We start from the raw sequence: 43,621 nt of genomic DNA on the forward strand, positions 1-43,621 counted from the left end.
TTCTGACCGGCGATCAGTGGGGCTCTTGGGACGGACGTTTGGTCGTCGGCATCATGGGCATCGGATTCGGTGGAACACCGGTCGGACAGCGCATCGACGTAATCAGACTTTCGGAGGACGGCAAGTCTGCCGAGGAAGTCGTGACCCTGCCCTTCCCTTCTGCCGCCGGCCGTTTCCGGTCGGCGCGGCAGCGACCTGTGCCGTGGCGCTGGCGAAGGCTGGAATGATCCGGAGTGAAGGCGGCTCGGTGCGCGATACCTGGCTTGGCCTCGGCAAGATGGCCTGGACCATCTCCGACACGCTGGGCGTCAGCAAGAAGAAGGGGAAGGGCGACAAGCCGAAGAAAGGCAGCAAGGCCGCCGCCGATGCCAAGCGCAGCGCCATGGACGGCGCGCTCAAGAATTACGGGCTGGCCGTCAACTACACGGCCTCGGCCCAGAGAACGCTCAACGGTCCGCTCTGCGCGCGCATCGGACCGTAACAGCGGTCCTCAAGACCACATCTGTCCAAGAATCAACAAGCCGCCCCCCGAGGGGGACGGCTCATATTCATTGAAGATCGTGCGGTCCGTTAGGACTACGCGGCCTCAATTCTTGCCACTGCGGTCTTGCCGCTGCGGCTGTCTACCTCGGTGTCAAAAGAGACCTTCTGGCCCTCGGCGAGGCTGCCCATGCCGGCGCGCTCAAGCGCGGTGGCATGAACAAACACGTCCTTGCCGCCATCTTCCGGCTCGATGAAGCCGAAGCCCTTTTGCTCGTTGTAGAATTTTACAGTGCCCTTGATCATAAGGGGTCGTCCTTTCGCTGTAGTCAGTTGCACTTGAGACCGCATCTATAGCGCAGTCCGAAGCCTATTCGTCGATGTTTGGAGGGTCTGAACGCGCGCCTGGCAATCAGCGAAGGCGAAGGCAAAACGGCGATATTGTCCGGCCAAATGTCGATGCTGCATAGATATGGGGCAAAAATGGCAGATACAAGCCCTATCTTGCGCTAAATTAACTCCTCAAGCTCGCTCAGCGATTTTTCGTCCTCCACCAAGCCCTTACAACGGAATGTTATCATGCTTCTTCCAGGGATTTTCGACGTGCTTGTTGCGTAGCATTTGCAGCGCACGGCAGATGCGTGCGCGTGTGCCGCGCGGCGCGATCACCTCGTCGATATAGCCCCGCTCCGCCGCCACGAACGGATTGGCGAAGCGCTCCTGATAGTCGTCGATGCGCTTTTGGACCTTCTCCGGATCGCCAAGGTCGGCGCGATACAAAATCTCGACGGCACCCTTGGCGCCCATGACGGCGATCTCGGCCGAGGGCCAGGCATAGTTCACGTCGCCCCGAATATGCTTTGAGCTCATGACGTCGTAAGCGCCGCCATAGGCCTTGCGGGTGATGACGGTGACCTTCGGCACGGTCGCCTCGGTGAAGGCGAAGAGCAGCTTCGCGCCGTGCTTGATCAACCCGCCATACTCTTGGTCGGTGCCCGGCAGGAAGCCCGGCACGTCCACGAAGGTGACAATGGGAATCGAGAAGCAATCGCAGAAGCGCACGAAGCGCGCGGCCTTGCGCGAGGCGTCGCTATCGAGCACGCCGGCGAGCACCATGGGCTGGTTGGCGACGATGCCGACCGTCCGCCCTTCCATGCGGGCGAAGCCGGTGACGATGTTCCCCGCGTAGGTCTCCTGGATCTCAAAGAAGTCGCCCTCGTCCACGACCTTATGGATCAGCTCCTTGATGTCGTAGGGCTTGTTCGGGTTATCGGGGATCAGCGTGTCGAGAGACGGCTCCGGCCGGTTCCACGGATCGCGCGTCGGCAACTCAGGAACACCGGAAAGATTGGACGACGGCAGATAGTCCATGAGGCGGCGCATCTGCAGTAGCGCCTCGACGTCGTTCTCGTAAGCGCCGTCGGCGATGGACGACTTGGTGGTGTGCACCACCGCCCCGCCCAGCTCCTCGGCCGTCACTTCCTCTTTGGTGACCGTCTTCACCACGTCGGGACCGGTGACGAACATGTAGGAGGTGTCCTTCACCATGAAGATGAAGTCGGTCATGGCCGGCGAATAGACGTCGCCGCCAGCGCACGGGCCCATGATGACGCTGATCTGCGGAATGACGCCCGACGCCTGGACGTTGCGCAGGAACACCTCGCCATAGCCGCCGAGCGCCGCCACGCCTTCCTGGATGCGCGCACCGCCCGCGTCGAACAGGCCGATGACGGGCGCGCGGTTGCGCAGCGCCATGTCCTGGATCTTGATCATCTTGTTGGCGTGGGCTTCCGACAGGGACCCGCCGAACACGGTGAAGTCCTTGGCGATTACATAGACCACCCGGCCGTTGATCGTGCCCCAGCCTGTCACCACGCCGTCGCCCGGCACCTTGGTCTCGGCCATGCCGAAATCGGCGCAGCGATGCTCGACATACATGTCGAACTCCTCGAAGGAACCGTCGTCGAGGAGGAGCTGAAGCCGCTCGCGCGCGGTGAGCTTGCCGCGCTTGTGCTGCGCGTCGATGCGCCTCTTGCCCCCGCCCATGCGGGCCTTGGCACGGCGATCTTCAAGCTCTTCAAGGACTTCTTTCATGGGGGCTCCCTTGGCGGTGTCGCGTTTGCCCAGGTGAATAGCATGGGGCGGAAAGGAGGCAAATGGCTGGAGCGAAGGGCGCGCTTCGACCGGCCTGTCAGCGCCCGGCCCTAACCGATTCTCAGGATTCGGAAAGTTCGAGGGCCCTCGCCGCGGCGTCGAAGTCGCGCTTGCGGGCCTCCCGGCGGGCCTTGGCCTCTTCGTCCTCGCCCCATTGGCTGATCTGGAAGTTTTCGTCCACATGGGCGGCCGCCCAGGCCTCCTCCGGGGTCAGCCGCTTCAAGGCGACCGCGAGGGCCAGCAGGGCCGAGCCTGTGAGCGTGGTCATGACGTGAACCGCCGCCAACCCGAAGGCGTCGAGCTTCTCGACCTCGCCCTTGAGCGCCTCGATGGAAGCGTCCGGCTGGGCCACATGGACCACGCCTTCGGTAAGGTTGAACGGCGCGCCGAGCACCTCCTTCGCCCAGGCGATCACCGGGTCCCAATGCTGACCTTGCGCGGCCAGCAGCTTCTCCGGTCCGCTCGCCCGGTAGCACAGATGATCGCTACGGGCATGCGCCAGGATGTCGTCGATCACCGCGTCGGCCTGCCCCACCACGCCGTCGATGGCGCTGTTGGCGAGCTTGGTCAGCGGCATAGTGGCCGAATCGATATGCTTCCCTTGCGCCCGCCACTCCTCGGCGATGGCCTCGGCGAGCGCCCTGCTCGGCAACGCAAGCTGCGCCTTGCCGGGGGTGCGCACCGGCTTCCCGTCGAGCAGGATGGCGGCGTGGCCATCCTCATCCGCCACGGTCACGTCCTTGTAGAACCGCTTGGGAAGACTCGATTTCTGTGAGGCGCCGTTCTGCGGCGCGTTCGTGTCCTTCTCGGCCATCGTCAGGTCAACTCGACTGCTTCGGCGCGCGCGCGGCCCTCTTCGGCCAAGCGTTCATAGTCGCGGCGCATGGCCTCCAGCTTGTTCTCGTCAAGCTCCTCCAGGTCGAGAAGGACATTGCGCGCCTTCTCCGTAACGCGGATCAGTTCGTCGATTTTGATGTGCATCGCCGCCGTGTCGCGGTTCTGCGTGTTTTGAATGACGAACACCATGAGGAAGGTGACGATGGTCGTGCTGGTGTTGATCACCAGCTGCCAGGTGTCGCTGTAATCGAACAACGGTCCGGCGAGCGCCCACAGCACGATGACGGAGACGGCCAGGAAGAAGCACCTTGGGCGTCCAGTGATGTGCGCGGCGAGTTGGGCAAAACGAGTAAACCAGCTTGTCTTCGGGGGCATGGTCGATCCTCTTTCATAGGACGTTTGGGCTGGCGCGTAGAGTGCCGCGCGAAGATGACGATACTCTATGATGCCGCGCTTCGCCCGCTCCTCACCGCGTACACGCATCGCGGTCGAACGCCGCCTCCTCAACCTCTCCGCCTTTAACGGTGAAGCCGAAAGCGGAGAACGCCTGTTCCATATGCGGCGGTAGCGGCGCCGTGACGTCGACCACACCCTCCCCGCTCGGATGCGGAAAGGCAATGCGCCGCGCATGCAAATGAAGCTTGCGCTCGATGCCGTCGGGGAGATCGATGTCGCTCGGATATTTCTCGTCGCCCAGCATGGGGTGTCCGGCCATCGCCATATGCGCGCGCAGCTGATGCTGGCGCCCGGTGACGGGCTTTAGCGACATGAGCGCAACCTGCTGACCGGCACGGTCGATGACGGCGTAATGGGTCACGGCGGACTGCGCTTGCGCCTGCTCGCCGGCGCGCGCTTTGCGCACCCGCTCGCCATCGGGCGTTGCTGCCTTGACCAGGGCCGCGTCGATCTTGCCTTGCGGCGGCTTCGGCACGCCGTGCACCAGCGCCCAGTAGATCTTCCGCACCGAACGGGTCTGGAAGGCGCGGCCGAGCTTCGCCGCCACGCTACGCCGTTTGGCGACGACCAGCACGCCGGACGTGTCCCGATCGAGGCGATGCACCAGCCGGGGCCGCGTCTCGGGCCTGTCGCTTAAGCCCTCCAACAGCCGGTCGATGTGCCGCGTCGTCTTGGTGCCGCCCTGCACGGCAATGCCCGAGGGCTTGTTGAGAATGAGGAGATCGTCGTCCTCGTAGAGCGTGATCTCTTTCAGAAACGCCCGGTCCGCTTTCGACAGCGTGCGTTTCTCACCCGGCGGCGGGGGCGCGTCGGGAAGCGGCGGTACGCGCACGCTCTGACCCGCGCTAAGCCTTGTGCTTGCCTTGACCCGTCCCCCGTCGACCCGCACCTGGCCCGTGCGGAGCAGCTTCTCCAGCCGGCTATGGGGCAGGCTCGCGTAATGGGCCTTGAACCAGCGGTCGAGCCGCATGCCGTCCTCGTCTTCCGTGACATGGCGGGTTTGGACCGGCGGCATCTTTAGAGGGCGCGCACGATAGCCAGCCCGGCAAAGAAGGCGGCGATGGAAAGTCCAACGGAAGCAGAGAGATAGAGCCCCGCGCTGAGATATGCGTCCCGCTCGAAAAGGAGCCCGAAATCGGCCGAGAACGCCGAGAATGTCGTGAACCCGCCCAAGAGCCCCACGGCGAGGAAGGCGCGCAGATCGTTATGCACCGTCCAGCGCAGAGCCATGGCCTCGATCAGCAGGCCCATGACGAGGCAGCCCAGCACGTTGACGATAAGCGTGCCCCAGGGAAAATCGAGGCCGAACAGGCGCCCCGAAGCGATGCCGACGAGATAGCGCCCAGAGGCGCCAAGCGCGCCGCCAGCCGCTACACATAATAGAGTTTGCATATCAGCCCCTCCCCCTCGTCACCGCTGCGCTCGCTTCGCCCGGATCTCCCCCCAGCGCTCGAGCCGCTCTCTAATCTCACGCTCGAAGCCGCGCCCCGTGGGCGCATAGAAGTCCGGCCGCTCCATCTCCTCCGGGAAATAGTCTTGGCCGGAGAAGGCTTCCGTCTCGTTGTGATCGTAGGCGTAATCGCGGCCGTAGCCTTCTTGCTTCATCAGCCTCGTCGGGGCGTTGAGAATATGCTTCGGCGGCAACAGCGAGCCGCTCTCCTTGGCCACACCCATCGCCGCCTTGTAAGCCACATAGGCCGCGTTGGATTTCGGCGCGCATGCGAGATAGACGGTCGCTTGCGCTAGCGCCAGTTCACCTTCTGGCGAGCCTAAGAAGTCATAAGCGTCCTTCGCGGCATTGGCCTGCACGAGCCCGGCCGGGTCGGCCATGCCGATATCCTCCACCGCCATGCGCACCAAGCGCCGCGCGATATAGAGCGGGTCCTCGCCCGCCACTAACATGCGCGCCAGCCAGTAGAGCGCAGCGTCGGGGTCGGAGCCCCGCACCGACTTATGCAAAGCGCTGATGAGGTTGTAGTGGCCGTCCTGGCCCTTGTCGTAGATCGGCGCCCGGCGTTGTACCAACTCCACGAGAGCTTCGCGATCGAGCACCAGCTTCGCGTCCTTGCCAACCGCGAGGAACACGTCTTCCGCCAGGTTGATGAGCCCGCGCCCATCGCCGTCTGCCATAGAGATCAGCGCGGTGCGCGCATCGTCCGTTGTAGGCAGTTTGCGCCCCTCGTGGGTCTCGGCTCGCGCCAGCAGCGCTTCGAGCGCATCGTCATCGAGGCGCTTGAAGGTGAGGACGCTCGCCCGCGACAGCAGGGCCGCGTTGAGCTCGAAGGACGGGTTCTCCGTCGTCGCGCCCACGAGCACGATGGTGCCGTCCTCCATATGGGGCAGGAAGGCATCCTGCTGGGAGCGGTTGAAGCGATGGATCTCATCGATAAAGAGCAGCGTGCCGCGTCCCTCTTGCCGCCGGGCCCGGGCCGTGTCGAACACTTTGCGCAAATCCGCAACGCCGGACTGGATCGCCGAGAGCTGCTCGAAGTGGAGGTCCGTCACCTCCGCCAGAAGCCGCGCCACCGTGGTTTTGCCGGTGCCCGGCGGGCCCCAGAAGATCACGGAGCTGAGGCGGCCAACCCGGACCATGCGGCCCAACATGCCGTCTCCGAGCAGATGGTCCTGGCCGATGACCTCGTCGAGCGACTTGGGCCGCAAACGGTCGGCAAGCGGCCGCGGCGCAGCATCGCCAAGCCCCGCAGCCTCAAACAACGTGGCCGCATCCTCTCCCATGGTCAGCCCTGAATGGCGAGATTGAACACCTTCCCGCCACGCTCGACGGATAGCCGCCAGCCGCCGGTGTCCAACTGAAGCAAGAGGCTCAGCTGTTCGACCGACGAAACCTTCTCTTTGTTGATCCCGACGACGATATCGCCGCGGCGCAAGCCCAGCCGGCCCGCATTCGAACCTCGGGTCACGTCGAGCACCACGACGCCCTGCTTAGCATCGTCATCCATGCCGATCTCATGGGCCACTGCGGGCGACAGGTTCGCGACCTTACTGCCGGCAAATGGATGCCGGCCCTCCAGCTCGCGTATGTCGCGCGGCGGGTCTTCGATTGGCGCGATCAGAGAGATCGTCGCGTTCATTAGCTTGCGGTTGCGGTAGACGCCAAGCTTGGCCTTCCCGCCGACCCCCTTGGTGACGAAGCGATATTGCAGAGCTTCCGGGTCCTTCACGGTCTTGTCGTCTATGCTCACGACCACGTCGCCTACTTGCAAGCCGGCGCCCCGTGCGGGTCCATTCTTGTGCACGCTGGTCACCATCGCGCCTGAAGGCCGGTCGAGCCCTATCGACTCGGCGAGGTCGGCGTTGAGCGGCTGCAAGGATGCGCCAAACCACGGCCGCTGAAGCTTGCCGCCTTTGAGCGCGGACTGAACCACCAGGCGCACCATGTTGGAAGGAATCGCGAATCCGATTCCGTGCGAACCGCCGCTCTTGGAGAAGATTGCCGTGTTGATGCCAACGAGGCGCCCGTCCATATCGACCAAGGCGCCGCCCGAATTGCCGGGATTGATGGCGGCATCGGTCTGGATGAAGAACTGGTAGTCGGAAAAACCGACCTTGGTGCGCGCCAGCCCCGAGACGATACCGCTTGTCACGGTTTGGCCGACGCCGAACGGATCGCCGATGGCCAGAACAAGGTCGCCGACTTCCAGCGTGTCGGAGTTGGCGAACTTGATGGAGGGAAACTTGGCGCCCTCCCCGTCCAGGCGCAGCACGGCAAGATCGGTCTTCTCGTCCTTCAGGATGATTTCGGCCGGGAACTCACGCCCGTCGCTCAGGGCCACCGTGACCTCGGACTTCTCGCCGCCGCGGATGACATGATAGTTGGTGACCACCACGCCCTCGCCGCGGACCAGCACGCCCGAGCCGAGCGAGTTCTGGATGCGCTCGCGCGGCACGCCGAACTTGTCGCCAAAGAAGCGGCGGAAGAATGGGTCCCTGAAAAAAGGCGAAACCGACTGCTTCACCCGGTGGCGTACATAGACGTTCACGACGGCGGGCGCCGCCTGCTTCACCACCGGCGAGAAGGACTGCTTCATCGCCGCCTGGTTCTTCGGCACCGCCCGCTCCTGGGCGAGCGTGCCCGGCACGCTCAAAAGGAGGGACGCGCCTGCCAAGCAGAGAATGCCAATCTTCCCGGAAAGTTTTTCCAAAAGCGTCATCTCGTGTCCTGTTAGGGATCTGTAGGACGGCCAAAACACTGTCTGGATATACCAGCACGACGCGTTGATCTTCCAAAGAAAACGGGCCTTCTTGCGGCGAGAATCCAGGGAAACCAGGTTGCCGCAGCCCGCGTTTGAACCCTAGACTGCCGCGCGGGCGACAGCTTTTGCCGTTCACAACAGCGAAAAAGTGGAGAGAGACGCATGCGAGTTTTCAAGCTGACCCTGGTGGCTCTGGCCGCCACCTTCGCCTGGAGCGCCGCAGCCGAGGCCGTCGAGGTCAAGAAGCGCAGAGAGGCCCCCGGCACGCCGGCCGAGGTCTGGGCCGTGGTCGGCGATTTCTGCGCCATCAAGGATTGGCATGAGGCAGTGGCCGATTGCGAGCAGATCGAGGAAGGCGGCGACACCTACCGCATCCTCACGCTGGGCGACGGCGGCAAGATCAAGGAGAAGCTGACCGAGACCGACGACACGAGCTACAGTTACGAGATCATCGAAGGCCCGCTGCCGGTGAAGAACTACTCCGCGACGCTGGAGGTCGAGGCGGACGACGAGCCCGATCGCGTCGAGATCGAGTGGGAGGCCGAGTTCGATGCGGACGGCGTCGAGGATGACGAGGCCAAGAAGATTATCGTCGGCATCTTCAACACCGGCGTGAGCGCCATCAAGACGAAGGCCATCGAGGCCTACGACAAGCGCGAGGCGGCCGCCGGCAGGCCTGTCACCACCGGCCGGGACCGCTCCAAGTTCTAAGAACTTCCGAGCATGACAACGAAAAAGGCGCGCCGCTGACGTGGCGCGCCTTTTGGATTCTGGAATGTGCCGTCTCGCTTACGCGGCCGCGGCCTCGCCCTCTTCGGCGACCTCCTGGGTCGGTCCGGAGTCGAGCCCCTTGGCGTCCTCGTCGCGGTCCACCAGTTCGATGACCGCCATCGGCGCGGAGTCGCCATAACGGAAGCCCGCCTTCAGCACGCGCGTGTAACCGCCCGGACGGTCCGCGTAGCGCGGCCCCAAAGTCTCGAACAGCTTCGACACCATGGCGTCGTCCCGGATACGGGCAAAGGCCAGACGGCGCGCGTGCAGATCGCCGCGCTTGGCAAGCGTGATCAGACGGTCGGCAACCCGGCGAAGTTCCTTCGCCTTGGGCAGGGTCGTCGCGATCTGCTCGTGCTTGATGAGCGCGCATGCCAGGCTCGACAGAAGCGCGCTACGGTGCGTGGCGGTCCGGTTGAGCTTCCGGCCTGCTTTGCGATGACGCATGAACTCCTCCCTTACGGAGCTTGTAGGGCCGCGTGACCGCGGCCGAATTGCTTAGTAGTGGTCTTCGAAGCGCTTCGCCAGCTCTTCGATGTTCTCCGGCGGCCAATCGGGCACGTCCATGCCCAAATGCAGCCCCATGGAAGCGAGCACTTCCTTGATCTCGTTGAGCGACTTGCGGCCGAAATTCGGCGTGCGCAGCATCTCGGCCTCGGTCTTCTGGATGAGGTCGCCGATATAAACGATGTTGTCGTTCTTCAGGCAGTTGGCCGAGCGAACGGACAATTCCAACTCGTCGACCTTCTTGAGGAGCGCGGCGTTGAACACCAGCTCCGGCTGGCGCTCGAAGGTCTGCTCCTTCTTCGGCTCTTCGAAGTTGACGAACACCGACAGCTGATCCTGGACGACACGCGCGGCAAGCGCGAGGGAGTCCTCCGGCCGCACTGAGCCGTCGGTCTCGATCTCCATGGTGAGCTTGTCGTAGTCGAGGATCTGGCCCTCGCGGGTGTTCTCCACGCGATAGGAAACCTTGCGCACGGGGCTGAACAAAGAGTCGACTGGGATAAAGCCGATCGGCGCATCGTCGGGACGATTGCGCTCCGCCGGCACATAGCCCTTACCCGACGAGGAGGTGAACTCCATGTGGATCGCCGTGCCTTCGTCCAGCGTGCAGATCACGTGCTCCGGATTCAGAATTTCGACCTCGGAGCCGGTTTGAATGTCGCCCGCCGTGGCGATGCCTGGTCCTTCTTTCTGAAGCACCATGCGCTTGACGCCCTCCGAATGCTGGCTGAGCGCGATTTCCTTGATGTTCAGGACGATGTCCGTCACATCCTCGCGCACGCCCGGAATCGAAGAAAACTCATGCAGCACGCCGTCGATATGCACCGAGGTGATGGCGGCGCCCTGCAGCGAAGACAGAAGCACGCGGCGCAGCGCGTTGCCCAGGGTCAGCCCGAAGCCACGCTCGAGCGGTTCGGCGCCGATCGTGGCGTAACGCGACGGGTCGCGTCCGGGAACAATATTGAGCTTGGTGGGCTTGATGAGATCTTGCCAGTTCTTTTGCAGCACCGGGGTAGCCCTTTCTTGATCATTGAGCGGAGCCGTGGGCTCCTGCTTGCGAATGTCCTCGTCCAGCATCGTGTTCGTGGCCTTACCTTTGTTTAGACGCGGCGGCGCTTACGCGGCCGGCAACCATTGTGCGGGATCGGCGTCACATCACGGATCGAGATGATGTTGAAGCCCGCAGCCTGCAGCGCCCGCAGAGCCGACTCCCGGCCAGATCCCGGACCGCGCACTTCGATCTCAAGATTCTTCATGCCGTGCTCGGATGCCTTCTTACCGGCATCCTCGGCCGCCACCTGAGCGGCGTAAGGCGTCGACTTACGCGACCCCTTGAAGCCCATGGTCCCTGCCGACGACCAGGAAATCGCGTTTCCTTGGGCGTCAGTGATGGTGATCATGGTGTTGTTGAAGCTTGCATGCACGTGGGCGACGCCCGAAGTGATGTTCTTCTTCTCGCGGCGACGAACCCGCCCCTTTTCCTTAGCCATGCTCTATTCCCGCTATCAATGACTGTGCGCCAGCAAAAGGCTCATACAGAGAGCTTGGCCGCGCGCGGACTTAACTTACTTCTTCTTGCCGGCGATTGGCCTGGCCGGGCCCTTACGCGTACGCGCATTGGTATGGGTGCGCTGACCATGGACCGGAAGACCACGGCGGTGACGTAAACCGCGATAGCAACCAAGGTCCATCAAACGCTTGATATTCATTGCGACTTCGCGCCTGAGATCGCCTTCCACCATGTAATCGCGGTCGATGACCTCACGGATCTGAATCACCTCGGCGTCCGTCAGCTCGTTCACCCGCCGCTCGGTGGGTATCGACACCTTGGTGCAAATGTCCTTGGCGAAGGTATCGCCAATGCCATGGATATAAGTCAGCGCGATCTCGACCCGCTTATTGGTCGGGATGTTTACGCCTGCAATACGGGCCACGTCGTCGCCTCCTCGCGCACGTGCTAACGTGCTGAAATCTAAGCTAGTTTACCCTACGGGAACACAAAGAGACCGACCGCGGAAAGGCTCTACCCCCGGGACCGGTCAGTCCATCAAACAATGTGACGCCGTTATGTAGCGATTCCGCTTGACAAGGTCAACTGGCCGAAGGTCCCGGCCGTCTCGGTCAAGCTCACGCCGCATCCAGCGCCAGATCGATCTCCTTCTGTACCGCCTCAATATCGGCCATGCCGTTAACTGTTCTCACCTTGTCCTGCCCGCCGTAATAGCCGACGAGCGGCTCCGTCTGGGCGTGATAAGCCTTGAGCCGCGACCGCACGACCTCCTCGGTGTCGTCGGGCCGCCGCTTGAATTCCGTACCGCCGCATTTGTCGCAAGTCCCCTCTTCCTTGGGCTTCTTGAAGAGGTCGTGATAGCCCTCGCCGCAGGTGGCACAGGTGAACCGGCCCGTGATCCGCACAACAAGCGCATCGTCGTCCACGTCGATGACCACCGTCCGGTCGACTTGGGCGCCCCGCGTCTCCAGGAGCCGGTCCAAGGCCTCCGCCTGTCCGATGGTGCGCGGGAAGCCGTCGAGAATGAAGCCTTTCGCGTCCTTGTTAGCATCGAGCCGTTCGGCGATCAGGCCGATCACAAGGTCGTCCGGCACGAGCTGGCCATGTTCCATGAGATCGCCTGCCTGACGCCCCAGTTCGGTCCCAGCGGCCACCGCGGCCCGCAACATGTCTCCCGTGGAGAGTTGCACCAAGCCCCGAAGGTCTTCCAAGCGCTTCGCCTGGGTCCCCTTCCCGGCGCCCGGAGGGCCGATCAGGACCAGGATCATCGGCGCCGCGCTCCCCGGAGCTTGGCCTTTTTGATGAGCCCTTCGTACTGGTGCGCCAGCAGATGGCTTTGGACCTGCGCCACCGTATCCATGGTGACGCTCACCACGATGAGCAGCGACGTGCCGCCAAAGTAGAAGGGGACACCCCAGTTGGAGATCAGCAGCTCAGGCAGCACGCAGACAGCGGCCAAATACAGCGCGCCCACCACGGTGATCCGCGTGAGCACGTAGTCGATATACTCCGCCGTGCGCTCGCCGGGGCGAATGCCCGGCAGGAAGCCGCCATACTTCTTCAGATTTTCGGCCGTGTCCTTCGGGTTGAAGACCACTGCCGTATAGAAGAAGGCGAAGAAGATGATCAGCGAAATATAGATCAGCAGATAGAGCGGCTGCCCGCGGCCGAGCAGAGCCGTGATCGTGTTGAGCCATTCCGGCCCTTGGCCTGCGGAGAAATTCGCCACCGTAATCGGCAGCAATAGCAGCGATGAGGCGAAGATCGGTGGAATCACGCCCGCCGTGTTCAGCTTCAGCGGCAGATGCGAGGCATCGCCCTGGAACATCTTGTTGCCGACCTGACGCTTCGGATACTGCACCAAGAGACGCCGCTGCGCCCGCTCCATGAAGACGATAAACGCGATCACAGCCACGGCCATGACGAACAGGGCGATGATGAGGGCCGTCGACAGCGCGCCTTGCTTGCCGAGTTCAAGCGTACCGACCAAGGCCGACGGCAACTCGGCGACAATGCCGGCGAAGATGATCAGCGAGATGCCGTTGCCGACGCCGCGCGCGGTGATCTGCTCGCCGAGCCACATCAGGAAGACGGTGCCGCCGACCAGCGTGATGACCGTGGTGATGCGGAAGAACCAACCCGGATCGGTCACCACATTGCCAGTGCCCTCAAGGCCGACGGCAATGCCGTAGCCTTGCAGCGCGGCCAGCAGCACCGTGCCGTAGCGCGTGTACTGATTGATCTGGCGCCGTCCCTGCTCGCCTTCCTTCTTGAGCTGCTCAAGATGCGGCGAGACGGTGGTCAGCAGCTGGATGATAATCGACGCCGAAATATACGGCATGATGTTGAGCGCGAAGATCGCCATGCGCCCTACAGCACCGCCGGAGAACATGTTGAACATGCCCAGGATGCCGGACTGCTGCTGCCGGAATACTTCGGCAAGCGCTTCCGGGTTGATGCCCGGGATCGGAATGTAGGTGCCGAGCCGATAGATGATCAGCGCGCCAAGCGTGAACCAGATGCGCTTCTTCAGCTCGTCGGCTTTGGCGAAAGCCGCGAAGTTCAGATTGGAGACGAGCTGTTCTGCGGCGGAAACCATCGGCGCTCTTTCTTTCCCCGAGACGATGAGGCGGCCCTTTGAAGAGCCGCACTACCTCACTCGGACGTGTCCTTCTTGGCGGGAGCCTTCTTCTTTGCCGCCGGCTTCTTCGCCGGGGCCCCCTCGGTCTTCTTCGGTGCGGCGGACTTTGCCGCCGTCTTGCTATCTTTTTTGGGCTTGCCCTCGCCGTCGGGCTTCGGCGCCCGGCGCGGCATCGGCGTGAGCGTCACAGTTCCGCCAGCCGCTTCCACGGCCTTGACCGCGCCGCTGGACGCCCCCGTGACCTCGATGGTGGCCTTGGTCTTGATCTCGCCATTGCCGAGTAACCGCACGCCATCGCGCACGCGGCGGATGACGCCGGCGTCCAGCAAGGCCTGAACCGTGATCGGGGCCTTGGCATCGAGCTTCTTGGCGTCGATCGCCGCCTGCACCCGACCGACATTCACCTCGTTCAGATCCTTGGCGAAGATGTTCTTGAAGCCGCGCTTCGGCAGGCGCCGGTGGAGCGGCATCTGACCACCCTCGAAGCCCTTGATGGCCACACCCGAGCGGGACTTCTGACCCTTCTGGCCCCGTCCCGACGTCTTGCCGAGCCCTGAGCCGAGGCCACGCCCCAGACGCTTCTTAGGCTTGGTCGCGCCCGGCCGGTCGCTGATCTCATTCAGTCGCATGATATTCGTTCCTTAGGCTCCGGCCTCGTCCTCTACGATGCGCACCAGATGGCTCACCTTGGCCACCATGCCGCGCACCTGCGGTGTGTCGACCAGAGTCCGCCGCTTGTGCATCTTGTTCAGGCCGAGCCCGATCAGGGTCGCGCGTTGACTGCCGGGGCGGCGGATCGGGCTACCGATCTGCTCCACGACGATTGTTTTCTGTTTCTCGGCCATCTCTCTTCAACCTTGCTCGTGTGCCTTAAGCCTGCGCTTCGGTGCCGTCACCGGCCTGATCGCGGCGGCGGGACACAATCTCGCTGACCTTCTTGCCACGCCGCGCAGCAACGCCACGCGGGCTATCTTCGTGGCGCAGCGCATCGAACGTGGCGCGCACCATGTTGTACGGATTGGAACTGCCGATCGACTTGGCGACCACGTCCTGGATACCGAGTGTCTCGAACACCGCGCGCATCGGACCGCCGGCGATGATGCCGGTGCCGGGAGGCGCAGCGCGCAAGATCACCTTGCCCGCGCCATGCTGTCCGCGCACGTCGTGATGCAGTGTGCGGCCCTCGCGCAGCGGCACCTTGACCAGATTGCGCTTGGCCGACTCTGTCGCCTTGCGAATGGCCTCAGGCACCTCACGCGCCTTGCCATGGCCGAAACCGACCCGGCCCTTCTGATCGCCAACGACGACAAGCGCCGCGAAGCCGAAGCGCCGTCCACCCTTGACCACCTTGGCCACGCGATTGATGTGAACGAGCTTGTCGACGAACTCGCTGTCGCGGTCGTCGCGGTCTCTACCTTGCGGACCGCGTGATTGGGGACCTCGTGCCACGTGTAGACCCTTTCCTAAACCCTAGAAGTTCAGACCGGCTTCGCGCGCCGCGTCTGCGAGCGCCTTGACGCGCCCGTGATAAAGATAACCGCCACGATCGAAGACGACGTCCTTGACGCCGGCCTTGACCGCACGCTCGGCCACAAGCTTGCCGACGGCTTCCGCCGCGGACGTATCAGCGCCCTTCTCAAGCTTGAAATCCTTGTCGAGGCTCGACGCCGCCGCGACGGTCTTGCCCGCGCTGTCGTCGATCACCTGTGCATAGATATGCTTGGAGGAACGGAACACCGACAGACGCGCACGTCCATTGGCCGCCCGCTTCAGAGAATGGCGAACCCGGCGTGTCCGCCGCGCAAAAGTATTGTTCAACGCGCTCATCGTCTAATCCCGCTACTTCTTCTTGCCTTCTTTGCGGAGGATGTACTCGCCCGCATACCGCACGCCCTTGCCCTTATAGGGCTCCGGCGGCCTGTATCGTCTGATCTCCGCAGCGACCTGACCAACCAGCTGCTTGTCGATACCGCTCACTAGAATCTCGGTCGGCTTCGGGCACTTCACCTCGATGCCTTGCGGGATCGCATAGTTGACGTCATGGCTGAACCCAAGCTGCAACTGCAGGGTTTGGCCTTTCACCGCCGCGCGGTAACCGACGCCGGTGATCTCCAAGGTCTTGGAGAAACCTTCGGTCACACCCGTCACTAAATTCGCAACCAGCGTCCGCGACATGCCCCACATTGCACGCGCCTCGTTTGAGTCCGCGCGCATAGCGATCTCGATACCGTCATCGCCGGTCTTGGCCATGATCTGGTCAGCGAGCACATGGCGAAGCTCGCCTTTGGGGCCCTTCACCTTGATCTCTTGGCCGTCAACCGCGGCGGTTACACCGCCGGGAATTGCCACTGGTCTTTTGCCGATGCGCGACATTGATCAAACCTTCGCTTCAAAAAGCTCCGCTAGAATACGTTACAGAGAATCTCGCCACCGACATTCTCGTTCCGCGCGCGGGAATCCGACATGACACCCTTGGGCGTCGACAGGATGGCCACACCGAGACCGTTGGCGACCGTCGGCAGATCCTTCACCGACGAGTACACACGGCGCCCGGGCGTAGACACCCGCTTGATATCCTTGATGACCGGCTCGCCATCGAAATATTTCAGCTCGATCTCGAACTCGGACTTGCCACCGTCGTAATCGACCCGCGCATAGCCGCGGATATAGCCCTCCTCCGTCAGCACATCGAGGACGCGCTCACGCAGCTTGGACGCCGGTGTCGTCACCTTGGTTTTGTGCCGCATCTGCGCATTGCGGATGCGGGTCAGCATATCGCCTAGTGGGTCGTTGACGTTCATCGATCGTCCTTACCAGCTCGACTTGACCATGCCCGGGATCATTCCGGTGCTTCCCAGATCGCGCAAAGCAATGCGCGACATGCGAAGCTTCCGGTAGTAGCCGCGCGGGCGCCCGGACAGATCACAACGGTTACGAATGCGCGTCGGGGAGGAATTACGCGGCAGCTCAGCTAGCTTCAACCGCGCCGCGAAGCGCTCCTCCGCCGGAAATGAGCGGTCGGCAGCGATTTCCTTCAACCGCGCCCGCCGGTATGCAAACTTTTTGGCGAGGCGGCGCCGCTTCTTGTCTCGCTCAATCATGCTCGTCTTAGCCATTCAGTCCTCCTGTCGCAGCCGGGAACACCTAGCTGCGGAACGGAAAGTTCAAACCCTTCAGCAACGCGCGCGCCTCGTCGTCGGTCTGCGCGGTCGTGCAAACGATGATGTCCATGCCAAGCACATCTTCCACCTTGTCGTAATCGATCTCGGGAAAGACGATATGCTCCTTCAGGCCCATCGAATAATTGCCTCTTCCGTCGAAGCTCTTCGGACTAAGCCCACGGAAGTCCCGGACCCGCGGCAGCGCGATATTCACGAGCCGATCTAGGAACTCGTACATACGGTCCTTGCGCAAGGTCACCTTGGCCCCGACCGGCATGCCTTCGCGCAGCTTGAAGCCGGCGATCGACTTGCGCGCCTTGGTGATGACAGGACGCTGACCGGCAATCAGGCCGAGATCGGCCGCGGCGGCCTTCACCTTCTTGGAATCGCTGACGGCATCGCCAACGCCCATGTTCAGCACCACCTTCTCCAGGCGCGGAACCTGCATGACGTTCGGGTAGCTGAACTCTTTGGAGAGATCGCCCTTGATAACGTCTTGGTACTGCAGCTTCAGCCGCGGAACGTAAACCTGCTCAGCCATCGATGACCTCGCCCGAGCGCCTGGCAAATCGAACCTTGCGCCCGTCCTTTAGAAACTTGTAGCCGGCGCGCGTGGGCTTCCCGTCCTTCGGGTCCTCCAGCGCGATGTTCGAAATCTCGATCGGGGCTTCCTTGGTGATGATGCCCCCCTCTTGGTTCGCGGTTTGCCGCTGATGACGGCGCACCATCGACACACCCTTGACGATGGCGCGGTTCTCCGACGGCATCACCTTCAGGACTTCGCCGTGCTTGCCCTTGTCTTTGCCCGTGATGACCACGACTTGGTCACCCTTCTTGATCTTCAGATTTCGCATGATCAAAGAACCTCCGGCGCGAGAGACACGATCTTCATATGCTTCTTCGCCCTCAACTCACGCGTCACCGGCCCGAAGATACGTGTACCCACCGGCTCGCCTTGCGGCGTGACCAGGACCGCGGCGTTGCGATCAAAGCGGATGAGCGAGCCGTCCGGACGGCGCACACCGGACGCGGTACGCACGATCACGGCCTTCATCACCTGGCCCTTCTTCACGCGGCCGCGCGGGATGGCCTCTTTGACGCTGACCACGATGGTGTCGCCGATCGACGCGTATTTGCGCTTCGAGCCGCCGAGCACCTTGATGCACTGAACGCGCTTGGCGCCAGAGTTGTCGGCAACATCGAGATTGGTCTGCATCTGAATCATGGCATTCGCCCTTAACGTGAGGCCACTTGCGGGCCTCTATTCATTCCTTACGCCGTTGCCTGCTCACGCGGCAGGACCACCCAGCGTTTGTGCCTCGAGATCGGCGCGCACTCTTCGATCGAAACCTTCTCGCCCACCTTGAATTCATTCTTCTCATCGTGAGCGTGATAGTTCTTCGTCCGGCGCACCACCTTCTTAAACAGAGGGTGCGTGAAGCGGCGCTCGATCTTGACGGTAACCGTCTTGTCGTTCTTGTCGCTCACCACGACCCCTGTCAAAACGCGTTTCGGCATCGTTCTTACCCTTTAGCCTTCGCTGCTGCGTCTCTTTCGCGCGCCACAGTCTGGACGCGCGCAATGTCGCGCCTGACCTGTCGAACCCGCGCCGTGTTCTCCAGCTGGCCGGAGGCCGCCTGGAAACGCAGGTTGAACTGCTCTTTCTTCAACTTGACCAGCTCGTCGTTGAGCTGATCGATCGTCATGTCGTGCACCTGACTGGCTTTCATCGCTTAGCCCTCGGTGCGCGCCACAACGCGCGTCTTGATCGGCAACTTCGCGGCAGCAAGCCGCAACGCTTCACGGGCGACGGACTCGCCCACACCGTCAATCTCGAACATGATGCGCCCGGGCTTGACCTTGGCCGCCCAGAACTCAGGCGTACCCTTACCCTTACCCATGCGCACTTCGGTCGGCTTCTTCGACACCGGCACGTCCGGGAACACGCGGATCCACACACGGCCGGCGCGCTTCATCTGACGCGTCATGGCACGTCGCGCCGCCTCGATCTGCCGCGCGGTGACACGGGCCGGCTCTTGCGCCTTCAACCCGAAGGTGCCGAAGTTGAGCGCGGTCGCGCCCTTGGCGGCGCCTTTGATGCGCCCTTTCTGCATCTTGCGGTACTTGGTGCGTTTCGGTTGCAGCATAACTCTAAGCCTTGCCCTTAGCCTCGCGCCGAAGCGGGTTCACGGCGGCCCGTGGAACGCCCGCCCTCTTGCGCCTCAATCGCCCGGTTCTCCTGGGCCATGGGATCGTGCTCCATGATCTCGCCCTTGAAGATCCAAACCTTGATGCCGATGATTCCGTAAGCCGTGCGCCCCAGCGCCGTGCCGTAGTCGATATTCGCGCGCAGCGTGTGCAGCGGCACACGGCCCTCGCGGTACCACTCCGTACGCGCAATCTCCGCGCCACCGAGCCGGCCCCCACAATTGATACGGATGCCAAGCGCACCCATGCGGATGGCCGACTGCACCGCCCGCTTCATCGCCCGGCGGAATGCCACGCGGCGCTCAAGCTGCTGCGCGATGCCCTCAGCCACCAGCGTGGCGTCAACCTCGGGCTTGCGCACCTCGACGATATTCAGATGCACGTCGGAATCCGTCATCGTCGCCAGTTCGCGGCGAAGCTTCTCGATGTCGGCGCCCTTCTTGCCAATCAAAATGCCAGGGCGCGCCGTGTAGACCGTCACGCGGCACTTCTTGTGCGGGCGCTCGATGACCACCTTGGAAATGCCAGCCTGCTTGCGCGAGTTGAGAATATGCTCACGCATCTTCAAGTCCTCGTGGAGCAGCTGCGCGTACTCACCTCCGCTGGCGAACCAGCGGGAGTCCCAAGTACGATTGACGCCGAGCCTTAGCCCGATCGGATTGACCTTCTGTCCCATCAGGCGGACTCCTCGACCTGGCGCACGACCACGGTCATCTGCGAAAACGGTTTCAAAATCCGAGCGGACCGGCCACGTGCACGCGCCCGAAGCCGCTTCATAACGATATTCTTGCCCACATAGGCCTCCGACACGATCAGCGCATCAACGTCGAGGTCATGATTGTTCTCGGCGTTGGCGATGGCCGACTCCAGCGTCTTCTTCACATCCTTGGCGATGCGCTTGCGCGAGAAGGTGAGGTCGGCAAGCGCACGGTCGACCTTCTTGCCCCGGATAAGCTGGGCAACCAGGTTGAGCTTCTGCGGGCTCACACGAATAAGCCGGGTCACGGCCTTCGCCTCATTGTCTTTGAGCGTGCGCTCTCTTTGGGGCTTGCCCATAATTAAGCTCTCTTCGCTTTACGGTCAGCGGTATGACCGTGATAGGTGCGCGTCGGCGCGAACTCGCCAAACTTGTGGCCGACCATGTCCTCGGTTACGAGCACCGGAACGTGCTTATGCCCATTGTGGACACCGAAGGTGAGTCCCACGAACTGCGGCAAGATGGTCGAACGGCGCGACCACATCTTGATCACGGCGTTGGAACCGCTCTGACGCGCCTTCTCGGCCTTCTTCAAGAGATAGCCGTCGACGAACGGGCCTTTCCAAATCGAACGTGACACTTCTTATCCCTTCTTCTTCTTCTTCTGATGGCGGCTGCGCAGAATGAACTTGTCGCTTCCCTTTTGGGAACGCGTGCGCTTGCCCTTGGTGGACTTACCCCACGGGGTGACCGGATGCCGGCCACCGGAGGTACGCCCTTCACCACCACCATGCGGATGATCAATCGGGTTCATGGCCACGCCGCGGACCACAGGCTTGCGCCCCTTCCACCGCATGCGTCCGGCCTTGGCGAACGATGTGTTGGAATTGTCCGGGTTGGACACGGCACCCACTGTAGCCATGCAGCCGGCAGGCACCATGCGTGTCTCGCCGGAGTTGAGGCGCAAAATCGCATAGCCAGCGTCGCGGCCCACGAGCTGGACGTAGCTACCAGCCGCTCGCGCGATCTGGCCACCCTTGCCCACCTTCATCTCCACGTTGTGGACGATGGTGCCGATCGGCATGCTGGCCAAAGGCATGGCGTTGCCCGGCTTCACGTCTGCCTTGTCGTCGGCAATCACCGTGTCGCCCGGCGCCAGGCGCTGCGGCGCCAAAATGTATACGAGATCGCCGTCTTCGTACTTGATCAGCGCAATGAACGCCGTGCGGTTCGGGTCGTATTCGATCCGCTCGACCGTCGCCGGCATGCCGCGCTTGGTCCGCTTGAAGTCGACCAGCCGGTATGAGCGCTTGTGCCCGCCACCACGATGCCAGATCGAGACCCGTCCCGTGTTGTTGCGGCCACCGGACTTGTTCAAGCCCTCGGTCAGCGACTTGACCGGCTTGCCCTTCCACAGATGGCTGCGGTCGACGAGCACCAGCTGACGCTGGCTCGGCGATGTTGGTTTGAAGTTCTTCAGCGCCATCTCGTTAAATCCCTGTCGTCACGTCAATCGACTCGCCTTCGGCAAGCTTGACGACGGCCTTCTTCACATCTTTCTGGCGGCCTTCGATGCCGCGGAACCGCTTGGTCTTGCCCTTACGGGTCAGTGTATTCACCGCGACCACCTTCACGCCGAACAGCTTCTCGACCGCCTTCTTGATCTGAGGCTTGGTCGCATCGAGGCGCACGCGGAACACCACATGGTTCGACTCCGACGCCTCGCTCGACTTCTCGCTGATCACCGGTGACAGGATCACGTCATATGCTTGAAGCGCACTCATTTGAACCGTGCCTCCAGCGCTTCGAGCGCGGCTTTCGTCAGCACGAGCGTATCGTGCCGAAGGATGTCGTAGACATTGATGCCCTGCACCGGCAGCACATCGATGTGCGGAATGTTGCGCGCGGCACGCGCGAAGCCGTCCTGCACCTCCGCGCCGTCGACGACGAGCGCCGAGCTCACGCCGAGCTTGTCGAACCGTGCCTTCAGCGCCTTGGTCTTCGGATCTTTCATCTCGCAGGAATCGATCACCACCAGCGCGTCCGTCTTAGCCTTGGACGACAGCGCGTGGCGAAGCGCCAGCGCGCGCACTTTCTTCGGCAGCTCGATGTCATGGCTACGCGGCTTCGGACCGAATGCCTTACCGCCGCCACGGAAGATCGTCGGCTTGGCGTTGCCGTGGCGCGCCCGGCCCGTGCCCTTCTGGCGAAACATCTTGGCTGTCGTCCCGACGATCTCCGAACGGTCCTTGACCGCGACCGTGCCTCTGCGTCGGGCGGCAAGCTGGTAGCGCACCATGCGATGCAGCAGGTCGGCACGCGGCTCCAGCCCGAACACGTCGTCCGAGAGCTCAATCGTGCCCGCCTTCTTGGCGTCGAGCGTTGTTACGTCCGCCTTCATCACGCTTTATCCCCGCCCTCTTCGGGCTTGGCCTCAGGCACCGGCGCCTCAGGCGCGGCCTCTGGCTTCGTTTCCAACTTTGCTTCCTTCGCCGGCTTCTGATCGTCCGCGCCTTTCCGGAACGCGCCGGGCTTTGGCGCCGCATCCGGCAAAGCACGCTTCACGGCATCGCGCAGCAGCACCCAGCCGCCCTTGGCGCCTGGAACCGCACCGCGGATCATGATCAGTCCGCGATCGACGTCCGTTCTCACCACCCGCAGGTTCTGTGTGGTGACGGCGACGGAGCCCATCTGGCCGGCCATTTTCTTACCTTTGAACACCTTGCCCGGATCCTGACACTGACCGGTCGAACCAAGGCTACGGTGATTGATCGACACGCCGTGACTGGCCCTGAGGCCGCCAAAGCCGTGCCGCTTCATGCCGCCGGCAAATCCCTTACCGATCGAGGTGCCGGATGCGTCCACGAACTGGCCCTCGACGAAGTGGTCGGCGGTGAGCTCCGCGCCCACGTCGATCATGTTCTCCGGGCTCACGCGGAACTCCGCTACCTTCCGCTTCGGCTCGACATTGGCCACGGCGAACCCGCCGCGCTCGGCGCGCGTCAGACGCTTGACCTTGGGCCGGCCGGCCCCAAGTTGCACGGCCGTATAGCCGTTCTTCTCGGCAGTGCGCTGGGCCACGACCTGACAATTTTCCAGACGCAGCACCGTCACCGGGATGTGTTCCCCGGCGTCGGTGAAGATCCTGGTCATGCCGACCTTTTGCGCGATGACACCTGATCGCATCGAACTTGTTCCTTGCCTCGTCCTGCAGCCGTTAGAGCTTGATCTCGACATCCACGCCGGCGGCGAGATCGAGCTTCATCAGCGCATCGACCGTCTGCGGCGTGGGATCGACGATATCGAGCAGCCGCTTATGCGTACGCATTTCGAACTGCTCACGGCTCTTCTTGTCGATGTGGGGAGAGCGGTTCACGGTGAACTTCTCGATGCGGGTCGGCAGCGGGATGGGCCCGCGAACTTCCGCACCGGTGCGTTTCGCCGTGTTGACGATCTCCTTGGTCGACGCATCGAGAATGCGATGGTCGAAGGCTTTCAGCCTGATTCTTATGTTCTGACTCTGCATCTCGACGGCCTTAAGTTTAAGAAGCGCGCCACCCTGAGGACGACGCGCTTCTAATCTCCAATTACTCGATGATCGATGCCACGACGCCGGCGCCGACCGTACGACCGCCCTCACGGATGGCGAAGCGAAGCTTCTCCTCCATGGCGATCGGCACAATCAACTCGACGGTCATGGTGATGTTGTCACCCGGCATGACCATCTCGGTGCCTTCCGGCAGCTCGACCACACCCGTCACGTCGGTGGTGCGGAAGTAGAACTGCGGACGGTAGTTACCGAAGAACGGCGTATGGCGGCCACCCTCTTCCTTGGTAAGGATGTAGGCCTCTGCCTTGAACTTGGTGTGCGGCGTCACGGAACCCGGTTTGGCCAGCACCTGGCCACGCTCCACACCTTCGCGATCGACACCACGAAGCAGGCAACCCACGTTGTCGCCGGCCTCACCCTGATCGAGCAGCTTGCGGAACATCTCAACGCCGGTGACCGTCGTCTTGGTCGTGGGCTTGATGCCGACGATCTCGACTTCCTCGCCAACATTGACGATACCGCGCTCGATACGGCCCGTGACCACGGTACCGCGGCCGGAGATCGAGAACACGTCCTCGATCGGCATCAGGAAGGGCTGATCCTTCGGACGCTCGGGCTGCGGAATGTACGAGTCGACAGCGTGCATCAACTCGAGGATCGACTTCTTGCCGATCTCATCGTTCGACTCCTCGACGGCGGCAAGCGCCGAACCCTTGACGATCGGGATATCGTCGCCCGGGAACTCGTATGTCGTCAGAAGCTCGCGAACCTCGAGCTCGACGAGATCCAGCAGCTCCGGATCGTCGACCTGATCGACCTTGTTCATGTACACGACGAGCGCCGGCACGCCGACCTGACGGGCAAGCAGAATGTGCTCGCGAGTCTGGGGCATGGGGCCGTCCGCGGCGGATACCACCAGGATGGCGCCGTCCATCTGCGCCGCACCCGTGATCATGTTCTTCACGTAGTCGGCGTGTCCGGGACAATCGACATGCGCGTAATGGCGATTCTCGGTCTCATACTCGACATGCGCCGTCGAGATGGTGATACCGCGCGCCTTCTCTTCCGGCGCCTTGTCGATTTCGTCATAGGCGGTGAACGTCGCACCGCCAGTCTCTGCCAGTGTCTTGGTGATCGCAGCGGTCAGGGTCGTCTTGCCGTGATCGACGTGACCGATGGTCCCGATGTTGCAGTGCGGCTTTGACCGATCGAATTTCTCTTTAGCCATGTCGGCTCTCCATTCCTCTCACCAAAAGCTAAACTTCAAAAACCGCCTAATCGCTTAGGCGAACTTTGCTTGCACTTCTTCCGCCACAGCCTGTGGAACTTGCGCGTAGCTATCGAACTGCATCGTGAACTGTGCGCGTCCCTGACTCATGGAACGCAGCGTGTTCACGTAACCAAACATGTTGGCCAGCGGCACCATCGCATTGATGACCGTGGCGTTGCCGCGCTGCTCTTGGCCACGAACTTGACCGCGGCGGCTCGTCAGGTCTCCGATGATACCGCCCACATAATCTTCGGGCGTCACCACTTCAACCTTCATCATCGGCTCGAGCAATTTCGGCCGCGCCTTCATCGCCGCCTCGCGGAAGGCCGCGCGGGAGGCGATCTCAAATGCCATGACGCTTGAGTCTACGTCGTGCGACGCGCCGTCAATCAACGTGCACTTCACATCGAGGATCGGGAAGCCCGCCAGCACGCCAGTATCGATAACACTCTGCACGCCCTTCTCGACGCCGGGGATGAACTCCCTCGGCACGTTGCCGCCGACAACCTTGTTCTCGAAGATATAGCCCTCGCCCGCCTCGGCCGGCTCGATAACCATCTTCACGCGAGCAAACTGGCCCGAACCGCCGGTCTGCTTCTTATGGGTGTAGTCGACCTCGGACAGCTTTGTGAGCGTCTCGCGGTAGGCCACCTGCGGCGCGCCCACATTGGCCTCGACTTTGAACTCGCGCTTCATGCGATCGACGATGATGTCGAGATGAAGCTCGCCCATGCCCTTAATGATGGTCTGGCCGGACTCGTGATCGACCGTCACCCGGAAGGACGGATCCTCCTGCGCCAAACGATTGAGCGCAACGCCGAGCTTCTCCTGGTCGCCCTTGGTCTTGGGCTCCACGGCCACCTCGATGACGGGATCCGGGAACTCCATGCGCTCCAGTACGACCGCGTTGCTCGGATCGCAAAGCGTGTCACCTGTGGTGACGTCCTTGAGACCCGCAATGGCGACGATATCGCCCGCATAGGCTTCCTTGATGTCTTCGCGGTGATTGGAGTGCATCAGCAGCATGCGGCCGATACGCTCTTTCTTGTCCTTCACCGTGTTGACCAGCGTCTGACCGGATTCAACCTTGCCGGAATAGATGCGGCAGAAGGTGAGCGACCCCACGAATGGGTCGTTCATGATCTTGAAGGCCAGCATGGCGAGCGGCGCATCGTCCGAAGCCGGACGGTCGACCTCTTCCTCGGTCTTGACGTCGATGGCCCTGATCGCGGGCACGTCAAGCGGCGACGGCAGATAATCGATCACCGCGTCCAGTAGCGGCTGCACGCCCTTGTTCTTGAAGGCCGTGCCGCACAGCACCGGCACGAAGTCCAGATTACACGCGCCCTTGCGGATCAGCTCTTTGAGCTTGTCCATGGGCACTTCCCGTCCTTCGAGATAGGCCTCCATGGCCTCCTCATCGAGCTCGACGGCCTTCTCAATCAGCTTGTCGTGATACTCCTTCGCCTGATCCAGGAGATCGGCGGGAATGTCCTCATCATGGAAGCTCGCACCGAGCGACTCGTCGTCCCAGACAACGGCCTTCATTCTAACCAGATCGATAATGCCCGCGAAGTTGGACTCCGCGCCAATCGGCAGCTGGAGAACAAGCGCGTTGGCGCCGAGGCGCTCCTCGATCATCCTCACGGACATAAAGAAGTCCGCTCCGATCTTGTCCATCTTGTTGACGAAGATCATGCGCGGCACGCTGTACTTGTCAGCCTGACGCCACACCGTCTCCGTCTGCGGCTCTACGCCCTGGTTCGCGTCGAGCAGCGCGACCGCGCCATCGAGCACGCGAAGCGAGCGCTCCACCTCAATCGTGAAGTCCACGTGACCGGGCGTATCGATGATGTTGATACGCTTGTCCTTCCAGAACGCGGTGGTCGCGGCCGACGTGATCGTGATGCCGCGCTCCTGCTCCTGCTCCATCCAATCCATGGTCGCAGCGCCGTCATGGACCTCACCGATCTTGTGGCTCTTACCCGTGTAGTAGAGCACACGCTCGGTGGTCGTGGTCTTGCCGGCGTCGATATGCGCCATGATCCCGATGTTGCGGTAATCCTTGAGGGGAGTCTTGCGGGGCATCGTACGAAGTCCTTACCAGCGATAATGCGAGAAGGCCCGGTTGGCCTCCGCCATACGGTGCGTGTCTTCACGCTTCTTCACCGCGGTTCCACGGTTGTTGACGGCATCGAGCAGCTCTCCGGAGAGGCGCTCCACCATCGTGTTCTCGTTGCGGCCGCGCGCGGCGGCGATAATCCAGCGGATCGCCAGCGCTTGCCGGCGGTCGATCCGAACTTCGACCGGCACCTGATAGGTCGCGCCACCGACACGGCGGGAACGAACCTCCAGCGCGGGCATGACGTTCTGCAGCGCCTGATGGAACAGTTCGATCGGGTTCTGCTTGACCTTGCTCTCCATCTGGTCGAGCGCGCCATAGACGATGCGCTCGGCGGCAGACTTTTTGCCTTCCTTCATGATGGAGTTCATGAACTTCGTGAGCACCATGTCCCCGAACTTGGGATCGGGGATGATCTCGCGCTTATCAGCTCTGTGCCGCCTCGACATATCGACTAATCCGTTTCCTAAAAACGCAAAAACGACCCAACTACTTGGGCCGCTTGGCTCCGTATTTCGAACGCCGCTGCCGACGGGCGCTGACGCCTTGGGTATCGAGCACGCCACGAATGATGTGGTAGCGCACGCCGGGAAGGTCTTTCACACGGCCGCCCCGGATCATCACCACCGAGTGCTCTTGCAGGTTATGACCCTCACCAGGGATGTAGCTCGTCACTTCCTGCTGGTTGGTGAGACGCACGCGAGCCACCTTCCGAAGTGCCGAGTTCGGCTTCTTCGGGGTCGTGGTGTACACGCGCGTACAGACCCCCCGCTTCTGCGGGCAGGCCTGCATGGCCGGAACTTTATTCCGCTTTACCGGCGCCTGGCGCGGCTTGCGGATCAATTGCTGAATCGTCGGCATGGCAGCCTTTAACGTCCAATCATCCTGGAGGCGCGACGGCCTCGTTCATCCAATGGGCAAAAGCCCAAAACACAAGAGCCGAAGTTGCGAGTGACCTCGCCCTTCAGCGCCAAAAACAGAGGATCTTGAAGGACTTGGCCCTCAAGATCTTGACCCCGATGTGATCCCGGTTAATCCGGCAGCGTCTAACCCGCGCCCGAAGGCAACCAATCGGCTGGGCTACCGCCTGCCACTATAAAGTGGCCGCGTTGTATCAGGCGGATTCTGACAACGTCAAGGGTAGAAGTGCCGGAAATTAGGGGCCAAACGCCAGTTTTGGCTTCTGCTGGCCGTCTGGCCCCATATCCTTCCGAAACTCTTACGCCGAGGCGCCCTCTTCGGCCTCCTCGGCCCCGTCTGGGCCGTCTGAACCGTCCTCACCCTCTTCTTGCTGGATCGCCTCCTGCGCGGCGCGTTCCCGCTCCTCAAGGATGAGATCGTCACGATGCGAGGCGATCCGGTTGAGCCTGGAGAGCATGCCGCCGGTACCGGCCGGGATGAGCCGGCCCACGATGACATTCTCTTTCAGCCCCTCCAGGGCATCCATCTTGCCGTTCACAGCAGCATCGGTGAGCACTCTGGTCGTCTCCTGGAACGACGCCGCGGAGATGAACGACTTCGTCTGAAGGCTCGCCTTGGTGATGCCGAGCAGCACCGGCTGACCCTTGGCGGGCTGACCACCCGCGGCCACCGCCGCAACGTTGGCGTCCTCGAAATCGAGGCGGTCGACCTGCTCGCCCTTGAGGAACTCCGTGTCGCCCGACTCGTCGACTTCGGTCTTCTGGAGCATCTGACGGACGATCACCTCGATATGCTTGTCGTTGATCGTCACGCCCTGGAGCCGGTAGACCTCCTGAATCTCGTTGACGAGATAGTTGGCCAGCTCCTCGACGCCCTTGATCGCCAAGATATCGTGCGGCGCCGGGTGGCCATCGAGCAGGTACTCGCCCTTCTCGATCCGATCGCCTTCCTGCACCGTCAGATGCCGGCCCTTCGGGATCAGGAACTCGACCACCTCCGCGTCGTCTCCATCCGGCTGGATGCTGATGCGCCGCTTGTTCTTATAGTCGCGGCCCAACTGCACAATTCCCGAGACCTCGGCGATGATGGCGTGATCCTTGGGACGCCGCGCCTCGAACAGCTCCGCCACGCGCGGCAGACCGCCCGTGATGTCGCGCGTCTTGGCGCTTTCCATGGGGATACGGGCCAACACGTCGCCGCCCTTCACCTCACTGCCCGGCTCGACCGACAGCACCGCGTCCACGGGAAGCAGGTAACGCGCCTCACCGCCTCTGCTGAGCTTGCCGATTTCGCCCTTCTTGTCCTTGATCACCATCGCGGGCCGAAGGTCGGCACCGCGGGGCGACGCACGCCAGTCGATGATCACGCTATTGGTGATGCCGGTCGACTCGTCACGCTGCTCTGAGACCGACATGCCTTCGACGAGATCCTCGAACTCGACCGTACCCTCGATCTCCGTGAGCACTGGACGCGTGTAAGGATCCCACTCGGCGAGACGATCGCCGCGCTTGACCTTTTGACCTTCGTCCACCCGCAAATGGGTGCCGTAAGGCAGGCGATGGACGGCAAGTTCAGCGCCGTCCTCGTCGACGACGACAATCGTCGTATTCCGGCCCATGACCATGTGCCGGCCTTGGGAGTCCTCGACGACGTTGCGCTGCTTGATCTTCACCGTGCCGTCGAAGTTAGACTCCAGCGAAGACTGGTCGACCACCTTCGAACTCGCCACGCCACCCAAATGGAAGGTCCGCATGGTGAGCTGCGTGCCCGGCTCGCCGATCGACTGCGCCGCGATGACGCCGACGGCCTCGCCCATGTTGACGGGGGTGCCGCGCGCCAGATCGCGTCCGTAGCACTTTCCGCAAATCCCGTTGCGGGTCTCGCAGGTCAGTGCCGAGCGGATCCGGATCTCCTGGACGCGAGCGTTCTCGATTGCCTCGACATGCTCCTCCTCGATCAGATCGCCTGCCTTGAGGACAATCTCGCCGTTCGCCGGATTCTTGACGTCATCCGCAGTCGTGCGGCCCAGCACGCGCTGGCCGAGCGATACGGTGACCTCACCGGCATCGAGGATCGCGCGGGCGGTGATAGCGCCGTCAGTGCCGCAATCCTCCTCGGTGACGATGCAGTCCTGCGCCACGTCGACGAGACGCCGCGTAAGATAACCGGAGTTCGCCGTCTTCAAGGCTGTGTCGGCCAGACCCTTACGGGCACCATGGGTGGAGTTGAAGTACTCCATCACCGACAGCCCCTCCTTGAAGTTGGAGATAATCGGCGTCTCGATGATCTCGCCCGAAGGCTTGGTCATCAGACCACGCATGCCGGCGAGCTGCTTCATCTGGGCAGGCGACCCACGCGCACCGGAGTGCGACATCATGTAGATCGAGTTGATCGGCTTCTCGCGGCCGGTCTCCTCGTCCACCTGCACCGAAGAAATGCGTTTCATCATTTCCTTGGCGACAAGCTCGGTGCACTCCGTCCACGTGTCGACCACCTTGTTGTACTTCTCGCCGCGTGTGATGAGGCCGTCATTGTACTGCTGCTCATACTCGCGCACGAGATCGGACGTCTTGTGGATGATGTCGTCTTTGGTCTCCGGCACCACCATGTCGTCCTTGCCGAACGAAATGCCGGCGCGGCAGGCGTAACGGAAGCCAAGCCCCATGATCTTGTCGCAGAAGATGACCGTCTCCTTCTGACCGCAGTGGCGATAGACCACGTCGATTATGTTGGAGATCACCTTCTTCGTGAGCAGCTGGTTGACCTGGTCGTAGCTCACCTCGGGGCGCCGCGGCAGAAGCTCGCCCAGCAACATGCGCCCGGGCGTCGTGTCATAGATGTAAGACACCCAGTTGCCGTCGTCGTCCCGCGTGATGAAGCGGCCCTTGACCTTGGCATGCAAGCTTACCGCCTTGGAATCGAGTGCGTGCTGAACTTCGGCGATGCTACCGAAGATCATGCCCTCGCCGGGCTCGTTGTCCATCACCAGCGACAGGTAATAGAGGCCAAGCACGATATCCTGCGACGGCACGATGATCGGCGAACCGTTGGCCGGGTGCAGGATGTTGTTGGTGGACATCATCAGCACGCGCGCTTCGAGCTGCGCCTCTAGCGACAACGGCACGTGAACGGCCATTTGGTCGCCATCGAAGTCGGCGTTGAACGCCGCGCAGACCAGCGGATGGAGCTGGATGGCCTTGCCCTCGATCAGCACCGGCTCGAAGGCCTGAATGCCGAGGCGATGCAGGGTCGGCGCGCGGTTGAGCAGCACCGGGTGCTCGCGGATCACCTCATCGAGAATGTCCCACACTTCCGGCTTTTCTTTCTCAACCAGCTTCTTCGCCTGCTTCACCGTGGCGGCGTGGCCCTTGGCGTCCAACCGCGAATAGATGAACGGCTTGAACAGTTCGAGCGCCATCTTCTTTGGCAGGCCGCATTGATGCAGCTTGAGCTCGGGACCCACCACGATGACCGACCGGCCCGAATAGTCGACGCGCTTGCCAAGCAGGTTCTGACGGAACCGGCCCTGCTTGCCCTTCAACATGTCGGCAAGCGACTTCAGCGGACGCTTGTTGGCGCCGGTGATGACGCGGCCGCGGCGGCCGTTGTCGAACAGCGCATCCACTGATTCCTGCAGCATACGCTTCTCGTTGCGGATAATAATGTCTGGCGCGCGAAGCTCCATCAGCCGCTTCAGGCGGTTGTTCCGGTTGATCACGCGGCGGTAGAGATCGTTAAGGTCGGACGTGGCGAAGCGGCCACCATCGAGCGGCACCAAAGGCCGAAGCTCCGGCGGGATCACCGGCACGACGGTCAGGATCATCCACTCCGGCTTGTTGCCCGACTGGATAAAGGCCTCGACCACCTTCAAACGCTTTGCCAGCTTTTTGGGCTTAAGCTCCGTCGTTGCCTCGGCAATTTCCACACGCAGATCTGCGGCGATCTTCTCCAGATCAAGACCTTTGAGAAGCTCGCGAATCGCCTCGGCGCCGATGCCGGCGGTGAACGAGTCCTCGCCGAAATCGTCCTGCGCCTGCATGTGCTCCTCTTCCGACAGAAGCTGCAACGGCTTGAGCGAGGTCAGCCCCGGCTCGAGCACGATGTAGTTCTCGAAATAGAGGACCCGCTCCAGATCCTTCAGCGTCATGTCGAGCAGCAGGCCGATGCGCGAGGGCAGCGACTTCAGAAACCAAATATGCGCGACGGGCGCGGCCAACTCGATATGGCCCATGCGCTCGCGCCGGACCTTGGCGAGCGTCACCTCGACACCGCACTTCTCGCAGATGACGCCTTTGTACTTCATGCGCTTGTACTTGCCGCACAAGCACTCGTAGTCCTTCACGGGGCCGAAGATGCGCGCGCAGAACAGGCCGTCGCGCTCGGGCTTGAAGGTCCGGTAGTTGATCGTCTCCGGCTTTTTGATCTCGCCAAACGACCACGACAGAATTTTCTCCGGGCTCGAGATAGCGATCCGGATCTGATCGAAATTCTGCTGCTGCGTCTGCGGGCTAAACAGATTGGCGATGTCTTGGTTCATTCTCATTTCTCCCAACGGACGGCGCGCCGCCCTTCGGTTGGTCGTAAGTTGGTGCTTGTCTCGGCTCTTAAGCTCACTCGGCCGCAGGTCTCGGCAACTGCGCCCGTTGCGGCTTCACATCCTCCGGGTTCGGTTGCACCAACTCGACGTTCAGTCCCAACGCACGCATTTCCTTGACCAACACGTTGAACGATTCGGGGATACCCGCCTCGAACGTGTCGTCACCGCGAACGATCGCCTCGTACACTTTGGTACGGCCGGCAACGTCGTCCGATTTCACCGTCAACATCTCCTGAAGTGTGTAGGCCGCGCCGTATGCTTCGAGCGCCCACACTTCCATCTCGCCGAAGCGCTGACCGCCGAACTGGGCCTTACCGCCCAACGGCTGCTGGGTGACGAGGCTGTACGGACCGATCGAACGGGCGTGAATCTTGTCGTCCACAAGATGGTGGAGCTTCAGCATATAGATGTAGCCCACCGTCACTTTACGCTCGAACTCCTCGCCGGAACGGCCGTCGTACAAGCTCACCTGACCGGACGAGTCGAGGCCCGCCGCTACCAGCATGTCCGAGACGTCAGCCTCGTGCGCGCCGTCGAAGACCGGCGTTGCCACCGGCACGCCCGGCACCAAGCTCTTACTCACGTCGACGAGCTGATCGTCCTTGAGTGCCGCAACGGATTTGTCGTCGTCGTAGATAGACTTGAGCATATCCTTCAACGGCTTCGGCTTATTCGACTCCTGGTAGGCGTGGAGTGCCTCACCGATCTTCTTGCCAAGACCGCGGCAGGCCCAACCCAGATGCGTTTCCAGGATCTGGCCCACATTCATGCGGCTCGGCACGCCAAGCGGGTTCAGCACGATATCGACCGGCGTCCCATCTTCCAGATACGGCATGTCCTCAACCGGCACGATCTGACTGATCACGCCCTTATTGCCGTGGCGGCCAGCCATCTTGTCGCCCGGCTGAATCTTGCGCTTCACCGCAACGAAGACCTTGACCATCTTCATCACGCCCGGCGGCAGCTCGTCGCCGCGCTGCAGCTTGTCGACCTTGTCGACGAACCGCTGCTCCAGAAGCTTCTTGGCCTCCTCGTACTGGCGGCCGATAGCCTCGACCTCAGCCATGGCCTTGTCGTTCTTGAGCGCGATCTCCCACCACTGACCGCGCGGGATGTCGTCCAGGGTCGCCTCGGTGACCTTGGAGTCCTTCTTGATGCCCTTCGGTCCCTTGGAGACCTGCTTGTGCATCAGCACGTCGCGCAGACGGCCGTAAACGTTACGGTCGAGGATCGCGAGCTCGTCGTCGCGGTCCTTGGCGAGACGCTCGATCTCCTCGCGCTCGATCGCCATGGCGCGCTCGTCTTTTTCGATGCCGTGACGGTTGAACACACGCACCTCGACCACCGTGCCGGCCACGCCGGGCGGCAGCTTGAGCGAGGTATCGCGCACGTCGGAGGCCTTCTCGCCAAAGATGGCGCGCAGCAGCTTCTCTTCCGGCGTCATCGGGCTCTCACCCTTGGGCGTTATCTTGCCCACCAGAATGTCACCCGGATGCACTTCGGCGCCGATGTAGACGATGCCCGCCTCGTCGAGATTCTTGAGCGCCTCTTCGGAGACGTTCGGAATATCGCGGGTGATTTCCTCCGGCCCAAGCTTGGTGTCGCGGGCCATGACCTCAAACTCCTCGATATGGATCGAGGTGAATACGTCGTCACGCACGACGCGCTCGGAGATCAGGATGGAGTCCTCGAAGTTGTAGCCCATCCACGGCATGAAGGCGACGAGCACGTTTTTGCCGAGTGCCAACTCGCCGAGATCGGTCGACGGACCGTCCGCAATGATGTCGCCTACTCCAACCGCATCCCCCACGCGCACCAACGGCCGCTGGTTGATGCAGGTGTTCTGATTTGAGCGCTGGAACTTGCGCAAGTTATAGATGTCGACGCCGGACTTCGAAGGATCGGTCTCCTCCGTGGCCCGGATGACGATGCGGGTCGCATCGACTTGGTCGACAATGCCGGTCCGGCGCGCGCCGATGGCCGCACCCGAATCCCGCGCCACAACCTCTTCCATGCCGGTGCCGACCAGCGGCGCCTCGGCTGTGACCAAGGGCACCGCCTGACGCTGCATATTCGAGCCCATGAGTGCGCGGTTAGCGTCGTCGTTCTCCAGGAACGGAATGAGCGCCGCGGCCACGGACACAAGCTGCTTCGGCGACACGTCGATCAAGTCGACGCGCTCGCGCGGATAGAGTTCAACGTCGCCGGCGTGGCGGCAGACCACCAGCTCCTCGACGAAGGCACCCTTCGGATCGAGTTCCGCGTTTGCCTGCGAGATGATGTAACGCGCCTCTTCCATGGCCGAGAGATAGACAACCTCGTCGGTCACCTTGCTCTTCACCACGCGGCGATACGGGCTCTCGATGAAGCCGTATTTGTTCACGCGCGCAAAGGTCGCGAGCGAGTTGATGAGGCCGATATTCGGACCTTCCGGCGTCTCAATCGGACAGATGCGGCCGTAATGGGTCGGGTGCACGTCGCGCACCTCGAAGCCTGCCCGCTCGCGGGTCAGACCGCCCGGGCCAAGCGCCGACAGACGCCGCTTGTGCGTGATCTCCGACAGCGGATTGGTCTGGTCCATGAACTGCGACAACTGAGACGAGCCGAAAAACTCGCGTACCGCGGCAGCAGCGGGCTTCGCGTTGATGAGGTCCTGCGGCATGACGGTATCGATATCCACCGAACTCATGCGCTCTTTGATGGCGCGCTCCATGCGCAAGAGCCCCACGCGATACTGGTTCTCCATGAGCTCGCCAACCGAGCGCACACGGCGGTTGCCGAGATGGTCGATATCGTCGATGTCGCCCTTGCCGTCACGCAGATCCACCAGCGTCTTGATGACCGCGAGGATGTCCTCCTTACGCAGCGTGCGCATCGTGTCGGGGGCATCGAGGTCAAGCCGCATGTTCATCTTCACACGGCCCACGGCCGACAGGTCGTAACGCTCCGAATCGAAGAAGATGCCGTTGAACAGGTTCTGCGCGGCTTCCGGCGTCGGCGGCTCGCCAGGACGCATAACCCGGTAAACGTCGAGCAGCGCCTCGTCAGTGTTCGAGTTCTTGTCGATTGCGAGCGTGTTGCGGATGAACGCGCCGATGTTGACGTGATCGATATCGAGGATCGGGATTTCCTTCAGCCCGAGCTCTCTCAGCGTCTCGACCAGCGCCTCCTCGATTTCCTCGCCGGCCTCGCCATAGATCTCGCCGCTTTCCATGTTGACGATGTCCTGCGCGAGGTAGCGGCCATAGAGATCCTCATCCTTGATGAGCAGCTCCTTGAGGCCCTCGTCGGCAAGCTTGTTGGCAAGACGTGCTGTGACCTTACGGCCGGCCTCGATGGCCACCTTTCCAGTCTTCGCATCGATCAAGTTCGTGGTCGGCTTGATGCCGCGCATACGATCAGGACGGAACGGCATGCGCCATCCGTCTTTCGTCGCCTTCAGCGTGATTTTGTCGTAGAAGGTCGACAGTATCTCCTCGTCATCGAGACCGAGCGCGTAGAGCAGCGTCGTGACCGGCAACTTGCGGCGCCGGTCGATACGCACATGGACAACGTCCTTGGCGTCGAACTCGAAATCGAGCCACGAGCCGCGATACGGAATGATCCGTGCGGCGAAGAGAAGCTTGCCGGATGAGTGCGTCTTGCCGCGGTCGTGATCGAAGAACACGCCAGGCGAACGGTGCATCTGGGAGACGATCACACGCTCCGTGCCGTTGATGACGAACGTTCCGTTCGACGTCATGAGCGGCATGTCGCCCATATAGACGTCCTGCTCCTTGATGTCCTTGACCGAGCGCGCGCCGGTCTCCTCGTTGATATCGAAGACGATCAGGCGAAGGGTCACCTTTAGCGGCGCGGCGTAGGTTATGTCGCGCTGCTGGCACTCCTCGACGTCGTACTTCGGCGCCTCGAACGCATAGCGCACGAACTCGAGCTGTGCGCGCTCGCCAAAATCCTTGATCGGGAACACAGAGCGAAATACCGATTGCAGCCCCTCGTCGCCACGGCCTCCTTCAGGCTCCTCCACCATGAGGAACTGGTCGTAGGACTGCTTCTGAACCTCGATGAGGTTCGGCATCTCGGCCACCTCGGTGATGTGGCCGAAAAATTTCCGATATCGCTTGTGACCGTTAGTCTGCGCCATGTGGGTCCTCTCAAAAGCTCATCGCGACCGCTCGCCGGAAACCCCGCGTCTGAGGCGGAGACTCTGGTGAACTGTCACGTCACGCGAATTTGGATGGGTTAGAAGCCCGGACGAACACATATATATTGTGTCCGCCCGGGGCTTCTTCAACCCAAGCTACTTGAGCTCAACGGTCGCGCCTGCGTCCTCGAGCTGCTTCTTGATCTTGTCGGCCTCGTCCTTCGGCACGCCTTCCTTCACAGGCTTCGGCGCACCCTCGACAAGGTCCTTGGCCTCTTTCAGGCCGAGGCTGGTGATCGCACGCACCTCCTTGATCACGTTGATTTTCTTCTCGCCGGCTGCCGTGAGAACGACGGTGAACTCCGTCTTCTCCTCAGCCGCAGCGGCATCACCGCCACCGCCGGCCGCAGCCGCAACCGCCACAGGAGCAGCGGCGGACACACCCCACTTCTCCTCAAGAATCTTAGCCAGTTCAGCGGCCTCGAGCACTGTCAGGCCCGAAAGGTCGTCTGCAATTTTCTGAAGATCTGCCATTGTCTTATCCTCGTACGTTCAACTCGTATTGGGTTATTTCTCGGCTCACGCCGCGTCCTTGTTGCCATAGGCTCCAAAAACCCGCGCAAGCTGGGCAGCCGGGGCACCGACCGTGCGGGCGATCTTGCCCGCCGGTGCCTGAAGGAGGCCAACCAGTTTGCCGCGGAGCTCATCGAGCGATGGCAATTCGGCAAGCGAATTCACTGCGCTTGTGTCCAGAAGCGTGGTCCCCATCGTACCGCCTAGGATCACGAAGTTTTCGTTCCCCTTGGCGAACTTGACGGCCACCTTCGGCGCCGTGACGGGATCGTCGGAAAATGCGAGGCAAGTCGGCCCCTTCATCAGATCCGTGATTCCCTTGGCGTCTGTCCCTTCGAGCGCAAGCTTCACGAGCCTGTTCTTCGCCACTTTGACCCGGCCGCCAGCTTCTCTCATGTCGCTGCGCAGCTTGGTCATGTCGGCTACGGACAGGCCCGCATAGTGAGCCACGACGACCACGCCAGTCTCGGCGAAGGCGTCATGAAGCGCAGAGACAACTTCGCGCTTCTCAGCTCTTTCCATGCTCACTCCGTTTTTTTCAAAGCCGCGAAGTCATCCCTCGCGGCCTTCGGCCACACTGTGCCGCGAGACATGCGGGGCAAGGCCAGAAGCCACCCCGCGCGTACTGCGCGGCGCTCTGTTGCCTGTCCCGCCCAAGCGCAAAAACGCGCGCGAGCCACATACGAGGTTCAGATCGATCTCCTGGTTGCGGAAAGCCCGCTCCCATCGAACCGTTCATCTCCCGTCTCATGCAGGCCCGAATGGCTTAAGCGGTCTCCCGCACCTGCAATCTCGGACAGGTGTGGATTGCCCGGCGAACCGGACAACCCTTCGGGGCCGAAGCCCCGAAACTCTCTACTTAAGCGCTGCCGAGACTGGCAGGCTCGACTTTGACGCCGGGCCCCATGGTCGAGGTCACGGCGATCCGCTTCACAAACGTTCCCTTGGCGCCCGAAGGCTTGGCCTTGTTCACCGCATCGGTGAAGGCACGGATGTTCTCCACCAGCGCCTCTTCGGTGAAGCTCGCCTTGCCCACGCCGGCATGGATGACACCGGCCTTCTCGACGCGAAACTCCACGGCGCCACCCTTGGCGGCGCCAACGGCCGCGGCGACATCGGCGGTCACGGTGCCAACTTTCGGGTTCGGCATCAGGCCACGGGGCCCGAGCACCTTACCGAGACGGCCAACCAGCGGCATCATGTCCGGCGTGGCGATGCAGCGATCGAACTCGATCACGCCTTTCTGCACCTGCTCCACCAGATCTTCGGCACCAACGACGTCGGCACCGGCCTTCTTGGCCTCCTCGGCCTTGTCACCCTTGGCGAACACACCAACCCGCAGCTTGCGGCCAGAACCATGCGGCAGCTGACATACGCCGCGCACCATCTGATCGGAGTGACGCGGATCGACACCAAGATTCATGGCGATCTCGATCGTCTCGTCGAACTTGGTCTTGGCACCGCTCTTGATCAGTTTCACGGCATCCTCGATGCCATAAAGCTTCTCCGCTTCAATTGCGTCTGCGGCGGTACGGAACCTTTTGCCAGGCTTGCTCATCGTTTACTCCTGCACCTCAAGACCCATCGAGCGGGCGGAGCCGGCGATGATCTTCATCGCTTGCTCAACAGTGTTCGCGTTCAAATCCACCATCTTCGTTTCGGCGATCTCGCGCAGCTGATCCTGGGACACCTTGCCGGCGCCGGCGCGGCCAGGCTCTTTGGAGCCCTTGCCGATCTTCGCCGCCTTCTTCAGGAGATAAGACGCCGGCGGCGTCTTCATCTCGAAGGTGAAGGAGCGGTCGGCATAGACCGTGATCAGTGTGGGGATCGGCGAGCCGGGCTCGAGCTTCTGCGTGGCCGCGTTGAATGCCTTGCAGAACTCAGGGATGTTCACCCCACGCTGACCCAGTGCCGGCCCGATCGGCGGCGAAGGATTCGCCTGCCCTGCCGGCACCTGCAGCTTAATGTAACCGTCGATCTTCTTCGCCATCCACTTAAGTCCTGCGTTCTACGAATGCGCGCGTTGTCCGCGCGGTCGTTAAAGCTTCTCCACTTGCGCGTATTCGAGCTCGACCGGGGTCGCCCGGCCAAAAATCGAAACCGCCACCTTGAGCCGCGCACGCTCCTCGTCGACCTCTTCCACCAAGCCGTTGAACGAGGCAAAGGGTCCGTCGGCCACGCGTACCTGCTCGCCGATCTCGAAGGTCACGGACGGCTTCGGCCGTTCCACGCCCTCCTGCACCTGATGAAGGATACGGCCCGCCTCCTCCTCGGTGATCGGCATCGGCTTATTCTCGGTACCGAGAAAGCCGGTGACCTTGGGCGTGTCCTTGATCAGGTGATAGGTCTCGTCATCGAGCTCCATCTTGACCAGCACGTAGCCCGGAAAGAACTTGCGCTCGGACGCGACCTTCCGGCCACGCCGCATCTCCACGACTTCCTCCATCGGCACGAGCACTTGCTCGAACTTGTCGCCGAAACCGGCGGCGGCGGCGCGTTCCTTGATGGACTCCGCGACCTTCCGCTCGAAGTTCGAGTAGGCGTGGACGATGTACCAGCGCATAGCCATCCGGTTAGAATCTCATTCCCAAGATGGTGCGGACGACCGTCCCCAGCACCCAATCAACGCCAAGAAAGAACAGCGCGGCCAGGATGGACATGATGACCACCATGATGGTTGTGATGACCGTCTCCCGGCGCGTCGGCCAGGTGACCTTGGACACCTCGGTGCGCACCTGCTGGAGAAACACAAAAGGATTCGTTTTCGCCATCTGTTTCGGTCCTAAAGACCCTGCGCATTCGCGCCCGGGCCGCCCTTCTTCCTTTTTGAGCTCATGGCCGGCATCTCGCCTCTCCAACCTGGCAGGAGTGGAGGGACTCGAACCCCCAACCCCCGGTTTTGGAGACCGGTGCTCTAGCCAGTTGAGCTACACTCCTATCGTCGTCTCGCCGTCCTTAAAATTCGCTTTCAAATCAAATAGCTTGCAGCCTTAAACTCTTGGAGCGGGTGAAGGGAATCGAACCCTCATCGTCAGCTTGGAAGGCTGCTGCTCTACCATTGAGCTACACCCGCAATCCCCATCCGGCTCCTGAAGAGGTGGTGGAGGGGGTTGGATTCGAACCAACGTAGGCATAGCCAACGGGTTTACAGCCCGTCCCCTTTAGCCACTCGGGCACCCCTCCTTGGAAGCAAAGATGGATTAAACGGTGATTTGACCAAGCAAAAACACCCCGCCGTCGGCCGGCAGGGTCCGCAATTTCAGCGTTTATGAGTAGCCATGGGGCCTCTGTCAACTGTAAATCAGGACGAGCGGACTGGAATTCCTTGGTTTTCGGTGCCTTCCGCACCTTGTCGCAGTCCCCCACGCCTTGAGGTCGACATCCGATGCCTGATCAAAAATATAAGCATTCCAAACAGTTCTCCCAAGGCGGGAAAGGCAAGAAGGGCAAGCGGCGCGGATCGCCCCGAAACGCCGGCGGCGAGCCCATACAGCTCTTCGGCCTCCACGCGGTCGAAGCCGCTCTCGCGAATCCCGATAGACCCCTGATTGGCCTTCGAGCCACCGAGAACGCTGCCCATCGGCTGGGTACCCTCATCGCCGAGCGCGGTGTCCAGGTGGACACCATGCTGCCCAAGGATCTCGACCGGCTGCTCGGCCCCGACACGGTGCATCAGGGCGTGCTCCTCGAGGCCGGGCCGCTGCCGCTCCGGACCCTCGACGATGTGGACCCGAACGGCATTCTCCTGGTGCTCGATCAGGTCACCGACCCGCACAATGTGGGCGCGGCGCTGCGGTCGGCCGCCGCCTTCGGTGCATCGGGTCTGGTCCTGACCGAGCGTCACAGCCCGCCGCTCTCAGGCGTGCTGGCCAAGGCGGCGAGCGGCGCGCTCGACCTCATTCCCGTCGTTGCGGTCAAGAACCTGGCGCAAGCGCTGACCGAACTCGGGACACGCGGCGTGATGCGCATCGGCTTGGCGGAGGACGCAGAGACCACGCTCGAAGACGCAAGCCTCAGCCGCCCCTTGGCGCTGGTGCTCGGCGCGGAAGGCAAGGGCTTGCGTCAGTTGACGCGCGAGCGCTGCGATCGCATGTGCCGCATCTCGACGGTGAACGCGCTGGCGAGCCTCAACGTGTCGAACGCCGCGGCCATCGCCATGCATTGGGCGAGCCGCCAAACCTAAAGACGCGTGAGGCTTAAACGAACGCGAGGGAGAAAGTGCTCACGCACCCTCCCCCTCGCATCCGGGAATCAACCAGCTCGCGCTGGAAGCTCTAACGTCAGTTACAGAAGCGGCGGCCGAACGAGTCGTACCAGCAGTTCCTGCGCCAATAGGTGTTGCAGGTGCTGAGGCCGCACTCGCCCGCATAGGCCGGCTGCTTGTAATAGGCATAGTAGTTCGGCGCCCGATAACGGTATGCGGTCGGGCCCGGCGGCAGGCCGCACGGCGCGACACATGGCGCGGGCGCAACAGCCACCGGAGCCGCGCAAGGCGCAACGCCGCATGGCGCGACAACCCGTGGGCGCCGCATGCGGCGCAGCGGAATGGGATTTGGCGCCGGAACGAGGACGGCGGCACTGCAGCCCCAACCCACCCGGCAACGCGCGTCGGCACCAGCCGCGGAGATCAGGCTAAAGCCGACCGCAACCGCCACAACGGCGACAAGACTCAACAGGATTCTCATTTGTAACTCCACTCGGAACTAGGGGGCGCCCCATGCTGGCGCCGGCCAGTGGTAGGCTGCCTAAAGAGCAAGGAGCGCAAGTATCAGCAAGGTTAACAGAGGCCTGCCCGGCCCAAGAAAAGGATTACAGACACACTAACGACTGGCGCAAAATGATACACTTGCGCTGAATATCAGTAATTCTAAGATCAGTTAGAGAAGGTGTCGCGTAAGACTACTTGGAGTAGCGCGACGGCGCGGCGCGGCGTCCCGATGCCGGCTCCAGGTAGTGGAAGTACGGCTCGCAGCGGGGGAAGTCTTCTTGCTTGGTGGTGTAGGGCCGGTAGAACCACCAGTAATTCCGGCGGAGGCAATAGGCACTCTGGGCGCGCTTGCCGTGATGGAAGGCCGGCCCGCCATCGCGGGCCTGCGCGGGGCTCTGCGGGAGGACGGCCAACAGACCGACGGCGGCAATCGCAGCCAGACCCAGCCTCACGTCGAACATTGCCGAATTCCCCCTGCGGCACCCCTCTTAAGCAATCGGACTCTAAACGATGAAAGTCCCTGCGGCAACGCAAGGCTCCAGCAAGAGGTGCTGTGCAAGACATGCTCGTGTATGGTTCGTTAAGAAGCCTGACCTAACCATTTTCAGGGAGACCCCCATGGCAACCGCCAAACAGACCGAAGAGCTGGCCGCACAGATCGACGCGATCCGGGCGGATATGCAGAACCTGACCTCGACCGTCAGCCGCATCGCCAACACGCAAATGGGCCGCGCCCAGGACAAGGCCGTGGAGACCGCGCAAGAGGCTGAAGAAGCCATCAAGCGGAACCCACTCCAGGCCGTGGCCATTGCCGCCGGCCTTGGCTTCCTGTTCGGCGTCTTCACCCGGCGCTAGTCGAGGACGATCTCCATGCTTCGTCTCGTGTTGTCGCTGATCTCGTCTTTGCAGATCGGCGCGCGCATACAAGATGTCGTCGAGCGCTCGGTCCGGCGGACCGTGACCATCGTCATCGCCATCGTCGTTCTGCTGTTCGCGCTCGGCTTCGGTCTGGTCGCGGCCTACCAGGCGCTTCTCCTCTACGACTTCTCGCCGCTCGAGGCGTCCGGGATCGTGGCAGCCGTGCTCGCCTTTCTCGGCGTGCTCCTCCTGCTCCTCAGCCCGGTCCTCGCCAAGCCGAAACGCAAAGAACCGGACCTGGTCAACGCACCGGCCGAAGGCCTGGCCATGATCGATCAGGGCCTCGGCAAGTCCATGCAGCAGGTGGGTCCGCTGACCCTGCTCGCCCTCGCCTTCGCCGCCGGCCTTCTGGCCAGCCGCCGCCGCTAACCCTCAAGTTTTCCGTGCGATAGAGGGCCTCAACGTCCCATTTCGGCGCACGTCTTAAGCTCTCCTTAACCAGCCGCCAGCCACCTTGGGGACCAGCGAAAACGTGAGTCTACCAAGGGGCGAGGCGGAACATGCTACGACGCATAGGTCTGATGCTGCTGGCTTCGGCCTGCATCGCAGGGCCTGCCAACGCGCAAGCCGTCGACGTGCCGCGCCCCTACGCCGTCCCCCTGCCGCCCAACGCCAACCCCTCCCCCGATCCGCAATGGGAGTTGGGCAACTCAGAGCAAAGCTCTGGGACCGGCTGAGTGTGCGCGCCGACGCCGCCATCCTCCCCGTCGCCTATCTCTGGAACGAGGACAGTCACTACTTCCGCACTGATCTCGGCCCCGTGCCCAACCGCACCGACGAAGGCACAGGCTGGGGCTATCAACTCGAAGGCGAACTAAGGCTGGATATTGCGACCAATTGGGCCATCGGCGCAGGGGTGCGCTATTGGTATGCCGAGACGGACGGCGACACCGACTTTCTTCATCGCGACACGACCGTGGAGCTCAATGAGTTCTCGAGCGAGCGCTTCGGCGTCTTCGGCAACGTCACCTACCGCTTCGCCACGTACTAGCCGCGGGCTCTCACGCCACGCCGCTTGAGCAGGACTGCAAAAGTGGGATAAAGGGGCTTGGAGTGCAGCGCGCCTCGCCCCAGATCAGGGTCATGCAGAGGCCAAGCATCAGATGCCGGCTTAGCTCAGTTGGTAGAGCGGCTGATTTGTAATCAGTAGGTCGGGGGTTCGAATCCTCCAGCCGGCACCAA

General features: G+C 62.2%; 56 protein-coding genes and 4 tRNA genes. 8 read left to right on the top strand and 52 right to left on the bottom strand.

Going from position 1 to position 43,621, the window contains the following annotated elements; all coding sequences use genetic code 11:
• Nucleotides 1-227: hypothetical protein (locus ABY454_RS06370; protein ID WP_372929346.1), on the top strand; the 227-nt coding region annotated here is incomplete at its 5' end.
• Nucleotides 224-481 carry a hypothetical protein gene (locus tag ABY454_RS06375; protein WP_372929347.1) on the top strand — a complete coding sequence of 86 codons (258 nt, stop codon included), beginning with the start codon at nt 224-226 and terminating at the stop codon, nt 479-481. The genes ABY454_RS06370 and ABY454_RS06375, both read left to right, overlap by 4 nt.
• A 95-nt stretch (nt 482-576) precedes the next feature.
• Here ABY454_RS06375 and ABY454_RS06380 read toward each other — a convergent pair whose 3' ends face one another.
• The 8 genes from ABY454_RS06380 to ABY454_RS06415 all read right to left on the bottom strand — a co-directional run bounded on the left by ABY454_RS06380 (nt 577) and on the right by ABY454_RS06415 (nt 8,099).
• On the bottom strand, nt 577-786 hold the full coding sequence (locus tag ABY454_RS06380; protein WP_372929348.1) for a cold-shock protein: 210 nt from the start codon (nt 784-786) through the stop codon (nt 577-579).
• Between the two features lie 255 nt (nt 787-1,041).
• Nucleotides 1,042-2,574 (bottom strand): acyl-CoA carboxylase subunit beta, encoded by a 1,533-nt coding sequence (locus tag ABY454_RS06385; protein ID WP_372929349.1) that lies wholly within the window; start codon nt 2,572-2,574, stop codon nt 1,042-1,044.
• Between the two features lie 121 nt (nt 2,575-2,695).
• Complete coding sequence (locus ABY454_RS06390) at nt 2,696-3,448, bottom strand: ATP12 family chaperone protein (protein ID WP_372929350.1); 753 nt, start codon at nt 3,446-3,448, stop codon at nt 2,696-2,698.
• A gap of 2 nt (nt 3,449-3,450) precedes the next feature.
• Nucleotides 3,451-3,846, bottom strand: a complete 396-nt coding sequence (locus ABY454_RS06395) for a low affinity iron permease family protein (RefSeq protein ID WP_372929351.1) — start codon at nt 3,844-3,846, stop codon at nt 3,451-3,453.
• A 91-nt stretch (nt 3,847-3,937) separates the two neighbouring features.
• Complete coding sequence (locus tag ABY454_RS06400; RefSeq protein ID WP_372929352.1) at nt 3,938-4,942, bottom strand: RluA family pseudouridine synthase; 1,005 nt, start codon at nt 4,940-4,942, stop codon at nt 3,938-3,940.
• Nucleotides 4,943-4,944: 2 nt separating this feature from the next.
• On the bottom strand, nt 4,945-5,319 hold the full coding sequence (gene crcB / locus ABY454_RS06405; RefSeq protein ID WP_372929353.1) for a fluoride efflux transporter CrcB: 375 nt from the start codon (nt 5,317-5,319) through the stop codon (nt 4,945-4,947).
• Nucleotides 5,320-5,337: 18 nt separating this feature from the next.
• Nucleotides 5,338-6,663, bottom strand: coding sequence for a replication-associated recombination protein A (locus ABY454_RS06410; RefSeq protein WP_372929354.1), 1,326 nt, complete (start codon nt 6,661-6,663; stop codon nt 5,338-5,340).
• A 2-nt stretch (nt 6,664-6,665) separates the two neighbouring features.
• Complete coding sequence (locus ABY454_RS06415) at nt 6,666-8,099, bottom strand: Do family serine endopeptidase (protein WP_372929355.1); 1,434 nt, start codon at nt 8,097-8,099, stop codon at nt 6,666-6,668.
• A gap of 204 nt (nt 8,100-8,303) precedes the next feature.
• Here ABY454_RS06415 and ABY454_RS06420 point away from each other — a divergent pair, with 204 nt between their 5' ends.
• On the top strand, nt 8,304-8,852 hold the full coding sequence (locus tag ABY454_RS06420; RefSeq protein WP_372929356.1) for an SRPBCC family protein: 549 nt from the start codon (nt 8,304-8,306) through the stop codon (nt 8,850-8,852).
• Nucleotides 8,853-8,930: 78 nt separating this feature from the next.
• Here ABY454_RS06420 and rplQ read toward each other — a convergent pair whose 3' ends face one another.
• The 42 genes from rplQ to ABY454_RS06630 form a co-directional block, all read right to left on the bottom strand.
• Nucleotides 8,931-9,359, bottom strand: coding sequence for a 50S ribosomal protein L17 (rplQ, locus tag ABY454_RS06425; protein WP_372929357.1), 429 nt, complete (start codon nt 9,357-9,359; stop codon nt 8,931-8,933).
• Nucleotides 9,360-9,410: 51 nt separating this feature from the next.
• Entirely contained in the window at nt 9,411-10,481 is a 1,071-nt protein-coding gene (locus tag ABY454_RS06430) for a DNA-directed RNA polymerase subunit alpha (protein WP_372929400.1), read from the bottom strand.
• Between the two features lie 38 nt (nt 10,482-10,519).
• Nucleotides 10,520-10,909: a 30S ribosomal protein S11 gene (gene rpsK / locus ABY454_RS06435; RefSeq protein WP_372929358.1), complete on the bottom strand. Its 390-nt coding sequence runs from the start codon at nt 10,907-10,909 to the stop codon at nt 10,520-10,522.
• Nucleotides 10,910-10,984: 75 nt separating this feature from the next.
• Nucleotides 10,985-11,353, bottom strand: a complete 369-nt coding sequence (gene rpsM / locus ABY454_RS06440) for a 30S ribosomal protein S13 (RefSeq protein WP_372929359.1) — start codon at nt 11,351-11,353, stop codon at nt 10,985-10,987.
• A 193-nt stretch (nt 11,354-11,546) separates the two neighbouring features.
• Nucleotides 11,547-12,197, bottom strand: coding sequence for an adenylate kinase (locus tag ABY454_RS06445; RefSeq protein WP_372929360.1), 651 nt, complete (start codon nt 12,195-12,197; stop codon nt 11,547-11,549).
• On the bottom strand, nt 12,194-13,528 hold the full coding sequence (gene secY, locus ABY454_RS06450) for a preprotein translocase subunit SecY (protein WP_372929361.1): 1,335 nt from the start codon (nt 13,526-13,528) through the stop codon (nt 12,194-12,196). Before secY ends, ABY454_RS06445 begins: the two co-directional genes overlap by 4 nt.
• Before the next feature lie 56 nt (nt 13,529-13,584).
• The gene (rplO, locus tag ABY454_RS06455) at nt 13,585-14,199 is read right to left on the bottom strand and encodes a 50S ribosomal protein L15 (protein WP_372929362.1); all 615 of its coding nucleotides are present in this window, start codon (nt 14,197-14,199) and stop codon (nt 13,585-13,587) included.
• Nucleotides 14,200-14,211: 12 nt separating this feature from the next.
• Nucleotides 14,212-14,415, bottom strand: coding sequence for a 50S ribosomal protein L30 (gene rpmD / locus ABY454_RS06460; protein ID WP_372929363.1), 204 nt, complete (start codon nt 14,413-14,415; stop codon nt 14,212-14,214).
• A 25-nt stretch (nt 14,416-14,440) separates the two neighbouring features.
• A complete protein-coding gene (gene rpsE / locus ABY454_RS06465; RefSeq protein ID WP_372929364.1) occupies nt 14,441-15,019 on the bottom strand; it encodes a 30S ribosomal protein S5 in 579 nt (192 codons plus the stop codon).
• 21 nt (nt 15,020-15,040) lie between these two features.
• Complete coding sequence (rplR, locus tag ABY454_RS06470; RefSeq protein WP_372929365.1) at nt 15,041-15,397, bottom strand: 50S ribosomal protein L18; 357 nt, start codon at nt 15,395-15,397, stop codon at nt 15,041-15,043.
• Between the two features lie 12 nt (nt 15,398-15,409).
• The gene (gene rplF / locus ABY454_RS06475; RefSeq protein WP_372929366.1) at nt 15,410-15,943 is read right to left on the bottom strand and encodes a 50S ribosomal protein L6; all 534 of its coding nucleotides are present in this window, start codon (nt 15,941-15,943) and stop codon (nt 15,410-15,412) included.
• 29 nt (nt 15,944-15,972) lie between these two features.
• Nucleotides 15,973-16,371 (bottom strand): 30S ribosomal protein S8, encoded by a 399-nt coding sequence (gene rpsH, locus ABY454_RS06480; RefSeq protein WP_372929367.1) that lies wholly within the window; start codon nt 16,369-16,371, stop codon nt 15,973-15,975.
• Nucleotides 16,372-16,380: 9 nt separating this feature from the next.
• On the bottom strand, nt 16,381-16,686 hold the full coding sequence (rpsN, locus tag ABY454_RS06485; RefSeq protein ID WP_372929368.1) for a 30S ribosomal protein S14: 306 nt from the start codon (nt 16,684-16,686) through the stop codon (nt 16,381-16,383).
• Nucleotides 16,687-16,714: 28 nt separating this feature from the next.
• Complete coding sequence (rplE, locus tag ABY454_RS06490; protein WP_372929369.1) at nt 16,715-17,272, bottom strand: 50S ribosomal protein L5; 558 nt, start codon at nt 17,270-17,272, stop codon at nt 16,715-16,717.
• Nucleotides 17,265-17,585, bottom strand: a complete 321-nt coding sequence (gene rplX / locus ABY454_RS06495) for a 50S ribosomal protein L24 (protein WP_372929370.1) — start codon at nt 17,583-17,585, stop codon at nt 17,265-17,267. Before rplX ends, rplE begins: the two co-directional genes overlap by 8 nt.
• Nucleotides 17,586-17,587: 2 nt before the next feature.
• Nucleotides 17,588-17,956 (bottom strand): 50S ribosomal protein L14, encoded by a 369-nt coding sequence (gene rplN / locus ABY454_RS06500; protein WP_372929371.1) that lies wholly within the window; start codon nt 17,954-17,956, stop codon nt 17,588-17,590.
• 47 nt (nt 17,957-18,003) lie between these two features.
• Entirely contained in the window at nt 18,004-18,249 is a 246-nt protein-coding gene (gene rpsQ, locus ABY454_RS06505) for a 30S ribosomal protein S17 (protein WP_372929372.1), read from the bottom strand.
• Nucleotides 18,250-18,254: 5 nt separating this feature from the next.
• Nucleotides 18,255-18,461, bottom strand: coding sequence for a 50S ribosomal protein L29 (rpmC, locus tag ABY454_RS06510; RefSeq protein ID WP_372929373.1), 207 nt, complete (start codon nt 18,459-18,461; stop codon nt 18,255-18,257).
• 3 nt (nt 18,462-18,464) lie between these two features.
• Complete coding sequence (rplP, locus tag ABY454_RS06515; RefSeq protein WP_372929374.1) at nt 18,465-18,878, bottom strand: 50S ribosomal protein L16; 414 nt, start codon at nt 18,876-18,878, stop codon at nt 18,465-18,467.
• Between the two features lie 17 nt (nt 18,879-18,895).
• Complete coding sequence (gene rpsC, locus ABY454_RS06520) at nt 18,896-19,615, bottom strand: 30S ribosomal protein S3 (protein ID WP_372929375.1); 720 nt, start codon at nt 19,613-19,615, stop codon at nt 18,896-18,898.
• Complete coding sequence (gene rplV / locus ABY454_RS06525) at nt 19,615-19,995, bottom strand: 50S ribosomal protein L22 (RefSeq protein WP_372929376.1); 381 nt, start codon at nt 19,993-19,995, stop codon at nt 19,615-19,617. The genes rpsC and rplV overlap by 1 nt, the downstream gene beginning before the upstream one ends.
• Before the next feature lie 2 nt (nt 19,996-19,997).
• Nucleotides 19,998-20,276, bottom strand: coding sequence for a 30S ribosomal protein S19 (gene rpsS, locus ABY454_RS06530; RefSeq protein WP_372929377.1), 279 nt, complete (start codon nt 20,274-20,276; stop codon nt 19,998-20,000).
• Between the two features lie 3 nt (nt 20,277-20,279).
• Nucleotides 20,280-21,122 (bottom strand): 50S ribosomal protein L2, encoded by an 843-nt coding sequence (gene rplB, locus ABY454_RS06535; RefSeq protein ID WP_372929378.1) that lies wholly within the window; start codon nt 21,120-21,122, stop codon nt 20,280-20,282.
• Between the two features lie 4 nt (nt 21,123-21,126).
• A complete protein-coding gene (locus tag ABY454_RS06540) occupies nt 21,127-21,420 on the bottom strand; it encodes a 50S ribosomal protein L23 (protein WP_372929379.1) in 294 nt (97 codons plus the stop codon).
• Nucleotides 21,417-22,037 carry a 50S ribosomal protein L4 gene (gene rplD / locus ABY454_RS06545; RefSeq protein ID WP_372929380.1) on the bottom strand — a complete coding sequence of 207 codons (621 nt, stop codon included), beginning with the start codon at nt 22,035-22,037 and terminating at the stop codon, nt 21,417-21,419. The genes ABY454_RS06540 and rplD overlap by 4 nt, the downstream gene beginning before the upstream one ends.
• Nucleotides 22,037-22,822 carry a 50S ribosomal protein L3 gene (gene rplC, locus ABY454_RS06550; protein WP_372929381.1) on the bottom strand — a complete coding sequence of 262 codons (786 nt, stop codon included), beginning with the start codon at nt 22,820-22,822 and terminating at the stop codon, nt 22,037-22,039. The genes rplD and rplC overlap by 1 nt, the downstream gene beginning before the upstream one ends.
• A 31-nt stretch (nt 22,823-22,853) precedes the next feature.
• Complete coding sequence (gene rpsJ, locus ABY454_RS06555) at nt 22,854-23,162, bottom strand: 30S ribosomal protein S10 (protein WP_069438070.1); 309 nt, start codon at nt 23,160-23,162, stop codon at nt 22,854-22,856.
• Nucleotides 23,163-23,223: 61 nt separating this feature from the next.
• The gene (gene tuf, locus ABY454_RS06560) at nt 23,224-24,414 is read right to left on the bottom strand and encodes an elongation factor Tu (RefSeq protein WP_372929382.1); all 1,191 of its coding nucleotides are present in this window, start codon (nt 24,412-24,414) and stop codon (nt 23,224-23,226) included.
• Between the two features lie 54 nt (nt 24,415-24,468).
• Nucleotides 24,469-26,544 carry an elongation factor G gene (gene fusA / locus ABY454_RS06565; protein WP_372929383.1) on the bottom strand — a complete coding sequence of 692 codons (2,076 nt, stop codon included), beginning with the start codon at nt 26,542-26,544 and terminating at the stop codon, nt 24,469-24,471.
• A 12-nt stretch (nt 26,545-26,556) separates the two neighbouring features.
• Nucleotides 26,557-27,027, bottom strand: a complete 471-nt coding sequence (gene rpsG / locus ABY454_RS06570; RefSeq protein WP_372929384.1) for a 30S ribosomal protein S7 — start codon at nt 27,025-27,027, stop codon at nt 26,557-26,559.
• Nucleotides 27,028-27,067: 40 nt separating this feature from the next.
• Nucleotides 27,068-27,439, bottom strand: a complete 372-nt coding sequence (rpsL, locus tag ABY454_RS06575) for a 30S ribosomal protein S12 (RefSeq protein WP_372929385.1) — start codon at nt 27,437-27,439, stop codon at nt 27,068-27,070.
• Nucleotides 27,440-27,797: 358 nt separating this feature from the next.
• A complete protein-coding gene (gene rpoC, locus ABY454_RS06580; protein ID WP_372929386.1) occupies nt 27,798-32,036 on the bottom strand; it encodes a DNA-directed RNA polymerase subunit beta' in 4,239 nt (1,412 codons plus the stop codon).
• A gap of 73 nt (nt 32,037-32,109) precedes the next feature.
• The gene (gene rpoB, locus ABY454_RS06585) at nt 32,110-36,240 is read right to left on the bottom strand and encodes a DNA-directed RNA polymerase subunit beta (protein ID WP_372929387.1); all 4,131 of its coding nucleotides are present in this window, start codon (nt 36,238-36,240) and stop codon (nt 32,110-32,112) included.
• Between the two features lie 156 nt (nt 36,241-36,396).
• On the bottom strand, nt 36,397-36,774 hold the full coding sequence (rplL, locus tag ABY454_RS06590) for a 50S ribosomal protein L7/L12 (protein ID WP_372929388.1): 378 nt from the start codon (nt 36,772-36,774) through the stop codon (nt 36,397-36,399).
• A 45-nt stretch (nt 36,775-36,819) separates the two neighbouring features.
• Entirely contained in the window at nt 36,820-37,335 is a 516-nt protein-coding gene (gene rplJ / locus ABY454_RS06595) for a 50S ribosomal protein L10 (protein WP_372929389.1), read from the bottom strand.
• A gap of 337 nt (nt 37,336-37,672) precedes the next feature.
• On the bottom strand, nt 37,673-38,371 hold the full coding sequence (rplA, locus tag ABY454_RS06600; protein WP_372929390.1) for a 50S ribosomal protein L1: 699 nt from the start codon (nt 38,369-38,371) through the stop codon (nt 37,673-37,675).
• Between the two features lie 3 nt (nt 38,372-38,374).
• Nucleotides 38,375-38,803, bottom strand: coding sequence for a 50S ribosomal protein L11 (gene rplK, locus ABY454_RS06605; RefSeq protein WP_372929391.1), 429 nt, complete (start codon nt 38,801-38,803; stop codon nt 38,375-38,377).
• Between the two features lie 48 nt (nt 38,804-38,851).
• Nucleotides 38,852-39,382: a transcription termination/antitermination protein NusG gene (nusG, locus tag ABY454_RS06610; RefSeq protein WP_372929392.1), complete on the bottom strand. Its 531-nt coding sequence runs from the start codon at nt 39,380-39,382 to the stop codon at nt 38,852-38,854.
• A 4-nt stretch (nt 39,383-39,386) separates the two neighbouring features.
• Nucleotides 39,387-39,584 carry a preprotein translocase subunit SecE gene (secE, locus tag ABY454_RS06615; RefSeq protein WP_372929393.1) on the bottom strand — a complete coding sequence of 66 codons (198 nt, stop codon included), beginning with the start codon at nt 39,582-39,584 and terminating at the stop codon, nt 39,387-39,389.
• Nucleotides 39,585-39,673: 89 nt separating this feature from the next.
• Nucleotides 39,674-39,750, bottom strand: a tRNA-Trp gene (locus tag ABY454_RS06620).
• 62 nt (nt 39,751-39,812) lie between these two features.
• Nucleotides 39,813-39,886, bottom strand: a tRNA-Gly gene (locus tag ABY454_RS06625).
• 25 nt (nt 39,887-39,911) lie between these two features.
• Nucleotides 39,912-39,996: transfer RNA gene (locus ABY454_RS06630), tRNA-Tyr, on the bottom strand.
• Nucleotides 39,997-40,198: 202 nt separating this feature from the next.
• Between ABY454_RS06630 and rlmB the strand changes: the two genes are divergently transcribed.
• Nucleotides 40,199-40,996 (top strand): 23S rRNA (guanosine(2251)-2'-O)-methyltransferase RlmB, encoded by a 798-nt coding sequence (rlmB, locus tag ABY454_RS06635; protein WP_372929394.1) that lies wholly within the window; start codon nt 40,199-40,201, stop codon nt 40,994-40,996.
• A gap of 97 nt (nt 40,997-41,093) precedes the next feature.
• Here rlmB and ABY454_RS06640 read toward each other — a convergent pair whose 3' ends face one another.
• Nucleotides 41,094-41,498 carry a hypothetical protein gene (locus ABY454_RS06640; protein WP_372929395.1) on the bottom strand — a complete coding sequence of 135 codons (405 nt, stop codon included), beginning with the start codon at nt 41,496-41,498 and terminating at the stop codon, nt 41,094-41,096.
• Between the two features lie 214 nt (nt 41,499-41,712).
• Nucleotides 41,713-41,982 (bottom strand): hypothetical protein, encoded by a 270-nt coding sequence (locus ABY454_RS06645; RefSeq protein ID WP_372929396.1) that lies wholly within the window; start codon nt 41,980-41,982, stop codon nt 41,713-41,715.
• A 157-nt stretch (nt 41,983-42,139) separates the two neighbouring features.
• Here ABY454_RS06645 and ABY454_RS06650 point away from each other — a divergent pair, with 157 nt between their 5' ends.
• From ABY454_RS06650 to ABY454_RS06665, 4 genes are all read left to right on the top strand, one after another.
• The gene (locus tag ABY454_RS06650; RefSeq protein ID WP_372929397.1) at nt 42,140-42,376 is read left to right on the top strand and encodes a hypothetical protein; all 237 of its coding nucleotides are present in this window, start codon (nt 42,140-42,142) and stop codon (nt 42,374-42,376) included.
• 15 nt (nt 42,377-42,391) lie between these two features.
• Nucleotides 42,392-42,808, top strand: coding sequence for a hypothetical protein (locus tag ABY454_RS06655; RefSeq protein WP_372929398.1), 417 nt, complete (start codon nt 42,392-42,394; stop codon nt 42,806-42,808).
• A gap of 265 nt (nt 42,809-43,073) precedes the next feature.
• The gene (locus ABY454_RS06660; protein ID WP_372929399.1) at nt 43,074-43,430 is read left to right on the top strand and encodes a hypothetical protein; all 357 of its coding nucleotides are present in this window, start codon (nt 43,074-43,076) and stop codon (nt 43,428-43,430) included.
• Nucleotides 43,431-43,544: 114 nt separating this feature from the next.
• Nucleotides 43,545-43,620, top strand: a tRNA-Thr gene (locus ABY454_RS06665).
• Nucleotide 43,621: the final 1 nt, after the last annotated feature.

Source organism: Methyloceanibacter sp., assembly GCF_041573655.1.
Classification (GTDB): Bacteria; Pseudomonadota; Alphaproteobacteria; order Rhizobiales; family Methyloligellaceae; genus Methyloceanibacter.

Excerpts from the sequence above, each read along its gene's own strand:
- secE (WP_372929393.1), bottom strand. The coding sequence starts at position 39,584 with ATGGCGAAAACGAATCCTTTTGTGTTTCTCCAGCAGGTGCGCACCGAG.
- rplR (WP_372929365.1), bottom strand. The coding sequence starts at position 15,397 with ATGAGCGCGTTGAACAATACTTTTGCGCGGCGGACACGCCGGGTTCGC.
- ABY454_RS06385 (WP_372929349.1), bottom strand. The coding sequence starts at position 2,574 with ATGAAAGAAGTCCTTGAAGAGCTTGAAGATCGCCGTGCCAAGGCCCGC.
- rplD (WP_372929380.1), bottom strand. The coding sequence starts at position 22,037 with ATGAAGGCGGACGTAACAACGCTCGACGCCAAGAAGGCGGGCACGATT.
- rplC (WP_372929381.1), bottom strand. The coding sequence starts at position 22,822 with ATGCGATCAGGTGTCATCGCGCAAAAGGTCGGCATGACCAGGATCTTC.
- ABY454_RS06410 (WP_372929354.1), bottom strand. The coding sequence starts at position 6,663 with ATGGGAGAGGATGCGGCCACGTTGTTTGAGGCTGCGGGGCTTGGCGAT.
- rpsN (WP_372929368.1), bottom strand. The coding sequence starts at position 16,686 with ATGGCTAAGACGAGCATGATTGAGCGAGACAAGAAGCGGCGCCGCCTC.
- rpsH (WP_372929367.1), bottom strand. The coding sequence starts at position 16,371 with ATGAACGTCAACGACCCACTAGGCGATATGCTGACCCGCATCCGCAAT.
- ABY454_RS06655 (WP_372929398.1), top strand. The coding sequence starts at position 42,392 with ATGCTTCGTCTCGTGTTGTCGCTGATCTCGTCTTTGCAGATCGGCGCG.
- crcB (WP_372929353.1), bottom strand. The coding sequence starts at position 5,319 with ATGCAAACTCTATTATGTGTAGCGGCTGGCGGCGCGCTTGGCGCCTCT.
- rpsL (WP_372929385.1), bottom strand. The coding sequence starts at position 27,439 with ATGCCGACGATTCAGCAATTGATCCGCAAGCCGCGCCAGGCGCCGGTA.
- ABY454_RS06660 (WP_372929399.1), top strand. The coding sequence starts at position 43,074 with ATGGGAGTTGGGCAACTCAGAGCAAAGCTCTGGGACCGGCTGAGTGTG.
- ABY454_RS06415 (WP_372929355.1), bottom strand. The coding sequence starts at position 8,099 with ATGACGCTTTTGGAAAAACTTTCCGGGAAGATTGGCATTCTCTGCTTG.
- rplB (WP_372929378.1), bottom strand. The coding sequence starts at position 21,122 with ATGGCGCTGAAGAACTTCAAACCAACATCGCCGAGCCAGCGTCAGCTG.
- rplN (WP_372929371.1), bottom strand. The coding sequence starts at position 17,956 with ATGATTCAGATGCAGACCAATCTCGATGTTGCCGACAACTCTGGCGCC.
- ABY454_RS06375 (WP_372929347.1), top strand. The coding sequence starts at position 224 with ATGATCCGGAGTGAAGGCGGCTCGGTGCGCGATACCTGGCTTGGCCTC.
- nusG (WP_372929392.1), bottom strand. The coding sequence starts at position 39,382 with ATGGCTATGCGCTGGTACATCGTCCACGCCTACTCGAACTTCGAGCGG.
- tuf (WP_372929382.1), bottom strand. The coding sequence starts at position 24,414 with ATGGCTAAAGAGAAATTCGATCGGTCAAAGCCGCACTGCAACATCGGG.
- rplJ (WP_372929389.1), bottom strand. The coding sequence starts at position 37,335 with ATGGAAAGAGCTGAGAAGCGCGAAGTTGTCTCTGCGCTTCATGACGCC.
- ABY454_RS06400 (WP_372929352.1), bottom strand. The coding sequence starts at position 4,942 with ATGCCGCCGGTCCAAACCCGCCATGTCACGGAAGACGAGGACGGCATG.
- rpoB (WP_372929387.1), bottom strand. The coding sequence starts at position 36,240 with ATGGCGCAGACTAACGGTCACAAGCGATATCGGAAATTTTTCGGCCAC.
- rpsG (WP_372929384.1), bottom strand. The coding sequence starts at position 27,027 with ATGTCGAGGCGGCACAGAGCTGATAAGCGCGAGATCATCCCCGATCCC.
- rplF (WP_372929366.1), bottom strand. The coding sequence starts at position 15,943 with ATGTCGCGCATCGGCAAAAGACCAGTGGCAATTCCCGGCGGTGTAACC.
- rpsC (WP_372929375.1), bottom strand. The coding sequence starts at position 19,615 with ATGGGACAGAAGGTCAATCCGATCGGGCTAAGGCTCGGCGTCAATCGT.
- rplV (WP_372929376.1), bottom strand. The coding sequence starts at position 19,995 with ATGGGCAAGCCCCAAAGAGAGCGCACGCTCAAAGACAATGAGGCGAAG.
- rplE (WP_372929369.1), bottom strand. The coding sequence starts at position 17,272 with ATGGCTGAGCAGGTTTACGTTCCGCGGCTGAAGCTGCAGTACCAAGAC.
- ABY454_RS06390 (WP_372929350.1), bottom strand. The coding sequence starts at position 3,448 with ATGGCCGAGAAGGACACGAACGCGCCGCAGAACGGCGCCTCACAGAAA.
- rpmD (WP_372929363.1), bottom strand. The coding sequence starts at position 14,415 with ATGGCCGAGAAACAGAAAACAATCGTCGTGGAGCAGATCGGTAGCCCG.
- ABY454_RS06650 (WP_372929397.1), top strand. The coding sequence starts at position 42,140 with ATGGCAACCGCCAAACAGACCGAAGAGCTGGCCGCACAGATCGACGCG.
- ABY454_RS06395 (WP_372929351.1), bottom strand. The coding sequence starts at position 3,846 with ATGCCCCCGAAGACAAGCTGGTTTACTCGTTTTGCCCAACTCGCCGCG.
- rpmC (WP_372929373.1), bottom strand. The coding sequence starts at position 18,461 with ATGAAAGCCAGTCAGGTGCACGACATGACGATCGATCAGCTCAACGAC.
- ABY454_RS06540 (WP_372929379.1), bottom strand. The coding sequence starts at position 21,420 with ATGAGTGCGCTTCAAGCATATGACGTGATCCTGTCACCGGTGATCAGC.
- rplO (WP_372929362.1), bottom strand. The coding sequence starts at position 14,199 with ATGCGACTGAATGAGATCAGCGACCGGCCGGGCGCGACCAAGCCTAAG.
- rpoC (WP_372929386.1), bottom strand. The coding sequence starts at position 32,036 with ATGAACCAAGACATCGCCAATCTGTTTAGCCCGCAGACGCAGCAGCAG.
- rplP (WP_372929374.1), bottom strand. The coding sequence starts at position 18,878 with ATGCTGCAACCGAAACGCACCAAGTACCGCAAGATGCAGAAAGGGCGC.
- ABY454_RS06645 (WP_372929396.1), bottom strand. The coding sequence starts at position 41,982 with ATGTTCGACGTGAGGCTGGGTCTGGCTGCGATTGCCGCCGTCGGTCTG.
- rplA (WP_372929390.1), bottom strand. The coding sequence starts at position 38,371 with ATGAGCAAGCCTGGCAAAAGGTTCCGTACCGCCGCAGACGCAATTGAA.
- rpsQ (WP_372929372.1), bottom strand. The coding sequence starts at position 18,249 with ATGCCGAAACGCGTTTTGACAGGGGTCGTGGTGAGCGACAAGAACGAC.
- ABY454_RS06640 (WP_372929395.1), bottom strand. The coding sequence starts at position 41,498 with ATGAGAATCCTGTTGAGTCTTGTCGCCGTTGTGGCGGTTGCGGTCGGC.
- rlmB (WP_372929394.1), top strand. The coding sequence starts at position 40,199 with ATGCCTGATCAAAAATATAAGCATTCCAAACAGTTCTCCCAAGGCGGG.
- ABY454_RS06445 (WP_372929360.1), bottom strand. The coding sequence starts at position 12,197 with ATGATCCTGGTCCTGATCGGCCCTCCGGGCGCCGGGAAGGGGACCCAG.
- rplL (WP_372929388.1), bottom strand. The coding sequence starts at position 36,774 with ATGGCAGATCTTCAGAAAATTGCAGACGACCTTTCGGGCCTGACAGTG.
- rpsK (WP_372929358.1), bottom strand. The coding sequence starts at position 10,909 with ATGGCTAAGGAAAAGGGGCGGGTTCGTCGCCGCGAGAAGAAGAACATC.
- rpsJ (WP_069438070.1), bottom strand. The coding sequence starts at position 23,162 with ATGCAGAGTCAGAACATAAGAATCAGGCTGAAAGCCTTCGACCATCGC.
- secY (WP_372929361.1), bottom strand. The coding sequence starts at position 13,528 with ATGGTTTCCGCCGCAGAACAGCTCGTCTCCAATCTGAACTTCGCGGCT.
- ABY454_RS06380 (WP_372929348.1), bottom strand. The coding sequence starts at position 786 with ATGATCAAGGGCACTGTAAAATTCTACAACGAGCAAAAGGGCTTCGGC.
- rplX (WP_372929370.1), bottom strand. The coding sequence starts at position 17,585 with ATGCGAAATCTGAAGATCAAGAAGGGTGACCAAGTCGTGGTCATCACG.
- rplK (WP_372929391.1), bottom strand. The coding sequence starts at position 38,803 with ATGGCGAAGAAGATCGACGGTTACATTAAGCTGCAGGTGCCGGCAGGG.
- ABY454_RS06420 (WP_372929356.1), top strand. The coding sequence starts at position 8,304 with ATGCGAGTTTTCAAGCTGACCCTGGTGGCTCTGGCCGCCACCTTCGCC.
- fusA (WP_372929383.1), bottom strand. The coding sequence starts at position 26,544 with ATGCCCCGCAAGACTCCCCTCAAGGATTACCGCAACATCGGGATCATG.
- rplQ (WP_372929357.1), bottom strand. The coding sequence starts at position 9,359 with ATGCGTCATCGCAAAGCAGGCCGGAAGCTCAACCGGACCGCCACGCAC.